The organism is Halorubrum tropicale (assembly GCF_001280455.1).
Taxonomy (GTDB): domain Archaea; phylum Halobacteriota; class Halobacteria; order Halobacteriales; family Haloferacaceae; genus Halorubrum; species Halorubrum tropicale.
The window spans coordinates 1-57,671 of sequence record NZ_LIST01000009.1; the positions used below are offsets into that span (position 1 = coordinate 1).

Genomic DNA, 57,671 nt, shown 5'->3' on the forward strand with positions numbered 1-57,671 from the left:
AAGTCACGTCGCGATCCACAACTGGGTTCATAAGGCCGATCTACAGCCGATCTCGACCGTCTCCGAGGATCAACTCGCGGTTGACGAAAAGATGATCCGCCTCCACGGCCAGAAGTTCTGGCTGTACGCCGCGGTTGATCCACAGACGAACGAGATCCTTCACTTGAGCCTCTATCCGACCGCAAATAAACAGACAACGCGATGGTTTCTCACCGAGCTACACCGGCGCTATCAGCTGAATAACGTCGAATTTCTCGTCGATGACGCAGACTATCTTGGATCAGTTCTTGCTGAAGACGGGTATCGATTTCAAATCATTCGACATGGAAATCGGAATGCTATCGAACGTGTCTTTTGGGAGACAGAACGACGAACATCATCATTTGCGAATAGTTTCAGCAATGTCGCGCTAGAGACAGCTCAAAACTGGCTCGAAGCCTTTGCCGTCTACCACAATTCACGCCAAACTTAACGCGACCCAGTAGGCTACTAAGAGCGGATACCGTCGCGAAAGTACCTTAGCCTAAAAAATAAAACGGGGATACTTGACTTCCAGTACAGTCAGCTGGTAGGAGCGTTGCTCTCCTCCACTTCGAAGCCGCCGTTGTCCTGCCCCACGGTGACGAGCGTGGCTTCGCCACCACGCTGGACACCGAAGAGTTCGAAAGCGTACTCGGCGGACAGAGATGCGGTGAACGACGAGGCGTTCTCGTCGATGTTGTCTTCGGTCTTCCCCTGGAACGTCGCGAACGGACCGGGAAGCGAATACTCGAGATCCTGGGAGGGGCTCTTGTAGTCGTCCCCGTTGTAGTCCCAGCTGAGAACCTGCTTGTGAACGTAGACCGTTCCGAACCCTACGACGGTTCCCTCCACTTCGATGATCTCGTTCGCAGTCGTGTAGCTGTCGCTGGTCTGGAGATCCCGTGGTTCGGTGTGCATCGTGATCTCCAGATTGGCGTTCATATAGAGGTCGGCAATCGCCTCTTTCTGAGCCTTGGACAGTTCTTTCGCGTACCGGTTCTGCTTCTCCTCGGAGAGCCTGTCGACATCGTTGAGGAACCCAACAACCTCGTCACGGTCGTCTGGGTCGAAGTCGGTGTCGACGTCATCAGCAGCGAGAGCTGAGCCTGCGCCCGCACCACCGATGCCCGCGAGGGATGCGAGTGCGACACCGCCGACTCTGAGGGCGTTTCTCCGAGTACTCTTCGGCTGGTCTGTCTGCTCGTTGGGATCGTTCCCTGACATAGCTCTATCATGTGTCCGGGTATCCGAACACATTTCTCCCCTATGGCACATAATATATTATTATTAACTGATGAAATATTATCACCAGGTTGAACTGGCGTTCCACACACAAACAAATTCCAACATGGTGATGAAATGAAGACTGTTTGACGACAGTACAACCCTTGAACTCGAAAAAGGAGTATTACAGTTCAGTTCGGTCTTTAGATTGTAAGTTCGTGCTCGTTGTTCTTGTGGAAACAAGCGTGACCGGCAGCCTTCCGTCCGATGTCACGGCTACCTCCAACGCAATACGTGGAATCATTGATATTCGTCGCGTGAGTCGTATGACCGACAAGAACAACATATTTGATGCCGGCAATGCCCTCGATACGATACATCGAACCGCCCGATTCGCCCTCGCTGGCTTCGATGCCGTTGACTACAACTCCCCGATCTTCGAGGTCGGTACAACCGTTTCCAATCGACTGCTTTGTTGAATCCGATGACGGCGTCGGGGTTACTGTTTGAACGCCTGTTCGAGGTTGTAGACTGCGGCGGTCAACACGAGTTCGCGGAACTCGCGGTACCAAGCGCGAGGGTGGACAGCGGGGCCGAACCGACGCTTGATGCCCAAAAAGGCCGACTCGGCCATCCAGCGCTGGCCATATAAATCGCTGTCCAACCGTGCGTTGTGTGCGTGATCGTACGCAGCGAACAGTCGGTGGCGCAGTAAAGGCCGGACGCCCTCTGAACGGAGGGCGTCCCGGAGAAATTGGTCGTCATAGCCTTTGTCGCCGGCGAGACTCTCGATTTTCTCGGTCTTACGAAGGGCGACTCGGCGGCCAGTCTTGGTGTCGTGGGGCCAGTGTGTCGAGCAGTGAACATCGAGGATGGCACACGAATCTGTATCGACGAGTACCGTCGTTTTGAGCGTGTATATGTGGCGATCCGAGCGGTGTTGGTAGTGTCTCGATGCCGTTTCGCGGTCGAAGAATGTGGCATCGATGGCACCGTGCGAGCCCGGCTCGCAGATGTCCGCGGACTCACGAAGGAAGCCACGCCACATCGACATGGGCACCCTCTCAAACGACCGGTACAGCGTTGAGGGTGCGGGAAATGCCGTCCGCGACAGCTGTAACAGACCACGAACTCGATCCATTTCACTCGCCCAATCGACGATTTCGCGGTACGTCGCATCCATGTGAACCCGCAAAAAGTGGAGCGTGACATGCTTCCAACCGGAAAATCCGTTGCCAGTCGGATCACTCACCGCCGTTAGACTGGCGGCACAGCGCTTTTGAGCCAGCGACGCGGCTTGCTTAACGAAGCGGAAGAGTAGGGTAGTCACATTCGACTCTTCCGCTTCGCTACTACCTTCAGAGCGACGCTATCCCGCCGCCTTCTGCGGATTCAACACCTATGAAAGCCTGCTAGCTCAACAAACCACGTCTGCGATACTATATTTTTCGCCGGGATCGATCCGATCTTGATCACGAGAGAGAAACTACAAGCAGGCACCGTGATAGTTCAGGAACCAGCCGGCAGGCGGTCAGAACGTGAAGGCGACAGCTATAGCTCACGACCGCTGCGACCGGCCGATGAGGGCCGCCGGGCCGGCGGCCCTCAGGCACTCACCTCTGGTGGATCATACACCTCCTCACGCTCCAGCATGTGGAAGATCGACACGAGCAGTTTTCGCGCCGTTGCGACGATCGCTATCTGGTGATTCTTCCGCTGTTTCAACCGAGCGTAGAAGCGTCCAAGATACGGATCGTTACACCGATGAACCGACGTTTGGACGCATTGGACGAGGATTCAGCGTAAGTCTCCACTTCCCCGTTTTGAGATTGATCCTTCAGTCCGCGAGTCACCTGAATCGCGGACGACCGGATCCAATCCCGCGTAGCTCACTACCTGATTCGCCTCGTTGAACCGGTCGATCTCACCGATCTCCGAGGTGATCAGCAACGACGAGTAGAAAGTCACGCCGGGAATCGTCATCAACAGCTGCGTCTCCTCCAGAGACGCAGCGGTCTCTTCGATCATCTCTTCGATCATCTCTTCGAGTTCCTCGATCTGAGCGGTTAGCTCGTCGATGATCGAGAGGAACGACTCCATCAACTGATCGCCGACGACACCGAGCGAGAAATCCTCGCCGGCGAGGATTTCTCTCCCGTTCACGCTGAACGGATCCCAGTCGTAGGTGATCCCGTGTTTGTCGAGAACAGCGTGGACTTCGTTTTTGAAATCCGTCCGCTTCTCGACTAATCGCTTCCGGCCACGCACGAGTGCGCGGCGCTCCCGGAGTTCTTCGGGCGGAACGTAACTCTTAGCGATCATGCCGGCTCGGCGAAGTTGCGCGAGCAACTTCGCGTCGAGCCGGTCGTTTTTCACCTCAACATAGCCGATCGCCTTGGTTTGGCTCGGATCTGCGACAACCACGTCGAGGTGTTCGTCAAGGGTGTCGTAGACCGTGTAGTAGTTGCTGGTTGCTTCGATCGCGGCTTTGGCTCCAGCGTATTCTTCACCGATTTCGTCGAGATTCGCGTTTTTGACGCGAATCTCTTCGACGACCTCGGCATCGTCGTCCAAAACAGCGACGTGCGACTCATCTTTATGAAGGTCGATTCCGAGGTAGTACATGGTTCCTGTGGGGCGGTTTGTGCGTGAAGGGAGCCACACCTATTCGGGCTCGCCGCCCGGATGCTGACGGCATCCGGGCGGCCTCCCATGATAGTGCGTCCTTGGCAGGTAGGCCAATCAGAGCCACGCGTTCTATGACGCTGTTGAATCATCGGCCTTTGACCACCCCAGTACCTCTTCACGCACGCTGGGGACTTAGCAGGCTTTCATCCCATCAGAGCAATGAAAAGATATTAAACTGACAGAAACATCATCGACACCAATGGCAATGTCTCTTAAAATAAGCTAACGTCTTACGCTGTGAGGAGTGTACCCTCATCTTCGAATCCGGAGACCATTTTTTTCGCCCATCGGATCACTTGCGGATTTGTATTTCGAATGACAGTTGAGAGATGATTTGTCCGAGAATAGATACCCGTATACAGAATTTCATCATCAATCAGAAAGAGGCTATATTGTGGAAGTTCGATCCCTTTGTAGATCGCTTTACAAGATTCGATATGTGGGATGATTGTATCAGGTTGATTCTTGAGAAGAACATCTAAAACGCTATTAGGCTCTGTTGAAATCCCATTCTTCAGACACAAACAAAGCTGAAACAGCCGGTTACTGAAGAGTGAGACGTGGGCAATCATAGACACAGGCACCATAATGTTAACCACGTTGGGTGGAATCGATTCATATGGAACGACGAAAATTCGTTTCTGGCCTTCTAACCGTTGGAACAGTTGCAGTGGCTGGCTGTATTGGTGATGGAGAGTGGAGCCCAACGATTGATGGAGGTGAGTTAACGCTCTCACCCGGTGAGGAGTCAACAATCACCGTCGAGGCGACTGATATTGGCGGATTCTCGTTTCAGCCGGAGCCAGAAGGAGTTACCATTGAGACCGATCTCTCGGAGATAAATGTGACACCTCCGCCAGATTCAGGAGGTGACTCAGACCCACCTCAATGGTACTGGTCGTCACGTACTGACGTAACCGTCGAAGCACCAATTTCCATCGCAGAGTCTGTAGAACCCGGTGAGTACCAGTACGGGGTTACAGTCTATCTAAATGATGACTCTGACCGAACCGTTCAAGAAGAATTTGACCTTACAATCACCAGTAGCTGATACAGTAGCCACTCCGATTTTGTCCTCATTGAGTGTCACTCCTACAGACTACATTGACCGTTCAGAGTGATCGGTCGATGTTGTGACTGAGACAGGCGATAGTGAGTTCACGGAACTGCTTCCACCAGCGTCGTGAGCGGACAAATGCACCGTATTTTCGTTTGAGCGTTGAATTGACCGTCTCTGATTGACTCCGCTGGCCGTAGAGATCAGTGTCTAAGCGTGCGTTCCATGCCCGGTGGAGTGACGTGAACTCACGATGCTTGATCAGTGGACGAACCTCGTGTTGACGAGCAAGTCGTCTGATCTTCTGGTCGTCGTAGCCCTTGTCACCGAGTAGAACGTCAATATCTTCGGGGTTGCGCTTGATCAACGACGGCGCAATCTGGCTATCGTGTTTTCGTGTTGTCGTCACGTGGAGATCGAGAATTGAGTTCACCTTCGCATCAACCAATAGCGTCACTTTGAGTTGCTGAATCGTGAGTTCCGCGCGTTTTGTGTAGTGTTTTGAGGCGTGACTGCGGTCGAATCCTGACGCATCAACACCAACGACACCGCTCGTCGGAAGTAGCGTCGCTGAGAGGGTCAATATAACACGCCATACAGCCATATCAAGTCGATTGAACGCCTTACAGAGCGTTGATGGCGTAGGAAGCTCGGCTAGTCCAAGAGCTCGGCGGATGCGTGGCATCTCGATCAGTTCGTCAAGCAGGCCACGGTAGGTTGTGTTCTTTCGAACTTTGAGACAGAGCAGAACAACGTGCTGTGGAAGTGTATAGCGGTGTTTGGAAAACTTCGAGGAGTATCGAGAGACTGCTCGGCGGGCCAGATGGACCGCCTTCTCGGTAAACCGGAGAATCTTCGACTTTGGGAGGGCCTTCATCTCGTCGAATTATACGGCGAACATGTAACTCTCTGAGGATTTCAACAGAGCCCGCTATTACTCAGAAATAGCGTGATATCCTCCTTATTGTCTGCTCCCTGTCTGAGAATTTGGTCGATGTAGGGAGTCAACACCTCTGTGGCTGCTACGATCTTCTCTCCGTTTCCGATGTCTTCGTCGATCGACTGTATCGTCTCGTAGGGGGCGGAGTCGGGTGGGTGAAAGACAGATCCACCCAGAAAAATTGACTTGTCTAAACCTGCGTCAGGCGGGAGCGATGACAGTTCAGTACTCGTTTCTTTTAATATCTGGAAGGAGTTCCTGAACTCTTCACAGAGTTCGTATGCGGTCTTTCCAGTGTATGTTGGCTTACAGACTCCATCCACACGTTTAACTAGATCATGGTCTTCCAATTCTCGAACTGCCCGGTCAATAGTTGGGCGTGATTCTGAAAGATTCTCAACGAGCGTGCGTTTATACGGTTTTTCTTGGCAAATAAATTCGAGGATATTTTGACGTTTGAGGACCACATCCAAGATATTTTCTCTGTGGGAGACCATACTATATATTAATATACCAAGTAAAATTAAACTTATGATATATTAAATTGTGTCTCAAACATTCACAATTGTCTTATTGGACTATACTCAGGAATTATAAGGGTAGTGTTCAGATAAGTTGATTCCATGCGAAAGCGAACGGTCTCAGCCACTCGTTAGCAGTTTCTGCTTCGGCATTGCTGAAACAGTTTGAGAAACTGGTAGTTCTGCGTTTTACCTCACGAAAGACACGTTCAACGCTGTTTCGATTTCCATGTCGTTCGTATCTGAAATCGAGGCCATGTTTTTCACATGCTCGGTGAAGTGGAACCGCACCATCAACGAGAAAGATCGCATCATCCACGTCGTGTTTTTCGCGGAGTTCCGCAAAAAATTGATCTGCGATCACGTTCGTTCTTGTCGGCTCAAGCCTTGTGTGAAGTAAATCGTTTGAGTCTGGATCGACGGCAGCGTACAGCCAATATTGCTTATCGTCAAGCTGAATCACCGTTTCATCAACCGCAACGTGATTCGGGTTCCGACCAGATTCTGGCTGTAGATCAGCCTTGTGGACCCAGTTATGAACCGTGGATCGAGCCCGATCAACACCGAATACCTCAAGAAACGAAACAGTATTCGAAAGCGATAATCCAGCAAGATGGATCTGAATACTGAGCTTCATCAACAACTTCGGTGTTGCTTCTCGCTCCACAAAGTCTAAGTCAATCTCGTCTAAACAGCCGTTGAGGCGGTCGTTTTCGGGCATAGACCACTTTGAAAACGTACCGCCTCACCTTTCAATCCTTATCTGAACACCGCCGTTGTATGGGCCCAATACGTCTTCAACTGACGGTTCCCGCATTGTGAACGAGTCAACGGCAGCAGGTGTCTGTTCAATCGTTTGAATAACTGGCCACCGAGCATTTTGGCTTCGTGTGACCACGACGAACCCGCTCTGAAGAATGATATTCACCAACAATTATTTAATAGATAAGGGGATAAGAATAAGCATGAATCGTACTGACAGCGATGGTGAGCAAAACATTCGGAAACTTGTGCGAGAAGAGGTATCTCAGATGGGACGCTCTGTTCTCTCAACAATTGTATGGACAGTTTTGTCGATTGTGGCGGTGCTCACAGGACTCCAATCGATTCAGTTAGTTGGTTATACGAACGGTATTGTAGCTGCTGGATTTGTCAGTATAGGGGTTATCATCACGACTGCGAGCCTCTATCTGCTATATCTCTTGTACCGGTGACGATATCCTGCGAAATATTTTTTCGGTGACGTTTGTAACGATCATAAACCCTTGACAGACTACACGTATCTCAGTATAATATTGAAACTGTAGAAGAGAGCCGTAGTATTATTATCCGTCCGAGCCTTTATCAACCGTTCGGCCCGAGCGGTAGTTATATACAGCCGCTTCGATCCAGCCATAATCGGTCGCTACACAGGAGAGTCCACTCTTGACAACGATACACCGGTTATATTTCCCTTTTTGATAGGATGTTGCGTAGTAGTTGTCTGGATGATATGTAAGGTTCTCATCAGAAATGCCTTGATAGTCCCAGTTGACGAGGACATATCCCTGTGCGTTTCCGATCGCCGATGGAGAAACGTTGATGACCTCATCGTCATCGACACACCAACCGATATCTACCTCGAAATTGAACGCTTGGAACGTGTCACCAACGAATGGCACTTGGATATAGGCAGAGACTGTGTCACCGTAGTTGTTACAGCTCTCCTGCGAGGGGCCGTTACCTGTGGTTGTAGCGCCCGTTTTTCGGGCCGCTTCTTTGTCAACGACCAACTCCGCGTCGCTTAACATTTTGTGGACCACCTCAACTTGTTCCTCAGAGAGGTCCTTGATTACACGCTTACGTTGGTCAACGATTGCCTGTTCCGCCTCAGCGACAGACTTCCGTTCTTTTACACCGACCGACCAGTCGAACGTGTTAGATATGAAACGAGCGACGGCCTCATCATCTTCCGGATCGAACGATGTATCGAACGGACTTGCGGAGTCGTCTGTGTTGTCGCCGGCGACAGCACCTGCGCCTAGAGGCACTGCTGCCGCAGCGGTACCGAGCGTTCGCAGTACTCGGCGGCGAGTAGAATTTGACACCACTTTCCGTGTATCATCGGTGGGATCTGGGGTCATTGTATCACCCAAAAATCCATTTTGTGTGGTGCGTATTTACTCCACCTTCTCGGAAAATAGCGATATATCCGCACCCTTGTGAGTTGTCACCACCTCCTCCCAACCACTCGCTTTTTCAACCCGGCTTCAGTGATTTTTATGCGCTCAAATTATTACCCATTCATATACATTAATCAATATTAGAAAAGAACTTAAATTGGAAAGTAGTCTATAATGTGACGTGATGGCCCCCCAAAGTCCGTCAGACCTCGCCGATACCCTTCTGAAACGATATGAATGCCTCCGCGCTCTTTTCGATCAACCTCGGCAAAAACGGGACCTCGTCGACGAAATCGGGATCCCCCGGTCTACGCTTGACGACATCGTCCGAGAACTTGAGGCAGCCGATCTCGTTGTCTATCGTGACAGCAAGTGGCAGCTCACCCTCTTTGGCCAGTATATGCTCAAGCAGCATATCAACTACAAGGAGGGGCTCGAGAGTCTCACTAACGTTATCCCGATAATCAAGGAACTCCCGCGAGACACTCCCGTCGAGCGTCGTTTCCTCCGCGATGTAGAAGTCTACATCGCAACTACTCCAGTCCCTGATGGTGTCATGCAAGTCTTTCTTGATGCCGTAGAATCCGCAACCCATGTTCGCGGTGTAACTCCACTCGCTATGGCTGGGTATGATGAACCGTTCTACCGTGCTGCTACAAGTGGTAGTGACGCCCAGCTGGAAGTTGTTCTTCCCCTTGAGACGTTTGAACGTCTTCGAACGCTCCATCCCGATTCAACCGCGAAAGCGATGAATGATGACGATACTACATTGTACCATGCGGACATCCCGGTGACGTTCTCCCTCTGGATCGCGGACGATGATCATACAGGTCTCATCGTGTATGCTGATCAAGGGGTACAAGGTATTCTGATTAACGATACGAATGACGCACTCGACTGGGCAACCAACCAATATGACCGCATCCGGAAAGACGCGGAGAAGCTCTTCTATCGTGGGTCTGCTAGGCGTAGTGCGGGATTTAGCTGATTCGGCTCTGTTGAATAGTGGTTGATGATCAACGGTTCATCAGTACCAATTTTGGGACCATGTGGTTCATCAGCTTACGGACCGATTTACACCTACTTTGTCCACCCAATCACCGCTATTCAACACCACAACAGACCACCATCCGAAAGCTCTACCGACAGCTCAAGAAGAATTAGAAATGGTCGTCATCTACTCGACGAAATAGGTCTTGTAACTGAGGCGGCAACTCTTTTGGATGTACCTGATTGCCAGCTCGTAGATCTTCAGCGTATGCTTCGATTGACTCTGGATTATCAACCCACTCCAGAAAATCACTCCTGCGGTCTTCGTATTCACGTCTTGCAGTGATGAGTCGCTCGTGGCTCTCTGTCACTCCGAGATGGCGCATCCGCTGTCGGAGGTAGTGGCCCAACGCTGTAAGAGTCCACACACGGCGGACGGAGTCATCTCGGTATGCTTGGTCAGGAACAATCAGCCTGAGATGGACGGCTTCGTCCCGGCGATCATTTAGATATCCACGGCTCACATCCAGTAAGTCGTCGATTTCGTCGAATCGATACCCTTCATCATCAAGAAGAGAGATCAACTCAACTGCGCCCTTCTTCTCAAAAAATTCCGATAGTTCATCGTAATCCACATCCTCTAAATTGGGCGCTGTATCGGGGATATCATCTGGCATTACATACTGCTCTGTGATGCAGCGCTATTCACCTTGTACATTAGTTCAAATTATACTGACATTCAAAAAATACTCAAATATTCTATGTATTACTGTTTGAGACGAACGGTAGTATGCGAATTTTGTTTTTAATCCTCCGTATCGAAGGTTATTCCGGAAACTTCGGAAACGACACGCCAGTAGTTAGGTTCAAAATGAATCTACTATCGATACTAATGTCTTCACTCAACTGGGCTGTTGACAGCTCATTTTTGTCTATCGGCGGTGAGAGCCGATGAGCAATGAGAGCAGTCGGGTTCAAAGTAAGCTGACAAAGCAAGTTGATGATGTCCTTACTGCAAATACGGACTGGATCACACTTGCGAACGAACTGGACGTGAGTCGCTATACGCTACGGGACGCACACCCAGAGTGGAGTTCGTCGCTTCCGTTTCGGCCAATGTTTCTGGCGTATCTGTGGGCAACTGTCGAGCGTGAATCCCTGTCAGGAATCCCAGAACGCCTCTCTGACCGACCGGAACTCGCCCGTGCATTTGGGTTTGAGATGGATGATCTCCCCTCAGAAAGTAGCTGTAAACCAGTTCGGCTTAAAAGCCGATTCGGAAAGTTACATACGGTCGTCGAATCAGGTGCTGAAGAGATCCGCCTGCTCGCGGCTGAACGAGGCGCACCAATCGGGAATGCTCTTCTCAAAACAGCGGATGACGAAGACAAAGAGTCGCTGTCAAATCGAACCGTCCAACGCTTGCTACGGAAGAAGGGTCACGAGGTGCTTGATGAGTTGAAGTCAGTAGCCATCCCTTCAATCTCACTCTCTCGCTCGGATGACGCGATCTACGACGACGATGAGTTACTCGTCTTAGAAGCAATCGCATCGATCAAGCAGCAGGCGGCACACGGTTCGGGACAGAAGCTGGGTGACATGAAAAATCCAGATCCCGCTGTTGATGACTCGTTCTACGAGGATGGTCCTTCTGGTGAGACCCTGTTGGAGGCTCTCAAGCAGATGTCCATCGAGGACATCGCGACTGTGCTGAATTTCGCTCTCAGAAAGACCTACACACGCGCGAAGCCCCGAATCAGGGAGCTCGAACACGATAACGGCTCACGATTTGGGACCCGAGCAAAGGTCGCGCTGGACATCACGTATGTTGCCTACTATGGCGATCGCGACGAGATGAAATGGGTCCAGGGCGCGCCAGAGGGAAAGGGATACACCTGGTGTCACAAGTTTGCGACGGTCGTGATCGTCGGCGAGAACACTCACTATGTCGTCGGGGTGTGTCCGCTTGGGAGTACGGACTACGCCGCGACAGACGCCTATCCCGGCAAGGGCAATTCCTACTATATTGGGGATGTTGCACGGCGACTCCTTTCGATCGCCGAAGACTACGTCGACATCAGGATGGTGTATGCCGATCGGGAATTCCACGCTGTGGACGTCATTCAGACGCTTACTGACAAGGGATTGGACTACGTGATCCCTGCTCAGAAAGATCAGCATCGAATTGGACCGATGTGTGACCGGTTTGATCAAGTGAAGCAGGGGTATCACGAACCGAACGACACCCCGCTGTATGTCGAGGACGATTTCGTCATACACGGTACAGTGAAGGGTGGCGTCTCAAACCACACGGTACATACGACCGTTGCCGTGTTACCCCCAGCGGAAGATGATGATGTCCATGAAGAGGGATCGCCACAGCCGTTTCTCACCAGTCTCGATGTGAGTGACGAGGTCGCACTCGATCGGCGCTGGGCGAAAAAGCAGATTGAACAGTACAGTAACCGCGGAGCGATCGAGAACTCGTACTCGTCGATCAAGAACGCAGCAGCGTGGACTACCTCGAAGGAGTTTGGAGTACGGTGGTTTCATTTCGCTTTCGGGTGTGTGGTCTACAATATGTGGTTGTTAGTCGATTTCCTCACACAAGAGCGTATTGGGGTCATTGAAACCCGGAAGAAGCCCAGAATCACACTCAGTCGGTTCCTTGATTGGCTGGACAAAGAGCTGATCACACTCATTTAGAGCTCGGTCTGGGCTAGCCCTTCGCGAGAGGCATCACTCTTTGCTGAGGTAGATTTCGACCGATAAGTTTGTTTAGTATAATAATTCTAGCTCTATGATAGCAATTAGAGCGTAATCGCGGCTATTTCTAGCGGGTACTGGTCCAAATAGAGTCGATCCCGTGAACGTTTTGACCGGCATTCGCAACTCCACGAGTCAGATATCATATAGCGAAATGCAATATACTTCACTTCGATAACGGGGTGTTCCCGCTGATCGATCCCGGATTGAGGCGTGTTTACCCCGGCTTCGAGACAAGAGGATCAACCTCCTCGAGGGTGTGAACGCGCCAGACACCAGGTTTCCGGTGACTTTAGTGCTAGAATGCGAGATAACTCAGGCTATCTAGAACACTGACCCCACCACCCACACTGTCCTGTGGTTTCAGTCTTAACCAACAACCGGCAGTCCCAGCACCGTTTGTTGGTTAAGATTGAGCAGAGCGGCTTTCCCGGACCACACGGATCGGTGTGTATGGGCGATATCTTCCGCGTCAACTGCCCAGGCTGTGGACAAGGGAAGGGCCCGATCACGACGCACCCAGGCACCGTCGGCATCCACTGCTCATGCGGGATCACCGCAACTGTCGACATCGGCGCGCAAGAAATCAATGAATGGTGGGAGCGAGAGAACTGAACTACCGGGGGACGACACCTACGTTTATTCTTCACGCCGGGTAGAATATGGTATGAGCCGTGAGCCTCCTGACGCCGACATAATCTCGGACGAGGAGCTCACCGAGTTGCTCGCCGATGCTGAGGGGACGACGCCCGAGGAGATCGAGCGCAGCGCTGCTACACTCGAGATCGTACCGCGTGAAAGGACGACCATCGTCGACATCGACGCGTAGCACTACTATTTCGATTTGTTTTCAGCACTACTGAGCAACGGCTACAGCTGGATCTGCTGACTGGCGGTTCTATCCTCAAAAACAACTCAGATCGGCCAGATAGCGGTCACCGATGACGGTCACTTCTCTGGAGATTCACACTTTAGTGTTGGATAAGGCTGTCACCGCGGAGTCCTCGTAGACATCTACTTACTGGCCATCGTACCATAGAGGCGCACCGAACGCCTTAGAATAACAGTCTGGGTGGCAAGGCTCTTTTTGCTTGTCGAGCCACGCCTGATCGAGGGGAACCTGCTCTCCACAGAGCCCACATTCGGCACTGTGGCCCCCCCTGACGGGCATCCGGCGAGAGGTTCTTCGCCTCGGTGTAGAGCTCGTGTAAGGCCCACGGAGTGAGGCGAACAGCGACACGCTCAGCAGCTGTTGGATCCCCTTCCGACATCGCAGCCGAGAGCGTGAGCACCCAATCGTCGCCCGGCTCGCCGTCGGTCGCAGGCCCGAGGGCAATCGTTGACGCCAGGTCGTCGTCGACGTAGAACCAGTCGGCATCTCGATCCACATGGTAGTGACCGCCGGGCCGAGGATTCTCGGGATCGATGTCGTCAGCCATCGTTGTCTCAGCGCTCAGGCGTTCGCCTTGCGCTCCCGTCCCGACGCCGATGTGAGCGGGGGGTCCGCGTCGATCTCGTCGTACCACACTACCGGGCGCTTTGCGCTGCCGTTCTCTTCGACTTCGATGAGCCCGTAGTCAGCGAGCTCGTTCACGTTTTCAAGGACCTCTGGTGGGTTCCGGTCAACAAGTCGAGCAAGTTCACGGATGTTCTCTGGCTCGTGCTCAACGATGGCTTCGAGCAGTTCGAGGTTGGTCGACCGGAATACGCGACCAAACGTCTCGAGGTCCTCGATAGACAGCGTCGGCTCACCGGGTTCGACGTCGTCGCCGGCGTCGATCGCTTCGAGCCGCTCCTTGAGGCCGCTACGATCCGCGGACTTGATCTGGACGTGTAGTGTTCGGGTCATGATGTTGTGGGGTGGGGCTGGGGTTTCAATTGTGCGTCGATCAGCGTACTACCACCTCCAGTGGAAGCAGAAGCATAAGATACACACTCAATATATCACTCCTATTGGATCATGACTTGTGGGTGATTGTGTGTTGTCAAGATATCCAGTAACAGCTAATCGTGTGCTTGCTCTCTATGGGTTCGGATTCCGCAGAGAGAATGAGTCTTAAACTCACACTTGTCGCAGGAGAACTTAGCCGCCCAATTCTCTGTGGTTTTCCAAGTCGCAGCAGGCCGCCCAGAGTGGTTATTAGATACCGTTACTCTTCCTTCTTGTTTGAGCCTTCTTAGCCTGTGATGCGTTCCGGCTTTTTTTACTTCAATCTCATTTGACAAGTCCTCTACGGTCACTGGTTCTCTGTCGCTAATAGCTTTCAGAACAGTCAGTGAATCTTTTTGATTGAGACTGACTTCTGGCGTTTTATATACAATTCTTCTCACACTTCTCGGTGAGAATGGGGTCAGCTCAGCAATATCGTTTGCTGATAGTCCGTAATGAGCGTAAAGCACGGCGCCTGTTCGAATCAATTTGGTATAGGGCTCTTCGTTTTTATCAACGTGTTTTTTTCCGACGCTATGTGCTGCCTTTGATATACTGGAAGGCGCCAGACCGATTTCTGGCCGTCCATACACATTAAAAACCATATTGAAAAAATCGGCTGCTGGGCCTGCTAACTCCTGATGGATAATGGTTTCATACCATTCATTCGGAGCTCCGCCCTCTTTTTTTCCCCCTAACCATTTATTTTCAAACTCGTTAGTTTCTCCCTCTTTTCGACATCTTGCGCAGGGCTTCTCTCGTTCTAACAGAATCGCTGGTGCTTTAGGGCGTCCGCTCGCTCCACACCTAAACGAATTACATGATGCTTCCGGTGGGACTCTAATCTTGATGAAGTCATCTTCCCAGATGAGCCAGTCATTTCGTATGTGTGCAAGCGCGTTCGAAGTTAGCCCTGAGAATGGTGTGACAGCTGTCACTGCCTCTTGCGAAAAGCTAGTAGCATCTGATCGGAGTTGTTTCCATTCTTCGACAGTAAATCCCCTCTTCATTCGTGTAACAGGGAATCACTTTCCGAGACTGCATTGGCCATCGCGCTGACGACCCGTGCGTCTCGCACGTCGCTGTACCAATGGAAAATATCGGCGTTCTGATGGCGCATCTGTTTCATTGCTGCCCCCTCACCGATTGACGCCTCAACGAGCCGGCAACCGTAAGTGTGTCGAAGGGCATGTGGAACTACTTTGTTGTGGACTCGGTCGGGAAGATCCAGATCGGCTGCCTCAACGAGTTTATTGAGTCGGCTTCTGATGGCGTTTTGTCCGTGGGGCCACTGCCCGTGTTTTTGTGCACTTAGGAATTCCTTGAGAAGGCGTGCTGTTTCTGCCGATTCATCGATGTTCGGAAACTGCCACACCTTTGTCGCGGACCGTCGACTCTTTGGAGCCCAATCGTACTCTTTTCCTTCTTCTTTAGTGAGCCAACCCGTGTCGCTCTTTGTCTTGCCGTTGATTTTCGCCTCCCAGTTACGGTCGACGCAATAGCTACATGGCTCGTCGGTTTCGTGGAGGTTTACACCGTCAGCATTCTGGTGGCCAGCGGACCCTCCTTTTCCCCCGTAGCAATACTCGATACGTGGAACGCTGATGCGCCAAAGTTCGCCGCCCTTTTGCTTGTATTCTGTCCCGACCCACGTCTCGCATGAATGTGCAAGTTCCCCGGCACGGAGCCCATAGTCAAGTAGAACTCGCCCGACTAACTCTGTCTCTCGGTCGGGATACTCACAGGCTGCTCGGTACAACTTTCTAGTGTCACGACGTGTCAGTGGATGTCGCTTTTCTTGTTTCGGAGGAGTGTATCCCCCATATCCCTGACCTGTAATCTTATTCATGATATGAACCACCTACAATATGTAGGTTTAAAAATTTTCTCCTACAAGTATTGCCTCCGATAGAGGCGCTCTACCGGCAGTTTAGAAAATCAGCCCCTAAATATTGTAGGTGACAAATATGAACAGCTACAAACAGCTACAAAATTACTAGATGCGCTCCTATCTAGAAACACGGAAAGGGGTTGTTGTGATGTACCCGGCAGCGAGTTGAGTACGTTAACTGGGACTCAGATCGCCGGACAGCGGCAGGCGTTCAAAATATCAAATCGTCTGTTCCGGAGATCTACACAAGAGCGACTGGATGAATCAGCAGGTGACAAGTACTGTCTTCATAGTGGTCAGGTTAAAACTACCTGTAAAGTGATACCTACAACGCTAGAAATATTTGTTTTCTGGTATATATTGGTATGAGGACTGCCCCAGCTAGCGTTTTTATCGGTTTTTATATGTTTATTCTGAGCCTGGTTCAGGTGGATTCGAGATTCAACTCAGTAAGTCGATCTTGTAGCTATCCAGTGCGGTCGGTGGCCACGCGACTGCTTAGTGTCGCGCCGAATGCGATGCGCTGTGAGACGCCTGTGCCCGAGGGACAATAAGCAGGGAACAGATCGACGGTCGGCAGCTTATTCCTCGAACGGCTCTGACGGCGGCTCAGGGGGGCTGTGAACGACCACTCGTCAGCCAGTGCGGAGGGGGAGCAGGGAAGAAGTCACCTATAGGGGCGCGATTAAGCCAATCTGGGAGGCCGACGACCTCCTCGAGGACGACGAGTGGGTGGCCCAAGCTCGCTACGCCAACTATTCTACGCTACTTCTGGATCTCAGCCCACTAAAATGTAGTTAGAGCTCGTCAGGATCAAGATCGCCGGCAAGGTACTGGTCACCCATCTCGGTGATCTTGTAGTAGCCTCGCTTGACGCGCTCGACGAGGCCATGACCGACAAGTACTGAGAGTCGACGGTTTACTTCGCTTCGTGCCTTGTCGATGTTGAACGCAATAACGGAGGGGGACAGGACCAGCCCAGATGTTGCTAGTGCCTCAAGAATGCGGTCGTCAATTGGCATTTGCATCCACGGGGCTGGCTCTCTCACTCAGGTTCTCCTCTGTTCCGCACTACTTTTTCGACCGATATATCAGATGTGATAACTATTTGATGGAGTTAACCTCATTTATTGATGAGATTTTTATACCTATTCTACGTATATCTGCTCGTGAGCCATGGCATCACACAGTAAGCCTCTGATCCGAGGAGTAGCCTGGAATGGATTCATTCAGAAAATGAGTTCAGCAGCTGTTGAACTACCTGGTGAACAACCCCTTATCGGAGGTAACTCCAGCTCAATAGCGAGGTGTGGGCAATGACAGAGAACCGCTCTCCAAACCCCGATGTGATCAATCCTGAGATGAAATTAGAAGATATTCGAAACGGGGTAAATGCGAATACCTGTGAGGGATACGGGCGGTCGACTGCGTCTGGACGAGGTTATAATGCTGAACGTCTCGTTAATGCCATATTTGACGAGTCTGGCACCGCTTTCCGCGGGACAGTTGATTCACATATTGACAGTTATGTCCCTGGTGAGATTGGCTACGAGATTGAAGTCAAATCCTGTGTGGCTCGCTATCAGAATAATACCAACGAGTCGGGCCGGTACGGGCAGTTCCGAATCTGGAAGCACCATCACGACGAATTACTAGCTGAAGCCTCAGAGTACGATTCAATACGAGGCGTATACTTTTTTGTCGTGTATTCAGTCATATACGGGATCGAAGAGGAGGTAGGGAAATTACTCGTGCCTGCTGAGGTAGTTGACGGTGTGCTTGATAACTGGTCTCTTGAAGATCACGTGACGATGGGTGAACAGAAGACCCGTCAGATCTCGTGGCACCTCCTACTGAAGCGATTGGGCGTTTCGGCAGATCGATTCAAATCTGAGGACCTTATCGACCTCACGGATGAGTGACTCACGACTCACTCCAGTTGCGTTTGACATCGAGACGTCTGGATTCGATGCGGACGCGGTCATCACCGTTGCTGGATTCGCCCACGGTCTCGGTGAATCGCTTATTCTCAATACTGGCGGCCATAGCGAGGTAGATCGCAACACACTGGTGACGGCGCTTGATGAGGAGTCGACCGGGACTGTCCAGCTTGACGTCGTTGCTAACGAAGGGGAACTCCTTGAGCTGGTTGCGTCGTTTGTCACGAACCAACTCGATGGCGACACCCACTACGTGACCGCGTTCAACGGAGAGACGTGGAACGGTGGGTTCGATCTTCCCTTCTGTCGGACGCGATTTCTCCAACATGGACTACGGTGGCCCTTTGGCGATATCGCGTACGCCGATATGATACAGGTGGTTGACCGATTCAATACACAGGATCACACCGACCTCGTTGGCGTGTATGATATCCTTGTTGGTGAGGAGACGTGCGACCCGTTTGACGATAGCGCTGAAGCCGTTGACGCGTTCCAGACTGGTGACTGGCTTCCGCTCTGTAAGCACAATCTGGCCGACATCCAGCGAACCCGGAAGTTAGCTGAACTAGCCGGACAGTTTGTCGCTCAGTCGGATTTCAAAATGAAGAATCTACAGCCACCGCGTCGGTGAAGGGGGTCAGATTGGAGAGAGCGTGCCACGAGCTGCGGAACAACGTGACGATCCTGAGGACAGCTGGACGTCCACTATCATCAATAGTTATCGTGACTGCGTGATAGCTACCCACGATCAGCGGTCACACTGCTGTCCCGGAACAGTACTTTCGCCCCGCTCGCCCGAAGTATAAGTTACAGAGTCTCTAACTTTGAGGAGAGGGAGCACAGCTGAGTCGGTTTTAACAACCGAGTCAGGTCTAAAACAGTGTCACACGCTCCCTCTCCCCTAAACATAGCTCCCGAGATCGTGAGGATGACTCCAGACAACCCAGAGACAGTCCGTGGCACCTGCTCGTTCTGCGGCAAGACAGTCACGGATCGACACGCGATCATCCACTATGAAACAGCTAGCGGTGACCCAGGCGTGTGGGCCGAATGTCCCGGCTGTGGCGAAATCGTCGACCCTACTAATGCTCAGTAAACAATTCATCAAGCAGATCGTCAGGCTTGAGCCGCCATCGACAACGCACCACGAGTGTCGCTACTGTGGATACAGCGTCGAGAAGGACGTCGATGAATGTCCACAGTGTGGCTCTTACGAGATTGCGGCCTACGATCTCAAATAATCACTGAAGCGCTCACAGTTGGTGGAGCGATCTCAATACCTTATGTATCAAACGAGCGTTAAAGTGACTCCAATTGTTACATAAGGTATGAAGCAGCCGTCACCACCCGCCTCGCTCCCGAAGTATCTCGCAGAGGGACTCCCCAAACAGGATACGGAAACACTCCATGAGATACGGAACTACGTCGGGGCGCTCATCAAGTATCGCGACCAATCGGTTGACACCAACGAGCTTCCCGAGACTGCTGAGCCCGTCGACGAGTCCGATAGCGCAGAAAGCGGAACCGTCATCAAAGAGAAAGTCACCTGTGGCGACGCGAGCTGTAAATGCGCCAGCGGGGATCCCGCAGATATGCATGGCCCGTATCTCTATCGCTACTATCGTGAGAATGGGACGATGAAATCAGAGTACGTCGGGAAACCAGGAAGTGAGTAGCGGTGAGTCGAGACTACCAAAATTTCGACCAAGCCGGCCTACAGGTGGTCGGCGATAAACGGCGTTACAGCGCGCGTGAGTCGCGTTCGACAATACTGGCAAACGCGACGTTCTCTTGGACTTGCTCGATCTCGACTGTCAGCACATCGCCTGGTTGTCCGCCGGGGACGATCACGACGTAGCCGCGTTCAACCTTCGCGATGCCGTCGCCTTGATCACCGGTCGTCTCGATCGTCACGTCGCGGACCTCACCCTCATCGACAGGCGGACCGTCCGACGTCGGGGTTGGTTCTTGCGCAGCCGCTTGGGGTTGCTCTTGCTGGGCCTTCTGGCCTGTCGAAGATTCTGACGCCAAGATTGCGATGCGGTACGTTTCGTCGGCAGCGAGTGCGTCGTGTTCGATTTCACTCGCGGGGATATCGACGACATATGACCCGTCACGTTCTTCGATTTGAGCACTGAATACAGAGCGAAGCGAATCAGAAATCTCGATCATCAAGTATCACGAGTCTAAGCTAGCCGACGTACCTAAATCTCGCGTTTCACGCTACTCTGAGATGGTAATCTGGTATGTGCTGAAGAGAACGCGCAGGTCCCGAACAGAAGCTCCTCGAAAGACTAGCAGATCAGATCGATCAATACAGGTCATTCACCTATCGCTCAATACACGTAACTAATCAGTCGATCCGTAGCTCAAATCAGAATCAACAGATAACTCTCCAAAGAAACGAGGCACAAATCGGCGTATTGGTATCCTTTGATACTGGGAGATCACTTGATTAGAAATACTCTCAATCCGTTCTTTTGTCTGTTCATTCACAGAATCATAATGTCGCACATAATGCTTAATTAGCTTAGCTTCGTTCCCACCACTTTCTTCGGTTATATCTTCAGGGTCCATGTTTTCATATTTTTTCAAGCGTTGGAGGTTATCCCTGAACATCACAAGATCGTGTATCAATTCACCCATGTCCGATTCTAATTCATCATCCATCCACCATCTATTAGACAGGTAATGACGCTTCATCTCAGAAATTATTTGATCGACATCTTCTGGACTATCTGTATAAGGCGTCGCTATTTCATCAATATAATAGACTGACTCAATCAACTGGGCTAACTCTTCAATATCGCTTCTCTGGTCCCTGTAGAACGAAAGAAATTGACCGATTAGCACCGACACTAAACCACCAGCAAATGAGGCAAAAACAATTACTCCTGTAAGAATCAACTGAGTCGTTGATACTGCCATACACTCTGCTACTATCACCGATATGTATCAAAATAACCCCCGTAGTAACATCGGTAAGTCAATTAGTGAATACCTTCCTCCGAAGCAGGTAAGACGCCTATCTTCGGCGTTTGAGCAAAATGGTGAAGAGACATACTGAAGAGCGTCAAAGAAGCAGGCTCAGTCTGCCGGCTAGCTCACCGAGAATGTGACGAAATAAACGAGTCGGACACTGGCGAGCAATTCGGGAGGAACAGCGTGAGTGGCCCAACAATCTCGTGAAGTATATGACCGCGAGAACGACCTACCAAGCCTCCACGAATCTCGGTGACAGACACCTAAATTCCTCCAGAACTCATCCGACAACCTCCCCAGTCGCTTCTTGAAGGCTCAGCTGACGCGGGCGTCTCCCCATTATCTCAGTCTCGCGTTCAACCAGAGCCCCACCAGCGACAGTGACGTCCTCTCGATAGCACGCTCTCGCAGTCACTGCCCACAGCGCTGGCAGCACCTCATCCAGTAACGGCCATGGCTCTGTAAGTTCCAGCAAGACGTCGCCAGCGAAGCCGACTTCCTCTGGTGAGACGGGTCCATCCGGTCCATGATGATCCCGAGCTGTCCGTAACGCTCCAGCCGCAGCGTGGACGTCATTGCTAACAGTCGGATCGCTCACCCATTGTGGGTAGATATCCCGGTACCGTTCAGGCAGTTTTCCGTCGCCGCGGTCCGTCTCTTCAAACGACAGCTGGAGTCGATAGCCAGCATTTGCCGTCGCGACGATCCCAGCATCGACGAGGTCAGGAAGGTGGTCACGAAGCGAGCGAGCCGACACGCCGGCTCTCTCCGCGAGTGCTGACTGCGTCAGGAATTCATCGGCATTAGCGAGTGCCACGAGCGCCTTTCGCGGCGTTGACGACGCATCCCGGAGAACCTGCTCTGGTGACAGGGCTCCGATGATACGCCGGAGCTCTACAGACCGGATATGTCGCGTCTCGGCTTCCGGCTCCAAGCCTCGGGCGACGCCGTTCGCGATAGCGAGCGGCGACCGACACAACCCGTGGAGTACCGATACTGCCTCTGGAGTCGCAAGGAGATTCTTCTCTTCGAGTGCTTCCTCAAGCAGATCCCGGTACTGGGCTCGGCTCGCCGACGTCTGGACAGGGACGCGGACGCCGATCTCGGGGGCGTCGTCCCGGATATCCTTCGGCGAGACATTGGATCGAAGCTTCTCAGCAAACACTTCCTGGCGCTCGCCGTAATCAGCAAACAGACACCACGAGCCGATGAGTTCACCGAACGGCTCTGCGGCGTCGACATCGACGTCCATCGACCACCGAAGCACCTCGTGACGGTCTTCGAACAGTTGCCGGAACACCGATGCCATCCCGTACTTCGACCCGATCGCCGAGTTGATCCCGACGAACTTCGCGATACTCGAGAGCTTCTCGTCATCGAAATCGCTCTTGAACCGGGGTATGCGGCCGATCCGAAGAATGTCGACGCCGGCGAAGTCCAGTAATCGGGTCATCACGCCGATCACGCCGAGAGACTCGGTGAGAATCTTCGTCCGAAAGGCTGTCCGAGAGTTATACTCGCGGTACTCGCCGTGAGTCATGTCCCGCGTCATTTCGCAGATTTCCTCGAGAACGGCTTGTATTCGGTCCCCGAACTCATCGATATCATCAACCAGCTCGTCTTCCTCAGCAATCCACCCGAGGCACGCACTATTTTGGAGAACGCCAGGTGCCTCTTGGAGGAGCCGGCGGAAGTCGCCATTCTCGTCGAGCCGGTCGTCAGTTAGCAGATTGTCCCAGACAAATGTATCACCCAACGAGCGAGCAGTACAGACCGCCCACTGCATCGGATTGTCGACCTCGGCGGCCACAGCGAGGCGATTCTCGTCCCAGTCCATGTAGCGGCGGGGAGCCGCTCGATCGTCCCACTCGGAGACCGCCGCATCGACAGTTGCGACGCCATTCTCGGGGGTCGCCGCGACGGCGGCCTGGTACGTAGAGTGGGGAAGCGGCTGGATGGTGTGGAGTGCTGGGAGGCGGTCGCGGCTCCACCCGGTCCCCCCCTCACGTGTGTGCGCGGGTCTAGACTCCAAATTGTCGGCGGATTTTCCGGTCCGACTCACAAAATTCTGAAGGGCTTGCTGTCGCGTTCCAGATCGGCCGATTTCTTCGAGGAAACGCACACCAGCCGGTCGAATTGCGACTTTGCTCCCGTCGCTGGTCGCGATACGATCCGTCACGAGTTCGTGTTTGCGAAGCTGGCGCAGGTGGTACGCGACGTTGTTCCGGGACTGGTTGGGGTCGTCGTACGGAGCAGCCTCATAGAGCGCCTCGTAGCTAGCTGTCTGGCCGGCTTCCGCACCAATACGGGCGAGGGTTGCGACAACCTCGCCGTCCGCCTCAAGCGCCTCACACGCGGCTGCGACATGGTCGTCGACAGTTCCGTGAGCGCGCTGGCCTGTATCGCATTGTGAACTCACATCGAACGCTGCCACGTCCGGGACGTTCCCATCCAACTCGTCGACGTCGATTTCCGGATCATAACTCCAAGCAAAGCGCCGCATCCAGATGGACGACTCAAACACGACCCGGACGTCCACACCGTGGCCAAGCCAACTGAGCAGCTGGACCATCTGCCGGCGTTGGTCAGCATGGTCGATCTCTCGGAATGACTCATCGATCCGCACGGTGAGTGTCGGCGTATGGTCCGCGGCTGCGAGCAACGGCTTCACAACCCGGCGAACATCCGCAAACTCACCAGGGAACCCGATGCCAAGCGGGCCGAACTCTGCGCTCCCAAAGCTCTCGAGCAGTTCGAGCGCCTGCTGGTGCTGCTCGGACTCAACGTCCTTACACAAGCTCAACAGCGTCGACGCAACGATCGACCCGTTCAGGCTCTCCGCGTCTGGAAGGGCCTCTCGGTCGACTGTCCCGAGCCGATCGTCGATAATCGATTCAAGCCTCTGCCAGGCGACCCCATCAGCGACGCCACCGACGAGTTCGCGCACGGCGAGCGCAATATCGGCTTCGAGGACCCCAACAAGACGCTGCCAGAGTTCACCCGGCCGACTCTCCTTATCGAGGTGGACTGTCCCAGACGACACAGCCGGGTACTGCTGAACCATCCAGAGACCTGCGTCCTCATCACAACGGAGATCTCCAAGCTGACGAGAGATCTGATCGGATTTGTCGGATGTCTCTCGCTCTGCTGTGTCGAGGTGCTGATCGTCTGAGAAGGCTCCTGTAAGCACTTGTACGCCGAGCGGTTGGCCGACGAGGTCGCGGTCCCACTCGTCTTCAAGATCGGCGTAGCGGTCAACCTCGTCGAACTCAGCGCTCGCATTGCGAGTGTTCGCGAGAAGCGCCGACCGTTGCTCAACAGCGTTCTCCCACGTGTCCGCTCTCGCTCGACGTCGCAACTGGCCATCTGAATACTGACTCCCACACCGGGGGCACTCATGAGTGCTAGCAGCTCCACTACTGACGGCATCCTCGATGACCCAGTGTTGGCTACAGTTGGAACAGCCAACGACAGCGAAGCGACTCACGCCGCTGGCACACCTCCATGAGCCGGGTGGTCCTGCATAGTGCGCTCTCCGCGCACGTGCTCGACGCTACGGCCGAAATCGAATAATCGGCCGTCTCAGAGACAGCAGAGCGGATTATCGGCGAAAGCCAGAGATGACTCTCACCACCGCAACCATTAAGACCACTTCGGAAGAAATGAGGAATAGGAAAGCTTCCTCGGACAGGTGCCATCCTGTCCCTTCCCAAGCGGCCCCTGCTGCCAACAGGGGAACTTCCCCCCTTTCTAAACATCGCCTAGCCGTGCATACTGCGATGTTGCGCCGGCCTCCGTCTTAATACTCACGGCGAGCGTCAGACATACATACAATTACTGTTATTTTGTCCCGGTGTCCGTATTCAGGCGGTTTATACACCTCTAAAGCGAGTAACTGACAATTAGGGTTGGTTCCACCTCGGAGCCCTCCTACGAATTCATCCGATCAGCATCCACGCACTCGGATACAGCTGTGAACTCTGTAAGCAGCCTCAAGCATTTAGCATCCGACTATCTCTGTACGAATATGTCGTTTCGGGTCAGCTGGCATAACCTCCTTGAGCAGTTAGATGATCTTCCGGAAGGAGCCACGTTCCGAACACCACTCTCGAACAAGCGGTTTCAGATTACTGGTGTCCAGGAACACCGTGTCATCATCAGGTTCAGAGACAGTGGTGAGTCGCGGCCTCTTCAAAAAGACCAGTTCGAGACGCTATATCGGCGGATTTCTGACTCTAACAACGGATTCGACCTCGATCGGCTCCCACCCGATGCGGATCCATACCCGACGGTATTGAGTCTCCATCCACGATTCGAGGTGAACGACGACCGAGGTATGATTATCGAGACCGAAGAGCCAACCACCTCGCTGTTACTCGACGAGGGTGTATCTCCTGACCCAGATCCTGACGAACGGACAGAACCCGATCTCGATGTCTACGCGGATGCGCTGTTGCTTGTCGACGCACTGGAACGCCACGAGGTGGAGGCGCTAGAAGGGGTCGAGACAGGGACGCTCATCGACCTGTACACGTTGCTCTCGGACGTTCAACGGAACGCCAACGACCTCCGGAAGGAGATCGCCGACACGCTGTTAGACCGGCTTCATCACGATCGACCCGTCTCGGGCTCGTACGGCTCGGTCCAGCGGACTGCTCGGACGAACCGCTCGCTCAAAGACGATGACGAGGTGCTGGACACGCTCGAAGCAGCCGGGATCGACCGTGACCGGGTGGTGAGTGTTGATCGCGGGAAAGTTGATGATGCGCTCGAGGTGGCCGATGTCGCCGAAAGCGATGTCTACGAGACTGAAGAAACCGAGTACGTTCGGAAAGCCGAGGTGGACGAAGATCGCAAGGAGACACGGCTCCAAGGGCTGAAAGACCAACTTGCGGCGAGCGATGCTGACGACGCCGACCAGCTTCGCGACGAAGTTGAAGAGCTCGAATCGCGGATCGAAGAGTTGACCGAATTCAAGTCGGGACACTCGTATCACACGCGCTCGAGTGCCGACCGGTGAGTCGGTCCGGCGATGTGACGAGGGGGCGAGACACGCCACGGTCGACGTCGGTCCTGACATGGGTATTCTCGAGCTACCGATCAAGAGTATCAACCCAGTTAGGGGACCAGTTTACTCACGGAGTGTTCACCAATCGTCTGCTGAACTCTACTTGATATCACAGTGAACAGATTCGAGTCTGAAAGAAAGACCTAACCCATATACAGAATGGAAAATGGGATATGGCGCAGTTGTCTGCGTATTCCGAGGATCTGTACGAGCTGGTCGCCGCGCTCGACGACCGTGGAGTCCTCCGACCCGGTGAACGCGAAGCATGGGAGGAAGGAATCGATGACGCCGACGAGATAAGCGAGCTGAGAACAATCGAGGAAGCGCTCCACAAAGCGATGCTTGATCGCGAGGGTGTCACCGAGGTCGTCAGCAAGCACACAGCAGAGCGGACGCAGGCGTTTGTCTAACGGTCAACGCGAGTACCTCGAGGCTCTCCAGCACAGATGGTTTATCAGTCTGATGTGAGAATCGATGGTATGGGTGACCCGGATTCTCCAACCGTCTCGGTATCTCTCTGGTCCCACCGATATCCCAGCAGTCCTGAATCGAGTTGGCATCGATCACGTTAGTGTCCATGATCGCCGCATCCTTGCGATCTATCAGACGGCGATTTTTAATGTGACAACGGAGCCGGATTCGGTCTCGACTGCCTACTCACTCGAGATTGAATGCTGGGAAGATCCGATCCCCTCTCGTGCTGATGGAAAATCGTCACAAGAGATTCTTCAGGACTTTGCGAACGTGTTCGACTGAGGGTAGTGTGGACACTGTTCTGTGACCACTCAGTCGGTGACTCGCTCGCGAGTCACAGCGATGAGCAGCCACAAGAACAGCCATGCGAACAGAAACACGACGAGGAGCCCGGTTGGAGACAGGGCTCCAAGCGGACTCATGACATCGGCTAACACAGGGAGTGAGAGGAGAAAAATAATGCCGGCCCCTACGCTCCCACCGAGGCACTCAAGGAGTGGCCAGACTGCGGTGTCACCCGTCTCAATGCCGCGATCTGGGTGGTGGTGCGACTCTGCGCCCGCATAGCTTGGTGTGGTCATACATACCACCTATCGAAACCTACATATTCGATCGTTATAATTTTGTCCCCGAAAGCCTCAGAGGGTGAACAGGCTTCTTAGGCTGATTTCGGTACTGAATGAGCCGTTCCGCTCTATAGTTGGCGACGTGACGAGATCGATAGACAGACCACGGTCGATGTCAATCATGACGACAGACTCCAGATTCACTGATCAGCGGCACACGTTATCTTATGTAACATTTTTAGCCCCCTATTCATCGATTTCTACATAAGGTGTTGGTTCGCAATATCGATTGAACGGAAGTGAAAAACGTCCGTTGCGGGTGTGTCGTGGGACCGAGTGAGCGCAATTAGCGCAATAATCACGACCACTAAAGCTACTTACTCGATAGTTCTTTTTGTGTTATTTTGATTCTCAATTTGTGAGTCCGTACAACACGTACACGTTTTCATCGATTAGGTCGTCTATCTTCGTGATCTTCTTGTCAAGTTCCTCGACGCACCCAATCGCTTCGAGGTAGTTCTCCAAGTCGTCAGCAACGTCATCGATACCGGGCAGCTTGATCGTTTTCAGCCGGTCAACGAGCAAATTCGTCTTCGTCGCCGTTTCGCGGAGGTGCGTGAAACCCCCGAGTTCTTCCTGCGTTTCCCTTACATTGATATGAGTTAGTGAATTTTCAATAGCCATGTCAGTCCAGCAGATTACTGCGAAAGATATCGCAGGCTGGGATTCCCTCCAGGATATCTCCAACTCCTTCGAGAAACGCGGACTGAAAACGCGTCCGAACCTCGGAGAGGACAATGAGCTTGTGCTTCAGCTCGACGATGACGAGTTTGTCGTGCTGGTCAACGCAGGGCCTGGTGAGACGGCCACGGATTTCAAGCCGGACAACCGCTCTCGACACACAAACCTCGTCGCCACGAACGACTTCGAGGAGTTCACCTTCCTCACGCGGATGCGCAGCTGGGACGGCCAACAGCACGGGCGCATCAAACACCAGAAGATCTCGTTTACCAAGGCGCAGTTCACGAGCGACAGCGGCGAGAAGAATACCGTTCTGAAGAAGCTCAATTCTATCGAGTACGGCTCTTCTACTGCGATCTACGACACCCTGTACGACACCCAACAGGTCGTCAAGGAGTTCTACGAGGAGTTCGAGGAACTTCGGATGAACCTCGTTCAGGAGGTGTCCGGGATCCCCGACGATCGCGGCGACGCGAAGCAGCGGTACGTTCAGGTCATCCTCGACCGAATGATCTTCCTGTACTTCATTCAGGAGAAGCGCCTGCTGGACCGGAATCCGAACTACCTCCACGAGCAGCCCGTCGACGTCGTCGACGACGGTGAGGACCAGTACGAGAACTTCTACCGACCGCTGTTCTTCGATTACCTCGCAGAGGACAAGCAGAATCCCGACTTCGGGAGCCTCCCGTACCTGAACGGCGGGCTGTTCGCGAAGAACCCAGTTGAGGAGGAGTTCCCGGACGCGAAGCTCGGCGCGTCCGCCGAAGAGACGAACGAACTCTTCGACGACATCCTGGAGTTCCTGTCGGGGTGGAACTGGAACGTCGACGAGCGGCTCGACATCGTCGATCCGAAGAACCTCTCGCCCGCGATTCTAGGCCACATCTTCGAGAAGACGGTCAATCAGAAAGAGATGGGCGCGTACTACACGCCTGAAGAAATTACAGGATACATGTCCCGGCGGACAGTTCACCCCTACCTCCTCGACCGGCTGAACGAAGAACTGGGGACAGAGTATGATGATCTTGACGCAGTCTTTGGATTCACCGAGACTGGACCGAGTAATTCCGCACCTGCGGCCACAGATGGAGGTGCGACAACTCAACAGGTTCCGATTTCAAACGTCGAAACATCCCATGTGGAAACACTCTACCACGATATTCTCAAAAACATGCGGATCTTGGATCCGGGCGTCGGGAGCGGAGCATTCCTCCTTGCGGCCCAAGAAGTACTACTAGATATTTACCTCCAATGTATCGAATATTTCCAACTTCTCGAAGATGAGGATCAAGGCTGGGAAGCAAGCGCTCGCACCCGTGATGAACTAGAGCAGATTGATTCCCGAAAAGCGAATGAGTCACTATACGCTAAGCGCTCTATAATCCTGAATAATCTGTATGGGGTAGATATTGACCAAGGGGCGGTAGAAATCTGTAAGTTGAGACTCTGGCTGTCCATGGTAGCCGATCTACAGGATGAGCCTGGGGAGGTAGATCCCTTGCCCAACATCGACTTCAACATTCAGCAAGGGAACTCACTAATTGGCTACGTAGATACAGAACTTGACGTCGGTGAAAGCGGAGAAACCGATCTTAATGGATGGGAAAAGAAAACCAAATTTGACAAAATCCGAAAATCCATTCAGAATCATAAAAATGCTGAAACAGTCACCGAAGCCAGAGATAGTCGTAACGAGGCGAAGAGGCTAATTGAGGAATACCGGCCTCAGTTCGATGAATTACTGCTGAAAGAATTCCAGCAGGTAGCCGACGATGATGTGACCATAGATGAGCTGCGCAGCTGGTCGCCGATTCATTGGCCGCTACAGTTTGCTGATGTGTATGAGGGTGGTGGGTTCGACGTCGTGATCGGCAATCCCCCATACGAGGGACAAGACCGTACCGGCTACAAAAAACATCTCCGTGAACGCGCTACCAAGCGCTACGGGCATGAGTACTCGGCGAAAACAGATATGTTCCAGTTCTTTGCCCATCGGGGTTCGGAACTAGTCAAGGAAGGTGGATACTACTCATTCATTATCAATGACACATTCCTAATGAACCGGAACAAGGCTGATGTTCGCCAAACGGTTCTTCCGGATCTACTGGAGGTGACAACGGTCAACCCCGATGCATTTGATGTCTCTATCGAGACGGCTATCTATACGGTGAAAAAGGGAAAATCCCCAACGACTACACGATATAACGCCAGTCGGGATGCGCCAATCGCGTCGTACACCCAACTTCTGGAGGTCGGTGGCTTCGAACCGGCCACAGAGTGGGGCGAGTACTCACTCTCAACAACGCAGACTGGGCCTCACCGGAGTTATGAGTTCAATAAACGACTCTATGAGGAATCCTTCAGAAATGTCTTTTATGAGCCATCTGCGCGGAACATCAGCTGGTACCAACGGTTCTTCACACCAGTCATGGAGATGTACACCAACTGGGAGAAAGAGATCGGTAATGTCCGGAGCCTCCGGGCTAACCGAACGGAGGTCTGCCGTGACTACCTCCAGGAGCTCAAAACAGGAGACATCTGTCTCTTCGGCCTCTACGCAGAAGGTGGTCGTGGCGTAAAGACGGACGATATCACCGAGTATGTAGGCGTCAAAGAGGGGACAAGGAAGGAGGCAAAAATCAACGAACAGGGGTACTACAATCGCTCCGACTCACAAATCACCACAATTGTCTCTCCGAATGAGATTGCCGCCGTTGGTTCACTGACAGATGAAGAGAAACGTGATGGTATTAATGGCACTCCCCATTGGGTACCCGCACACAGGTCTATTAAAACATATGACAAGTTCTATGCCCCGACTGATGAGTACTTCGACTGGAGTGAACAGAAGATTACCAAATTGCGTGAGAAGACGAGTCTGACGAACTCCGAGGCATACTTCAAACGGATTCTCGCAACCAAACAGGGTGGAGGCGTTCGTAACGCTACGTGGAGAATATTCGATCCCGGTGTTGTCCTCAATACGGTTCTCGCATACCAACCCCTTACGCCGGATACCGGTTCTGATTTCGAATTCAGTTCTGAAGAAATAATGTCGCTTGAGTATGTAATGGGGATTCTCAACTCGTCCTTCATCGATGAACTAATGGACAGTCTCCTCAACCGTGTCGGCCAGACAACCGTCGGCACCCGCCTTCTCCCGATCGTTGTCCCGACCGAAAATCAAGAGCAGCGAGTCGTCAGTATCGTGGAGGATGCAATTGAACTACAAAAGGAGCGCAACGAACAACTGGAGAAGCCGAACTCCGCAAAAATGGAAAATCTGATTGAACAATTGGATGAAGTGGTACAGGAGATCTATGGACTTGAACCCGTCAACGATTAGAGGAAATCCTGATTAAGTAATCGCTATCCGCCGACCACGCCCCAACAGATGAGTCGTGCCCTCACAGCACTCTCCCCAATGAGCGTATCTTGGTACTCAGGGGACACCTCGATGTTTTCATCGAGGAAGGATTCTAACTCACTGAGAAACTCTTGAACGGGCCAATCCGGGTATATGCCATACTCATCGTTGTCCCTAAACGTTTCTCGCAGAATACGATCCTCGTCTGTGTTGTCTAACTTCACCTTCTGAAGCCGATCCCCCAGTGTTGCTGCCCAGTCACCAATTGTCTCGTACTTATCCCCATTCACAGGTTCTCCCCCGTGATTTGGTTGGACATATTGAGAAATAAAATCTAGAATCGTTTCTTGTTCTTTTGAGAATGATTCTCCCTGATTGAATGCGCCCTCAACTTGTCCCTCCCGGATGGATTCAAGACGATCATCAAGTACCTCTTGAATCGCCTCTCGGTTAGACAGGACGTTCTCGGCGTCGCCCGTGATCGGCTCGCCGCTCACCTCGGGGTCGATTTTGAGCGTGCCGACGGGGCGCTCTTTCACCTCGTCTGCGAACGGCTTGTAGTAGAAGGCTCGCCGAACGCGACCCAAGGGTGACTCGTGGTCGTCATCATCGAACCAAAGATGTGCGAGCCCGAATACGCCCGGACGTGGCCCTGAGTCGTGATCGGTGACATTTGTGTATAGGCGCTCTCGCCCTTCCGGCGACTCCTCAAAGTAATCCGCGGCGTACTCGAAGTCGTCTTCGGAGAGCCCGAACTCATCGCTCAGTTCCTTCTTGAGCAGGAACCGCTCGTAGGCGGCGTGTTCGTTGCTCCCCGCGTTGCGGAGGAGCGGGTTCTTGCTTGTGTCGTCGAGCTCGTTTACGTCCTCAACCTCCCGCGACTTCTGGAGCGAGTCCTCGATCTCGTCGACTTGGAGCTCGCCGATCGTTTTCTCCGTCTCCACGCCGGTCTGTTCGAGAATCTGGTCCTCGTTCGGGTCGAGGATGTTGTTCTCCTTGCCGACGATGAGCGCGATGTCGTTGATTTTCGCTTGGAGCCGTTTCAGCAGCTTAATCGCCGCCTCGATGTCGCCGTCGGGGTAGAAGTTGTGGACGTACTTCTCGTCGGTACTCCCGATCCGGTCGATACGCCCCACGCGTTGAACGATCCGCATCGGGTTCCATGGCAGATCGAAGGAGATCTGGACCGACACGTCCTGTAGATTAACCCCCTCTGAGAGGGTGTCGGTCGCGATGACGTACTGGAGTTCGTCTTCGCCGGACTCGGCGAGCGTCTGCTGGTGCCCCGATGCCTCCGGAGCAAACCGCTGAATAACGTCTTGCTTGTTGTCGTCGCCGCCTTTGACGACCGCGCTGTTCGCCTCCGTGAGTGGCGAGTCGGGGTCGTTGAGTAGCGCCCTGTGGACGTAGTCCGCGGTGGCACGGTACTGTGTGAAGACGAGGACCTTCTCGTCGTCGTAGCCGTTGAGAACGTCCGTGAGCCGCTCGACCTTCGGATCGCGGAACTCCCGGAGCGAGAACACCGCCTCGTAGAACTCGCGAGTCTCTCCGTCGACGTCACTCAGGTCGCTCCGCGGGTAGAGGATCGGGTTCAGATCCTCCTCTGGAACGTCTGGAAGCACACCGGCGTTGTGTTCGTGAAGCCACTGCCGCGTCGACACGGCCTGATTGCTCACGTCACCGGAGTCCTGTGCGATATCACCGATGAACTGCGAGAGGAAGTACGCGATCAGCGTCAGGTCCTCTCGGATGTACGTCTTCACCTCACCGATTGTCGCGTCCGCTAATTCGTCCGGGGCGTCGGTCTCCGTGTCTTCGTCCGCACGAACCGCGGTGGTGTCAAACCCGAATTCTTCGAGCGTTTGTTCGAGATCCTCGGCAGCGTCACCTCCTTCCACGAAGTCGTCGAGCGTCTCAGCCTGCTCTTCGTCCTGCGCAGCGCGCAACAGGTCGATCTTCTTCTCCTCGGGAAGTCCATCGAGGAGCCCGAGAAGTCGCCGCTCGCTCTGGTGGAGCGTCTGAATCGACTGAACGAACGCGTAGGTCGACGACTCCAGCCGCTTGAGCAGGTTCAGCTTGTACAACGCTTTCAGCGTCCCGCCTGCTTTCGGATTCTTCACCGTGATGTGCGGGAGGTGGAGTGCGTCCATTACGTCCGGTAGCATCCGATACACCGGCTGATACGCCGCCGGAAGCGAATACTGCTCCTTGTTGAGCGTCGGCGGCTTGAAGCTCATCTCGAAGTCCTCTCCCTCTTGGATCTGGTCTTTGACGTGCTTCCGCGTCCGAAGTACCATCACCTCGTTCAGGATCTTCGAGATCTCCTCTGAATGGCGCTGGAGTTGCTCGGTGATACTCTGTAGCTTTTTGTCACTAGCTTCCTCTTTCCCGGCTGCGATCTTCTTCCGCGTCTTAGAGAGTTCGATGTATTCCTCGAAGGCACCGAAGTCTAACGACGCCTTGTTTCGAAGTTCTTCAGGGCTAGTGAACAGACTGATCAGGTTCTCTAAGTCGGTCGCAGAGTTGTTAATTGGCGTGGCGGTCAGCATTATCATCGTCTTGCCACGGAGCTGACGGAGGTTGGCGTGTCGACGTGTTCCCTTGTAGTCGTCGTCGTGATCCGGAGTCGGTCGCCACTTCCCGCGATTCCGGAACCGGTGGGCTTCGTCGACGAGTACAACGTCAAACGCCTCTTTGAGGTCCTGTACCTCGTCGTACGCGAGATTCTGGAACTTACTGATGCTCATTACGTCGAGGTGCGTTCCATTGACTTCGAGACCGAAGTACGGATTACCGTCTTCGTCCGTGTCGTCTTGGAGGAGATCTTCCCACTGCTTGGTGAGGTTTGCGGGTACGATCAGTAAACAACGGTCCCCACGCTGGCGGTAGTCGTGGAGGAGCTCGCCGCCGATGAAGGACTTCCCGAGACCGACCGAGTCGGAGATAATACAGCCGTTGAACTGAGACAGCTTCTCTTTCGCGCTTTCGTACCCGAGTGTCTGGAAGTAGTACAGCGGACTGTCGCGGATGTTGACGTTCCCGCTTAGTTCGTCGTATGCGAGGAGCTTGTACAGCTCGAACGGTTCGATGTACGTCCCTAGGTTATCGGGTGCCTCGTCGTCATCAGACTTGTCTTCTTGCTGCTCCTGCCAGTCCTGATACTTTGTGCTGTTCTCGATGATCCGGATGATCTCCTCGCTGAAGTCCTCGGCATTTGCCCACTGGTTGTCGTACCAGCTTTCGAACGCCTCCGCTTCGGGGCGATCTTGGCTCGTGAGATTCAGCTCGATATTGTTCCGATGGCCACTGGCGGTGAAATTCGAGGAACCGACAACGGTTGCGCACGGGCGTGTGTCTGTGTCGCTATCGTTGGTCGACCAGTCGTCGTCATCGTGTGGTGCCCGAAACGAAGCGCCCTTGGCGTGGAAATATCCGTTTTCTGGATTTCGTACGCGGACGCTAACTTTGTCTTCAGCTATGAAATCTCGTAGCCGGTCAAGCCGACCGAGCTGCGCGTTATTCAATTCCTCGATGCTCTCTTCGACTTCATCTTTGAGTTCACTACGGAGATTTTGGCCTTCACCAATTTCATCTGCTGTGTTCCGGTTCGTTTGCCGGCCCATCAAGATACGAATGGGAGCATGACCAAGTTCTGCCGGGTCCGCTAATCGTTCGAGATCTTCACGGTATAGATCGAAACCAGAGAGATAGAAGTATCCAGTAGCGATACGTGCTTCTTCGATCTGTGGGATGATCTTCTTATAGATGTCCTCGACGGTCCTCTCGGTGTTATCTACCAAGGGAGGGAGAGAAAGCATCGTGTTATCTGAGATATTAGCTATATTGACTTAGTGGTTAGTGATAGATCGCTTTCGTTCCATACTGGCAATTGACTATAGTAGTCGGTAGAACTTTTTACTCAGAAATATATGTTGCCTGTAATGGATCACCTCAACGAGATCTCCGTCGAAGAACTCCAAGAGGCGCTTGACAATGTTGATGGAAACAAGCCGACGCAACGGCTGTTAGCTGCGATCGCGTACAAGAACGGCGTCACGCAAACCGAACTTGCCGAGTGGTACGACACAGAGCGGAAAACGATCTATAACTGGCTCAACCGACTCGATACCGACGAACCGCTTGAACAAGCTGTTACAGATGCTCACCGATCTGGTCGGAGACGAAAAATCTCAGAAAAACAGCAAAAAGAGTTTGAACAAACAGTCCACGAATCACCCGAAGAGATCGGCGTTGACGCGCCGGCGTGGACGCCGGCGCTCGCACAAGAATATCTTGAAGAAACGTACGGCGTCGACTACTCAATCCCAAGCTGCCGGCGGTTGTTGAAAGAAGCGGGATTGAGTTATCAAAAACCACGCCGTACAGCCGCTGAATCCGACGAAGACGACCAAGAAGCGTTTCACGACGAGATCAAAAAAAGCGGCAAGAGATGGACGCCACAGTAGTCTGTATCGATCAAACCAAGAAATCTGTCCAAGTCGAGCCGCGTGCCGCGTGGTTTCCGCGCGGCACGCGGCCCTCGGTCGAATTATCCGGTCAACGGGACTGGACGTGCTTGTTAGGCGCGATCACCGAGGACGGCGATCGCTTTTTCTCTCGGTTTACAGAGTACATCACCGCCGATCACGCAAAACATTTCATTTTAGCACTATGTAAAGAATTTGAAGACGATCTAATTGTCGTCCTCGATGGCGCGCCGTATTTTCAGGCATCGGCCGTCACGGACCTAGCGTCCCGTGACGACCTCGCGTTTGTTACGCTCCCATCGTATTCACCGGAGCTGAACCCTGTTGAGGAATGCTGGAGACAACTTCAAGCAGCGCTCAGCAACCGTTTCTTCGACTCACTCGACGAGCTGACAACAGCGATCGACAGTGCTCTTGACCAAATCTCTATCCCAAAAGTGAGCAACTATTTCTAACGTCTACTATAGGAGGCCCACTCCTTGTCAGGGGTTGTGGCTGTCTCTTACAGGCTGGTAGCTACCACAATCCTCAAAACTGATCCTGCGATGCCGATCCGGTCAGCAGCTAGTGTGCGCCGATCAAGTCAGCCTCGATCTGCTAGCTTGTGTTTCGCGTCGCCGTCGACGTGGTAGTCATCGTAGAGGGTGACCTCGTCGCGTTCTAATACCTCGCTAGTCTTCTCGTCTCGAAGTTCGGTGAATGTGGATCAACATCCCAGTGACAGGCACACGACTGATACCATCGGTGGTTATTCGTCAATTCTCAGCGGTTGTGGCCGTTCGGACGGCAATATCGGGCTCGGTACTGGCGAATCTGGAGCACGATTCCGCGCTTCTTTTGTCTTGATATAGATTTCCGACACTTTTGAATATAAAACCGTCGGACATGAGGGCGGTGTCAAAATGAAATTGATCCGCCATGATTAGATACTTACGCATAGCGTAAACAATCACACACTAACGCCGAAGAGCCTATGGATCACAACACACTCGTGCCGCTCATTGTCCTATACACCGATAACAGGGCGTCTATTGACGGCGCGACGCGCTTCCAAAAACTCGTCTTCCTCGCTCAGGAGGAGGGGGACATGCCGGTCGCATACGATGACTTTCGGCCGGACCGGTTCGGCCCCTTTTCCAAGTCCCTTCACCACGATCTCGATGTCTTTCGTCACAACGGTCTCATCGAGCGGACCGCAGTCACCAACGAGTACGGACAGGAGAAGTTCATCTACTCGCTGACAACGAAGGGCCAGCAGGTTGCGCGGGGGCTCGTGGATCAGTATGGTCCCTTCTTCGAGGCTGCCGAGGTCATCAAAGAGCGATTCAATCAGGAACCGCTCCCTGATCTCCTTGATTACGTCTACACGAAGTACGCCTCCTACACTACTGCGACGGAACTGAACGTCGAGGCGCTGTTTGACCCGGACGCGAAGTCGGAGTTTGAGCAGGCGTCAGGCCGCCAAGCAACGCCTCCAACGGTCGCAGAGCAGCTTAAACCCACGCCGCACACGCTCTACCAGCTCCCAAAGCGCGACACTAACGCGTACATCTACTACTTTACTGATGGGATGTACAGTCGGCCCGATAGCAAGTACAAGGAGCTCGACAACCAGCTCACACTGCTTGGCCGTAATCGCGAGCAGTTGGAGGTCGTGATCGTGGACCGCGACCGAGTTGATGAGGAGATCTGGCAACTCGCGCTGAACGGGGTTGATGTCAATGAATATCCGGCACTCGTTGTTGCGGATCGTGAACTTGGGATTGGCGATATTTCAGCGGCGGATTCGATCTTCACGCCCACGCCGAAAGGCGAGTACGCGACCATCGAAAGCGGAATTTTACTTGATGACATCCTACAAGACCCAGATGGAATCACGGACTTCCTGAACGCACTCTACGACGCAGCACTACGGAATAACATCGAGAGCGAGATGCGAAAAGAGAAGATCACCGACGCACTTTCGATTAGTGCGGGCACAATTCAGGATATCATCACCGTTTCAGTATCGAACTGATGTCATACGGGCAACCGCGTAGGCCTGCTGAGACCCCCCACCGATCCATGCGGGTCTAGACTACTACTCCAGCTTCTTGAGAATCCCACCGGACGCAACGCCGACGAGCCTGTTCAGGATACCATCCTGAAGTATCTGGCTAGCATGCCGGTTGAGATCGACGTTCCCACCAGCACTGCCACCACCGCCACCGCTCGCATCGCCCGAGCCGATCGCAGTGATCATGATGACCTGTGCGATGCCGACATTAGGTAGAACCGGACGAACGACGCCGCCCCGTCTGCGATCATCGCTTTCTTCATTGAGGAGGCTTCAGCTGCGATTCGGCCACCCATCACCGTCGAAATGACCTATTCTTCGGTCTACGCATCGTGTAGTAGACTGCCTGCTTGACCCTGTCCTCATCCGATCCCTCCTTTCGCCCTCAGTATATTCAGATACTCTTCCTCCGTCAGGTGTCAACTACTACCTTCCCGCACTTGCCCCAGCGGACACGTATCTTGGACTGCGAGCCACATATCGAGATAGGGGCCGTAAGCCCGAAACGTGGGACTACGAATGTTGGCCAACTAGAATGGGGCCCTGACCTAGTATCGGTAGCTCTGTGAAGTTATTCTGACGTTCGATATCAGAAACATAGAATCGTTGTGTGAACATGTTCAATTGTGACTCAACGCCCATTCAACAGAACGGAACAACCAATTATCAGCCCCCACTTGGTGAGACCTCAAGCCCTTCAGTTGCTATATCTTCAATAGTAGCCTTCCATCCGCCGACAGTGACCTCTTTCCCATCAATATCGACAAGCAACGTCGCTTTGACAGGAATAGAAACCTTGTAATCGGTATCGGCTGGTCCTTGTAGTTCATAATCAACAACAGTCCCCGTCCAAGCCCCACTCATCCTCGAACCAGTTTCATAGCCGACAATACGGACGTTCAAAGGCTCACTGTTATCAAACTCTGTTTTGAGATCGAGGATCGCTCGCCATGGGTCAAGGTATCGGCGTGGAAGGGAATGCGGTTCTTGAACAATACGGGACGAGGTCCAAATCTGCTCGTAGTACTGTTGGAACTGAAGAACTAGGTTCTGATTCGTGACGACGTGGTAGGACCGTTCGTCGCTTGTTGGCATGTCACCGCTGTATACAGAATATGAGCGATCAGCGGCAACAAACAGGTCTGACAACTTTCGGGATCGAACAAGTAAGTTGTCGGGGAACGCACCTTCTGTGACATTCGCGTCGAAATCAGAGGTTGTGACGACAAGTCGAACCGTAACGCCGCGGTTGAGGGCTTCAAGGATGTCGTCTTCGAATTCTGCGTATCGGTCAGGCGTCAAGGAGAGCGCGAGCCACCACTCTGCAGTCTCAATCGCGCTGCGGATATGACGGTTTGCCGACTCGTCGTGGCTCAATACAGTGACAGAGCCACCAGTAGCCTGTTCGCGTTGGTGGGTTGTCTCAAGTTGGCTAGAGACAGAGTCAATTATGTTTGAGAATTCACTGACATGACGTTCTTTGTAGGCATCGAGTGCGACGTCAGGTGGGGGGGCCCCGACTGTTTTCCCTCCACTCTTCTCGTGGACCTCAACAAGCCCCATCTCGCTGAGATCATCGATGACGTCGTAGATTCGGGCCTGTGGCACACCTGATTTCTCGACGATCTTCGGCGGGCGCGCTTCGCCAAGTTCGACTACTGCGATATAGGTTCGAGACTGATATTCGTTGAGCCCGAGCTCTTGAAGCCGGTCTGTGAGGTGCCCCACGTCGAGGCTGAATTCATCACTCATTACTCGCCACTCTGGGGGTCGGACTCGCCATGATCAGCCGATAGCGCGCCCGACTGATTACGATACTCACCCGGATCGACAGGTGGCGTTCGAATGGTATCACCAGTCTCCATATCAAACAGGTGAACGTGGTCAGACGGAAAGTTAAGTCCTACAGTTTCTCCTAGAGAGAGCTGTACTACGGTTGGGACGATACAAGTCAGCGTTCTGTTGGCAAACTCGATCTGAACGAAGTTGTCGTTACCTTGATACTCGACGTGGCGAACAGTTCCAGTCACGGCATTATTCGGTGGTTCGGCAAGTAACTCAAGATCTTCTGGACGGATTCCGAGTTGGACCGATCGGTCAGTCGCCTGACCGCCGTCTGACAGACTGACGAGTTCCTGCCCATCGAGTAAACAGGTCACACCACCGGTACGGCGCTCGGTGTTCACGTTCAATAGATTCATCGATGGACTCCCGAGGAAGGACGCAACGAACCGATTCGTTGGTCGAGCGTAAGTCGCTTCAGGTGATCCCGTCTGCTGGAGTTCACCGTCGTTTAGGATAGCTAGTTCATCACCCATTGTCATCGCTTCTTTTTGATCATGTGTGACATATACAGTCGTGACACCGAGTTCCTGCTGGATATGCTGGAGTTCAGTCCGCATACGCGAGCGTAACTTCGCATCAAGGCTGGAGAGCGGTTCGTCGAGAAGGAACACATCTGGGTCACGGACGAGTGCTCTACCGAGGGCGACCCTCTGTTTCTGTCCGCCAGAGAGCTCCGATACCTCACGGTCGAGAAGCCCATCAATATCGAACATCTCGGCGATTTCACGCACTTTTGTAGTCCGTTCGTCCGCTGAAAGCGAACTCGAGTGCTTGAGCCCGTAGCCGATGTTTTCCCGCACGTTCATCGTTCGGTAGAGCGCATAGTTCTGAAATACCATCGCGATCGAACGCTCACTCGGCGACTGGTGTGTGACGTCCTCACCGCCAATGTATATCGAGCCTTCTGTCGGTTGCTCGAGGCCAGCGATCATTCGGAGCGTCGTTGACTTCCCACAGCCAGAGGGGCCAACGAGAACGAGCAACTCGTCATCGGCACGTAATGAGAGATCCGATACCGCAGTTTCGGAACCAAAGCGCTTTGTGACGTTTTCGAGCCGAAATTCAGTCATGTATCTATCACCTTGCCGGTCGAGTCAAAACACATCAGTCTATCACGATCTAGGACGAATGAGGTGGACTCGCCTTCATGTACGCCTTCTGGGAGCGTTCGTAAGCGGGCTGTGAGGGTGAACGCATCGCGGGACAATAGCAATTCGTAGGCCCGGCCGACCGGCTCAATGAGTTCAACATTGAAAGACACGGGGTTCGACCACCGTTCAACCCCGATCTGCTCTTCAGTCGACGGCTCACCGTCAGCCGTCGCTGGGTAGATATGCTCTGGACGAACCCCAACCGTGGCTGGAACTTCTAGTGAACCAGCTGGGATATCGATCCCAACTTTGGTGACATTGTCGGGATCTAACATATTCATCGGTGGATCGCCGATAAACGAGGCAACAAACTCGTTAGTGGGGTGTTCGTAGATATCTTCAGGCGTGCCAATCTGCTCGATGTGCCCGTCGTTCATAACCGCAATCCTGTCTGCGATACTCATTGCCTCTTCTTGATCATGCGTGACATAGAGTGTCGTGATGTCAAGCCGCTGCTGGAGTTGTCGGAGCTCGGCCCGAGTCTCCACACGTAGTTTTGCGTCCAAATTGCTCAGCGGTTCGTCCATACACAGTAGATGTGGTTGCCGGACGAGCGCTCGGCCGACAGCAACGCGTTGTCGCTGTCCACCGCTGAGCTGTGCGGGCCGTGTTTCTAGGTGTTCATCCATCTCGAGTAATTCGGTGATTTCCTCGATCCGCTCGGTCGCAACTTCCTCTGAGATCCCAACCTTTCGCAGCGGGAACCGTAGATTTCCACGGACAGTCTTGTGTGGGTACAAAGCGTAGCTTTGGAACACCATAGCGACATCTCGGCGCTGAGGTGCTTGTCGAGTCACCTCTTCGTCGTCGAAATGGACTGCTCCCTCAGTCGCGTGCTCGAGTCCGGCGATCGTTCGCAGCGTCGTGGTCTTGCCGCATCCAGACGGGCCGAGCAAGACAAGTAGTTCGCCGGGTTTGATGGACAGATTCAGATCGGAGACTGCGACAACATCGTCGTACTCTTTTGTAAGTCCCTCAACGCTGACCGCGCCAGATGTCGACGGTTCCGAACCTGACGTAGATTCCGTCTCTATTGTGGGTTGTTCCATTTTTTATCCCTCCACCGCTCCGGCGGTTAACCCTTCAACCATATACTTTTCGAGGTACAGAAACATCACAATAATCGGAAGCGTGGTAATAATTGATGCTGCCATAATCTCGCCCCAGACGTTCTGGAACGCACTGTCGAGCGTTTCGATACCAATCGGAAGCGTGTACAGCGACTCTGACTGGAGGAAAACGCTCGCGAACAGGTACTCATTCCAGGCAATCTTGAATGAAAAGAGGAACGCGGCGACGAGCACCGGTAGACTCACTGGAACGATGACGCGTACGATCGTTTCGAGCCGAGAGTAACCGTCAATAAACGCCGCCTCCTCTATTTCCACGGGGAGCGATCGGAAGTAGTTCCAGAGGATATAGAGTGTCAGCGGGAGCGTTTTTACCGTGTACGTAATATAAAGACTCAGCCTAGTATCGACGAGTCCGAACTGAACCAATAACTGGAATAATGGGATCACAAGCGTGATGGCCGCGAGCATATACACGACGATGATACCTCGGCGAATAGTGGTGCTTCCGGGATAGTCGATGCGCGTAAAGCTGTAAGCTCCGAGAATACTGACGACCAGCGCAATCACAGAAGTGATTAGTGCGACTGACAGACTGTTGAAAAAGTATGTCTGGACAGGAAAGGTACCACTCTCAAAAATAACGTCGTAGTGCTCGAGAGTTAACGATTCCGGGACTACACCGCGATCACGCGAGTACAATGCCTCATTAGGGGAGAGGCTCGTGATGAGCATCACATAAAATGGGTATAGTGAGAAAACGAGCGTTAATACAGTCGCAGCGTAGAATCCCAGTCGAGCTAATAGCGACGATCGCCGATATCCATCACGCAGAACTCGAAAACTGTTAACTACACTCTCTCGGACCGTCATAGCTCGTCTTCCCCCACGAAGCGCATGTAGCCGGCTACCATGACCAATTGGAACAGAAACAGCATGACGGCAATCGCCGCACCGAGTCCTTGGTCGTAAGTTGAGAACGCCGACTTGTAGGCGTAAATCGGGAGTGTTTCAAGATTTCGGGTGAGCAACCACACCGGTTCGAACGCGTTGAATTCCCAGACAAACCGCAGAAGTATCGCGATCAGGATCGTTCCTTTGAGCTCCGGTAGGATGATGTCTTTGAACTGTGCGACCCGACCAGCCCCGTCAATCGTCGCTGCTTCGTACATGCTCTGTGGGATCGCTTGTAATCGTGCAATAAACAGGAGGAACGCGAACGGGAAATTCCGCCACACGTCGAAGAGGATCGCCATCGGCAAGGCCTGCTCGCGGGATTGTAGTAGTCCGACTTCACTCTCGTAGAGACCAAGCCAAGCGAGAAGATCAGGGAGGTTTCCCCATAGCGGGTCGAGCATGAACTGCCAGGCGAACGCGACGGCGATGATAGGAGTGACGTGCGGGAGAAGAACGAGGCCACGAGCCAGCCGTCGACCGCGGAACGTCCGATCAAACAGGATCGCGACACCGAGACCGACTGCGGTAGCAAGCAGTGTACTCCCCACCGTGAACACAACGGTGTTGATTGTCGCCTCCCAGAATCGGCTACTGCCGATCAGTGCCTCATAGTTCTGGAAGCCAACCCAAGTCGGTGATTGGTCCGGATTGAGGGGGACCTCCGTGAATCCGAGATATAGGTTGTATGCCAGCGGATATATAATGACCGCTCCGATAAGCAGTACCGACGGCAATACTAGCAGATACCCTAGCAACGTCTCGCGTCGGCGTGGATCGATGTGCTCGATCCGATCTTTCACGAGTGTGGTAGTCGACATTCCCTATACTTCGTCCCGCATCGCCTCCGCCTGCTCTTGTGCTACGGTCTCGGGATCGTCACCTTGGACCGCGACGCGGTTCACGGCCCCTTCGACGAGCGCCGCGCTCGCGATGTCACCGAACTCGGGAACCTGTGTCCCATCAACGAGATCAAACCGCTCCATGTTGTCCATTGCCGAGGTGAACTGTGAGATTGTGTCTCCCCATGCCGACAGGATTTCGTTGTTTTGGTACTCTTGAGTTTCCGTAACCGATTGTCTAGCTGGAACCATGCCGCCGGGGGCCGCGTGCGCCCATGAGATGTAGGCTTCGCCAGAGGTCACATGCTCGACGAGACCTTCTGCGGACTCTCGTTTTGCGCCGGAGCTGTTAAAGATAGGATGACCGAGCACCTGCCCGTATGTCGACTGCCGTGAGTTTTCCATGTAGGAAGCGAATCCGGTGTCTTGAGCCATCTCTTCGCCGACGTTGTTCAGGATGTGCCGCAGAATATTTGTCGACCACAGCGTCATGTGGATCTCCTCGTTCTCGTAGAGCTGCCGGGTATCGTCAAAGGTGATTGCGCCGGGCGTATACTGGCTAAGGTCTTGGACGTACTCCAGTGTCTCGACAATCTCCGGCTCGTCGAAGACGACCTCCCCATCGGCGTTGACGACAAGTCCACCGTTGGCACGGGCCATCTGGGTGAAGCACTGGCGCGCGTACGCGTCCTGCTGGGTCCCGAACCCGATCCCATACGTACCGTTATCGGGATCATGAAACGTCTCCGCGGCCTCAAGGATAGCGTCCCAAGTGAGCGGATCATCGAGACCCTCCTCCTCGAACGCGCTCTGGCGGTACCAGACGCCCTGAACCCACGAAGTTGATGGGACCGCGTAGTACCCGCCGTCGGGATTGCTGACAAAATTGAGTGTCGCGTCACGGAAGTCGTCTTCTCCCAACTCTTCGACGACGGCGGTCGCACTTTCAGTTGACACGGCGCCGTCGTTGCCGAGACGCTGAATGTCTTGGACTGCCAATAGTGCTGCGTCGGGTAACGAATCGGACGAGATCGCACTCTGGAGTTGGGTACCGATGTCGTTGTTGTCGACGAAGTTTGTCTCGACATCAACACCGGCGTCCTCTTCGAACGACTCGATCGTCGGTTCGATTACTGAGCGTCGGTCCTCAGAGTTGTGAATACTCCAGTATTCGATGGAGTTACCCCCACCGCCGCTGCTCCCGCCACCCATACAGCCAGCAAGACCGCCGGCGAGCGCGGCGGCGCCTCCGAGTACGGTACGTCGGTCAAGGTGCGCGTTATGGGACTCTCCCATATGTACCCTATTATTAATAATGAACTTAAATATTTGGGTGACAACTATCTTGAGTAGTTGTTCTAGTACAGCTCAGGTCCTCAATCGGATGCTGCCGGCGGATCAAGGTTAATGCGGGTATACTCGGTTGCTGGCACCGATAGATCATCTAACCTGGATGCGAGTAGCTTTCGCAGTCGTCGTCTCTCTGTGGATGCCGAGGAGGACACGTCATGATCTTGAGTGGGATCAACAGTTGTATCGAACAGCATCGTATCGTCCTGACGGGAGATACTTGGGACCTCGTAGCACCACACAGGAGACTCCGCATACGGAAGTTTCGACACTGTTAGATCTTCGGGTGGGTCAGGGGGATGGAAAACCGCACGCGGGTTCAGCTGGTAGGTTGACTTGCCAGTGGCTGGCCGCGTCTCGTCGCACTGGCGATGGTAGGTATACCGGCCGTCGGTGACGTTGATATCGGATCCCCAGATGCCGTACAAGGCGGCGTCGCGAATCGAAACCGCGTCTCCCTCAAGTAACGGTATCACCGACCGGCCATGCGGTCCGTTCGTCTCACCACCTAGTAGCGACGCGATTGTCGGGTGTAGATCCACTGCGCTCGTCAGCGCGTCGACACGGTCAACTGTCTCGCTGTACGCAGGGTGCCAAATGAGCAACGGCGTATGTGCCAAGGTATTGTACAGCGGTCCGTCGGCCTTCCCGAGCCATCCGTGATCACCCAGCGAGAACCCGTGATCGGCGGTCACAATCACGACCGTATCCGACCATGCGTCAATCGCGTCGAGTCGGTCACAGAGTCGCCCGAACCACTCGTCGACCATCGTGACCTTGCCAGCAAACTGCGCCTTGACGAACGCGAGTGATTGATCGTCAATGGCTGCCTGGCCGGCATCTAGGCGACCCCAGCGTGGCCACACCGGGAGCTCCGGGTTGTGAGGATCCGCATCGGTGTACATCGATGCGTACGGCTCTGGGCAGTGGAACGGCTCGTGAACGTCAAAGCTATCGACGAAACAGAACCAGTCGTCCCAACACTGGTTGTCTTCAATCCATTCTGCCGTCCGAGAGAACACTTTCGGTGCAAAAAAGTCCGACTCGACTTCAGGATCAAAATTAGCGACATTCCGAGCGTACTGTGCTCGGTGCGTGTAGGACAGTTCGTCAGGATCGCTCGCCTGAATCTGGGAGGCAAACGACGCGTCGATTTCTCTGGGTGCTGTTCGCCACGCGTCATGCTCATGTCCCCGGACGAACTCGAACCCGCTGAAATCCTCGTAGTACCCCGAAGCACCGTGCTGGAAGTAGTGGTAATGATCTGTTACGAGGCCTGCTACCGTACCAGTAGAGCGGGCGATTCGGGGAAGAGTATCATCAAACGGCTCGATTGGGCCCCATCCGCGCCACGGAAATTCACGGGTGCCCGTAAGCCACTCTCGACGCGCCGGCATACAGAACAGACTACCCGCATAATGAGCGTCAAACACCGTCCCGCGATCGGCGAACTGATCGAGATTCGGCGTTTCTACGGCGTAGTCGTAGCCGAAGGGCCGATCACGATAAGCCGAAAGGAAGTCCCGACGGAGACTGTCAATAGAAACGAACAGCACGTTCACTCCGGGTCACCCTGTTTCAGTGTATTGATGAATTTCTCACAAGTGGCGCCGTCGATAGGACTCCCGTTAACGACGAGAAACGTGGATCGATAACATCGTCCACATCGGTCAAGACAGGTAGAACCACGAGTTTCTATATCGGCGTGCTCCAGGGTTACGCGTTGTTGTGGGGAGATGTTGGCGAGGCAGTACTCAACGTATAGGGGCTGATCGTCAACGTCAGGAGAGTGGCCCACAGTCATGTTCGGAACCTCTCCGCGGTGAGTTGTTGATAATAGAGCGCGAATGACCCGTCGTCACGGGCCATCTCGAAGTATACATCCCAGCCATTGTCAGTTAGTAATACATCCATGTATCGGCACGTGGCGAAAGTCTGTGGTGCGAGTCGGTTATTTGCCGTCGGAGCCGAGATGATTGGACCCTGTGGGGAAGTGTCCTCGCACGCCCGGAGATCTGGCGAGATCGCAAGTCCGGTTCGGAGATTCCACGTACTGCCATAATCCGTTCGCCCGGACCCATCATAGAAGACATACCAGACAGGCGCGTCAGGTGCCGGCACGACACAGGAGATCCGGGTCCGTTCATCATGCCAGAACTGACTGTTTAGAACAGGCTCATCTCGACGTGACCAAGTATCACCGTCGATGCTCGTCGCGAGGTGTGCCCTCGTACTATGACCGTCGCTCCCCGCATAGAACATATAGTACTTTCCACCTGTTGTGATGACGTACGGGTCTTTGACCGTCGAACGGTCCGTATGACCACCCTCAGGTCTGAGGACATCGCGAGCAGTCGCCGGGTCGAACGCTGCTAGTTCGTCAACATCAGCGAGTTTTTGGATATGCCAGCAGTTTCGGTGTGCGTCAACCGGCAGGTAGAGTTTGAACTTTCCCGAGTCAGGATCGGTCGTCAACGCAGGGCGCTCAATACTTGTGACACCGAGCTCCGCTGCGGTAATGCGAACCCGCTCAGTATACGTCTCAATGCTATCGCGTTCATAGATCACAATCGTATGTCCTCGCTCGTCGGGATTTCGTTCACGAACAGCGAGGAATGTTCGTCCCTTGTGACGGTGGACACACGGCGCACCGACCCAGTTGCCCTCTCCACGCTCGGGTGGTTCCATGATCATCGTGGTGGCATTCGCATCCAAAGGCGGCGGTGGGGCAAAGTTTCCCATAGTCAACGATTATATTCAATCTAAATATAGATTTTGTACCACTACTCTAAGTTGTTGTTTTGAAAAACGCGGGCTAGTGAGTTATCGATCTCTATTTCACCGAATCAGCCCTATTCATAATAATAAAAGAAGGCAGCCTATCCGTTAAATCGTAGTTGCGACAGCTGAGCGGATGGCCTATCTGTTTTTATATAGTAGACGAATCACATAGTATGAATTTCCGGGATAGAGCGCTTATTAAGATACAATTCCCGGTTATAGAGAATACAACTACTAAGAGTGGAGGTACACAAAAGATTATATACTAGCTTTCGTTGGTTATAGATACGGATGTATATCGCACTGCGTCGCAGCCTCCTGATTGTCGTGATCAAAACGAGAGCCGCTGTCGGAGGGCACACGCATGCCGACTAACATCTCTCTTATCGACGGGTACACACTGCTTCACACGACACGATCTGGTGTTAGACCGACACATGGTGGGCTCTACCGTCGGGATACACGGTTCCTCACTGGGATTGATGTAACTATTGACAACAACTCATTCAGCGCCATTGGGGACGATCTACTCGCACCGAACCATCACCTAGTCCGTCTTGCTGACGGATTCTCAACCGTCAACGAAATCTCTGACTCCGGCGAAGACAAACGAACCTCAGTGATTCTCGAACGCGATCGACGTGTCGCCCGTGATGGGCGGTTCAGCGAAGTAATTTCGATCACCAACCACTCAAGTAATCCGGTCAGCAAATATATCAGCCTGGAATTTGACGCTGATTTTGCCGACCTGTTTGAAGTCCGCGGCGTCAACGCTGGGATCGATCGCGATATCGAGACGACACTCAAGAGTGACTGTATCACCTACGCGTATGATTACGAAACCCCTAGTGGAACACCCGTTCAGTACGAGACTACGATTTCGTTTGATCCCGTTCCTGATGAGCTCGCAAGGGGACGTGTAGACTTCCAATTCGACCTTTTGGAGCAAGAGACTGGCACCGTCCGTGTAAATGTCAAAACATCTATTGATACTACTCCAAGCTCACGCTTAGCAACGACCTCACTCCCGGACATCCCAATAATTGAGACCGAGACAAAAACGTATTCCGAGACATTCGAGCAGGCCGCCGCTGATCTCGAGGCACTTACGGCTCACTCCTCACATGGTCCTGTCTTACTGGCCGGCGCACCATGGTTTGCCACCGTCTTTGGGCGAGACTCACTGTTAACAGCATTTCAAGTTCTTCCTGTCGTGCCTGAACTCGCGGTAGGGACTCTATCATATCTTGCTGACTATCAGGCGACCAGCTACGACCCTGCCCCCCGTGCGGAGCCTGGGAAAATATTCCACGAGATCAGACATGGCGAACTTGCTCGCCGCGGTGAAATTAAGTACGACCCCTTCTACGGCACGATTGACGCAACCGTACTGTGGATTATTTTGCTGGATGAGACAGTCCGATGGACCGGCGACGAGACACTTGTTGAGCAGTTCGCTTCGAATCTTGACGCCGCGCTTGAATGGGTGACCAATGCGATGGATGCTGTCGCCGACGATCCGTTCGTATACTACGATACGACAGATGACAGCCGACTCGTTCACACTGCGTGGAAGGACTCAGATATGAGCGTTCAATACGCTGATGGTACAGAAGCTACACCACCGCTTGCCAGTGCTGAAGTCCAGGGGTACACGTACGATGCACTCACCAGAGGTGTCCACCTGCTCAGTACTGTTCTAGACGAGCCTAATAGGGCAGACGCCCTCAAGTCACGCGCGAACCAGATATACAAGCAATTCAATAGGAAATTCTGGCTTCCCGGACGCTCTTATTACGCTGCGGCGCTGACTGGCGATGGCCAGCGAGTGGACGCGTACACGTCAAACGTTGGGCAGTGTCTTTGGTCTGGGATCATCGATCCCGGTCGAACTGATACTATCGTGGACCAGTTGTTCTCTGATAAATTGTACTCGGGGTGGGGTATTCGATCAATGTCGACCGCTGACGACGGATATAGTCCTGTTTCCTATCACATCGGGAGCGTCTGGCCTCACGACAATTCTCTCATCGCACTCGGCCTCGCACGGTACGGTTACGATGATCGGGTCGAGCAGCTCTCAAAAAGTATTCTCGATGCTGCAAGCAACCACACGGATAATCGTATACCGGAGGTATTCTGTGGGTTTTCAGACCAAACCAAACCGATCGGCTATCCAGAATCATGCGAACCACAAGCATGGGGCGCAGGAACCCCATACGCTTTGGTCCGTGCTCTTTCCGGTGTTAAACCACCTGGTTCCGATGTTTCTCAGAATCCTAGTGACGAGTCCGGATTTATTTCTGCCGCTGTCGAATGGTTCGCAGCTCAGTAAGTAAGTGACATGATATCGATCGTATCGCGTCAATATAGCTGGAAACTGGCAGAGCCTTTCGGTGTCTCTACCGTGCTTACTGAGCGTGCTGCCTCATACGACCGCGCAGGCGACCTGTTTTGGACACTAAATTACCAATTCCTCGCATGTACCGGTCTATACTGTGGCGCTACCCTCTGGTACAAGAAGCGGCTCCCGGCGGAACGGGGCGATGACTTTGTCGCCTCTGCTTACCGGATGTTGAGCACAACTGCCACCCAGGTAGTGCGTAGTACGGGTGCTGACAATCCTCATATAACTCGGCGATCGACACTCCACGACCACGAACACAATGACTGACCGCTACGACATGAATCCGACCGTAATGCTCCCGCCGAAGCCAGACCGACGCTGGACCATTGCGAAGCAACTCGGTATTGACACCGCTGTCGTCCGTTTTTGGGGAGTCAACAACTGGTGGGAGTACGACACGCTTCAGCGTACTGTCACCCGCTTCGCCGACCAAGGCTTCTCGCTGGAAGTGGTCGAGGACCGCCCCCCGATGGAGAAGACCGTCCTCGGGGAAGAGGGCCGCGACGGAGAGATCAAGACCGTCAAGACGCTAATCGAGAACATGGGCCGGCTCGGGATCGACACCTACTGCTGGGTGTGGACCGAGAATCCGCTCGGCGTGGTCCGAACCTCGGATTCACTGCCAGGCCGCGGCGACTCCCAGCGGATCGGCTACGACCACGAGTGGACAGAACGCGCGCCGGACCACGAGGCCGCTGGAATCACCAAGCCAGAACTGTGGGAGAATCTGGAGTACTTTCTTGACGCGATCGTCCCTGTCGCGGAGGAGTACGGAGTCAAGCTCGCACTCCATCCTGACGACCCACCCACCTCACCAGTGCGGGGCGTTCCGCGGATCGTACAGTCATACGACGACTACCGCCGAATCCTTGACCTCCACGATAGCGAGAATCACGGCGTTACCTTCTGTCAGGGGAATTTCTCGGCGATGGAGGGCGACACGATCGAAGCCATCCGCGAATTTAGCGACCGGATCCACTTCGTCCACTTCCGCGATGTCGAAGGCAACGAGCGGAGTTTCGTGGAGACGTGGCATGACGAGGGACCGACCAATATGAAGGCCGCCATCGAGGCGTATCGAGAGATCGGTTTCGACGGACCGATCCGGCCCGACCACGTCCCACGGATGGTCGGTGAACAGGACCGCGAGGACGCTATGGCCGGCTATACCGACATGGGTCGGCTGTTTGCCATCGGCTACATCAAAGGTCTACTGGAGTAATTCGGCTGACAAGCACGGAGACCACACAAAGGATGACAATCGATACGATAGCGGTGACCGGCGGCAACGGCAAGATCGGCGAAGCGATCCTTGACCATCTGAGCGACCACGACTACGAGACGGTCAATATCGCGCGTGGTAAGCAACGAGAAGACGTCTCGGACCGGTACGTCACCACGGATCTGCTGGACGCGGGAGACACGTACGGCGCGCTCGCGAAGTACGGTGCCGACGCCGTGGTCCACATGGGGACGATCCCGGACCCGTACAGTAACCCAGACTTTCGCGTCTACGAGAGCAACGTTCTCTCAGCGGTACACGTCTTGGAGGCGGCCGATGAACTCGGCCTGGAGTCGGTGTGTCTCGCGTCGAGCATCAACGCACTCGGTAGTGAACACCAGGAGCGCCCCGCAGACGTTCGCTATATCCCGGTCGACGAAAGCCACCCGCGAACGCCCGACGATTCGTACGGAATCGCGAAACACGCGATGGAAGTGACGGCCGATGGCTTCGGACGACGGCCCTCATGTGACCTGACAATCTCGTCGCTACGGTACCCGTGGGTGATGACCGACGCAGAGATGCGCGAGGCATTTCTCGAAGTCGATCGGTCGCTTGATGTACTCAGCAATGTACACCCTGCTACCGGCCGCGACGTGCTCTTTTCGTACCTCGCGATGACGGACGCGACATCGATAGCGCGGAAAGCCGTTGAAGCTGACTTCGAAGGGCACGAATTGTTCTGGGCAGTCGCAGGGGACACGACTGCCGATGCGCCAACGAGCGCGTTAATCGAAGAGTTCTATCCGGGTGTGACCGTTCATGAACCGCCCGAGGATCACAAGACGCTCTTCGACCTTTCGAAGGCCGAGTCGCTACTCGGGTGGGAGCCGACGCAGACCTGGCGAGGGTTGTAGTCGCATGATCGATGAGTTGGAACACGGCCTTGCGGTCATTGGGTCGTACACCGAGTCCGGCGAAGCCGGGCTCACTTCGCACCGAGTCGACGGCAACTCGATCGAACGACTCGATGTGGCCGACGAGCCTAATCCGTCGTTCCTCGATGTTCACCCGTCTGAGCCACTCATCGTGGCTGTAAACGAGTGCAAATCGGGAGGGGCGGTCTCCTACGAGGTAGACTCTGCGAACGGTCAGTTCACCCGTCTTGACCGGACAGAGACGGGCGACGCTGGCCCCTGTCACGTCGAGATCGGTCCGCACGGCAAGTACGCGATCGTTGCTCACTACGCGGGCGGCTCCGTGGCCCTGCTATCTCTGAGGACAGACGGAGCCCTCGACGGGCCGCTAGACCTACGGCGTCACGAGGGGGGCGGCCCGAAAAGTGACCGACAGGCTTCACCGCACCCTCATTCGGCTCAGTTTGTAACCGACTCGCTCGTCTACGTACCGGACCTCGGCGCTGACCGCGTCGCAGTATACGAACTTGACCGAGATACTGACCGGCTTCGTCCGCTCCCGGACGCGGCGGTCGGCTGCCGGCCGGGGTCAGGCCCGCGTCACTTCACAGTACACCCGACAGCGCCCGTCGGATACCTCGTGAACGAACTCAACGCGACGCTCTCGGTTGTTGACCTTGCTGACCCCCACCGGCCGACAATTGTGGAAACCCTATCCACACTCCCAGACGGCGTCGAGTCAACTGATACCCTTGCCGCTGACGTACACGTCCACCCATCCATAGAGTACCTGTTCGCCTCGAATCGTGGCCACGATTCTCTCGCCACGTTCCGGATCTGCGCGTCTCCGGAAGAAGTGGTCCGTGAAGCGGTCACGCCGACCGCCGGCCGATGGCCCCGGAATTTCGCAATTCACCCGGACAGCGAACGGATCTTCGTCTGCCACCAACACAGCAACGACGTGACAATAGGTGCGTTCGACGTTACAACTGGAGAACTATATTCAAAAGAATTTCTGACAAAAATAGGCTCTCCAACATGTTTGCGATTCATTTGAGATCCACTCTATCGCCTAGCTAAGTTCCAACTGATCTCGAAAATCCGTCGAGAAGGAAGTGGTATACACAAAACCGCAGTAACCCCCACTTGCTTAATACAGTAGCGCGCACTCAGAAACGGACCCTCAGACACAGCAATCTACGCCCGTGTTTCGACATCAGACTAAGGTGTCTCTCGGCAGCTAGACGAACTCCATGAACATCTGGAGCGTCTCGGCGTCGAACTTGACGAACTGATTGAGATGCCTCGCACACGGTCTGCCCTCAGATTAGCTGAACTTCCTACGCAACGCTTTGCCTTGAGCGATTGGTGTTAGGTATGAGATGTCTTCTACGACACCTTCATCGCGGCGGCACTGCGGTGTACGGAGACACCATGTTGCCGCCGAAATGAAAGCCACCTCTGCGGTATCTGTTCAGCTACTGAGCAAGCAACCCTCCGTCGACAATAATTGGCTGTCCCATCACGTAGGAGGAATCCTCAGAACAAAGCCAAACGACTGTATCGGCTATTTCTTGGGGCTCACCGAGGCGTCCTACTGGGATACCCGCAGTAATGCGGTCCATCTCTTCACTGTTGTCCTCTCCCGCCTGTTGGACCATTGGCGTGTCGATGACACCCGGACAGACAGCGTTGAACCGGATTCCATCCTCAGCATAGTCAACCGTTGCCCGCCGAGTCAGTCCAATAACGCCGTGTTTACTGGCCGCGTAGTGTGCGCTTCCGTTCGCACTCACACCAGCGACCGAGGAAGTGTTGACGATGGCGCCACCACCTCGTTCAATCATCTCTGGGATCTCGGCTTTCAGACATCGCCAAACGCCTTTCAGATTCACATCGATCATCCGATCCCACTGTGTTTCGTCGTATTCAGCAAGGCGGGTACCCTCATCTGCGATGCCAGCGTTGTTGTGTGCGAAGTCAAGTCCGCCGTACTCGTCGAGCGCCGTCTGTACCATCGCGTCAACATCATCAGAGTCGGTGACGTTTGTCTTGACGAACGTCGCTTCGCCCCCGTCACTCGTGATCATCTCAACCGTCTCGTGGCCACCCTCCTCGTTGATATCGGCGACAACGACGTTTGCTCCTGCTTCGGCAAACCGAAGTGATGACTGTCGACCAATTCCCGATCCCCCGCCAGTGACGACCGCAACTCCGTCTTGTATTCCGTTCATAATGTCTCCCACCACGTTGTTTCACGTGTATTGTTAGTTATTGCCAAACAATTATAATATACTTATCTGTAAGAGTTTATCCAGCATTGGCTGTATATCATCATTAACGAACACTAACTGGCGACTGTGCAGTGTCGAGACCTACAGTAGTGGCGAGATGAAGGTCAAGTACGCCCTCAGCGATGAGGAAGAGTGATCGATGTACGCTGGCTACTGTTCAGAACTTACTCTACGCGGTGAATCGCTTCGGGGTCAAACCCCGAGGCTTCCTGTTTCCACGCCATGACTTACAGACACGGACTCGAAATGAGTCGTGTCCGTAGCGGTCACAGTCTCTACAGGCGTGTCTTCGGGCCATCCCAGCCCTAATTCAGCAAAGCCTCTCTGTAAGACGTTCATCGCTGCATTCGCGTCTCTGTCCGTCTCAAATCCACACGACGGACAGGCTTATCGCCGGCATCGCTGACCAGACCAACTTCCTCGCACTCAACGCGAGTCATCGAAGCCGCACGCGGGGGTGAGTCCGGAGATGGGTTTGCGGTTGTTGCGAACGAGGTGAAGGAACTTGCCGAGGAGTCCTAGGGCGCCGCTACCGACATCTCGGAGATCGTGGAGGCGGCCAAGTGCCAGACCCGTCGCGTCGTTGAGACCATCGAGGATGCGAACGACGAAGTCTCGACCGGGTGCGGACGCTGTGAAGACCGTCGTGGAAACCCTCACCGAAATTCAATCACGGGCGAGCGAGTCCGGGAGCGGCATCGTGGAGATCAGTGATGCCCTCGAGTCCTAGGCGCAAAACACCGCGGAGGTGACGAGTGCCGTCGAGGAGACCGCGGCGCTCTCCCAAGAGATGGCTGCCAGCCTCCAACAGATTTCGGCCAGCCTCGAAGAACAGACCACCTCGATGGAGAGTATCGCCGAAACAACCGAAGGCGTTGCGGCCACGAGTGAGGACGTCCACGAGGTCATTGATCAGTTCCGCCTCAAGAAGGACGAATCTACAGCACTCGATGACGTCTCGGAGGACCTCGCCTAACCATGACCGACACGGATACGCGGGAACGGGCGTTGTTGTTCGAACTGGAGAGCCAGGGCTACTGTGTATCCCTGGATGTGGTTTCTTAGATTTTCGATCGCCCCACCGCGATGACCACCCTCTCGAATACCCCTCGCCACGTGGAAGTGATTGTGGATCTACGGGGGACCACCACACAGATCATCAACCCAAAACGTTGGATAGCTAACACGGCCTTTTTGACAATCAAGCGTCGGTTCGGCCCCGCTGTCCACCCTCGCGCTTGGTACCGCAAGTCCCACGAACTCGTGTTGACCGCCGCAGTCTACAACCTCGAACAAGCTCTCAAACAGTGATCCCTACGCAGTCATCGGATTCAGCAACTCATTTTATATTTTAAATATAAATCACACAGCGAGTGGATTTTCCTTTTGATAATTTGGGCAGTAGCTATCTAAACGTAGAAGAGCAAATTTTCATTATGTCACGTAAGGTGCTGTGCGTTGATACTGAAGATCGAATCTCTTCGATGTCATCCGCAGTTGAGGATGAAGAGAATCTCACCACAGTAACAGCTACATCAGTTGAATCTGCCCGTGATATCATCAATGACGGGTCTGTCGTCGGAGTCGTTACATCTTATACGCTCGCCGATGGCAACGGGATGGACATTATCCAACATGTTAGAGATCGTATTCCACAGACACCGGTAGTGTTGTTCACCGACGTTTCGCCATCAGATATCGACACCAAATCGTTTGAGGAGGTACTTGTTGAGTATCTCAATCGAGACTTGCCCGACGCGAAGGACCGTCTTGGCTTCATTATTAACGATGTTATCGACCACAGCGCACAGGTGGGGTTTCTCACTCCGGACAACGAAGAGGAACGGCTCAAAGCGCTCGAAGAGTATGATATCGACGAGTTACCGATTGAAGAGAGCTTCCAGCGTATCACTGACCTCATTTCGACGCACTTCGATATCGCGGTTGCGTTCGTTGGTTTGTTAGAGAAAGACGAGGAGAATTTCCTCGCGTGTACCGGCGCAGATTGGGACTCGTTAACGCGTGAAGACACGATGTGTACGCACAGTATGCTACAAGATGACGTAATGGTCGTTGAAAACATCGCTAATGACAATCGGTTCAGCAAAAACGAACAGCTAGAGAATCTTGGAATCGTTTCGTATGCTGGCGCCAACATGACGACTCCGGACGGTCACGTCATTGGGCAAGTGTGTGCATTAGACCACGAGCCAAGGACGTACACTGAAGCGGAACGACATCAACTCGAGCAGTTTGCCGAAACGGTGATGGAAATCTTAGAGCTTCGGCAGTCTGTGCGCGCAAGCCGCCGCGTGGAGGTCGGACAGTGAGCCTTCACGCTGACGAGTTCGGTACGTCGCAACTTCCGATCGATGAGATCGAAAACGGTTGTTCAATTCTTCTCACCGGAACAGATACGGATGTACTGAAAACTGTCTTCTCACGCCTTGTTGCCCCTGAAGAGGATGAGCGAGCCGTTATCCTTGCAACGAATGCCGGCGGACGAACAATCCGGCGGACACTCAACGCCGCCCGTGACGGTGCAGGGTCCCGAGCTTCCATACTGACTGCGAAGGGACCGGCTCGCGGCGATGATGTCTCCGCTATCGATGATATCGGAGACCTCACGCAGACCGGAATGCAGTTCTCGAGTCTCGTCGCTGCATCGCAACAGTCAGCTGCCCGCTTCCGGTCTGGTATTTTCCTTTGTTCGACAATCGCCAGCGAAGTTGACGATACGAGATCGGTCTTTCGGTTCCTCAATTCAAATTTCTTGACTGACCTCCGACGTGGCGACGGAATTGGGGCTGTCGCAATCGACCGAAGTGCCGATATGAACACTAACGTCGATAGTATGATCAAAGGTATGGAAACTTCGTTTACTGCCAGAATTGAGGTCGAAATGACTGGTCGAAATCAGGCCACACTCGAGATCTCTGGCATACCCGGAAGCGATGGGACCCTCGA

Annotated in this window: 51 protein-coding genes and 4 pseudogenes (1 of these 55 running past the window's edge); 24 read left to right on the plus strand and 31 right to left on the minus strand. The window is 53.7% G+C overall.

Features of this window, described 5'->3' with window-relative positions; translation table 11 throughout:
- Positions 1-472, plus strand: a 472-nt coding sequence (locus tag AMR74_RS17845; protein ID WP_077152402.1) for a DDE-type integrase/transposase/recombinase, incomplete at its 5' end; no start/stop codon positions are given.
- Positions 473-561: 89 nt separating this feature from the next.
- Here AMR74_RS17845 and AMR74_RS19695 read toward each other — a convergent pair.
- Complete coding sequence (locus AMR74_RS19695) at positions 562-1,245, minus strand: hypothetical protein (RefSeq protein ID WP_240471218.1); 684 nt, start codon at positions 1,243-1,245, stop codon at positions 562-564.
- 326 nt (positions 1,246-1,571) lie between these two features.
- On the opposite strand from AMR74_RS19695, the gene AMR74_RS19260 reads away from it, so the two are divergent.
- Complete coding sequence (locus AMR74_RS19260) at positions 1,572-1,724, plus strand: hypothetical protein (RefSeq protein WP_167551932.1); 153 nt, start codon at positions 1,572-1,574, stop codon at positions 1,722-1,724.
- Positions 1,725-1,744: 20 nt separating this feature from the next.
- Here AMR74_RS19260 and AMR74_RS15725 read toward each other — a convergent pair whose 3' ends face one another.
- Positions 1,745-2,575, minus strand: coding sequence for an IS5 family transposase (locus AMR74_RS15725; protein ID WP_077152404.1), 831 nt, complete (start codon positions 2,573-2,575; stop codon positions 1,745-1,747).
- A gap of 275 nt (positions 2,576-2,850) precedes the next feature.
- Positions 2,851-3,870: pseudogene (locus AMR74_RS15730) on the minus strand (IS110 family transposase).
- A gap of 682 nt (positions 3,871-4,552) precedes the next feature.
- Here AMR74_RS15730 and AMR74_RS18750 point away from each other — a divergent pair.
- Positions 4,553-4,984, plus strand: coding sequence for a hypothetical protein (locus tag AMR74_RS18750; protein WP_139043030.1), 432 nt, complete (start codon positions 4,553-4,555; stop codon positions 4,982-4,984).
- 61 nt (positions 4,985-5,045) lie between these two features.
- Here the strand turns inward: AMR74_RS18750 and AMR74_RS17855 are convergent, their stop codons facing one another.
- The 4 genes from AMR74_RS17855 to AMR74_RS18760 all read right to left on the minus strand — a co-directional run bounded on the left by AMR74_RS17855 (position 5,046) and on the right by AMR74_RS18760 (position 8,574).
- A complete protein-coding gene (locus AMR74_RS17855) occupies positions 5,046-5,867 on the minus strand; it encodes an IS5 family transposase (RefSeq protein ID WP_077152405.1) in 822 nt (273 codons plus the stop codon).
- A gap of 41 nt (positions 5,868-5,908) precedes the next feature.
- Positions 5,909-6,427 carry a hypothetical protein gene (locus tag AMR74_RS18755; protein WP_139043031.1) on the minus strand — a complete coding sequence of 173 codons (519 nt, stop codon included), beginning with the start codon at positions 6,425-6,427 and terminating at the stop codon, positions 5,909-5,911.
- Positions 6,428-6,536: 109 nt separating this feature from the next.
- A complete protein-coding gene (locus AMR74_RS17860) occupies positions 6,537-7,172 on the minus strand; it encodes an IS6 family transposase (RefSeq protein WP_077152406.1) in 636 nt (211 codons plus the stop codon).
- A gap of 604 nt (positions 7,173-7,776) precedes the next feature.
- On the minus strand, positions 7,777-8,574 hold the full coding sequence (locus AMR74_RS18760) for a hypothetical protein (protein ID WP_139043032.1): 798 nt from the start codon (positions 8,572-8,574) through the stop codon (positions 7,777-7,779).
- A gap of 223 nt (positions 8,575-8,797) precedes the next feature.
- On the opposite strand from AMR74_RS18760, the gene AMR74_RS20080 reads away from it, so the two are divergent.
- Positions 8,798-9,601, plus strand: a complete 804-nt coding sequence (locus AMR74_RS20080; protein WP_077152426.1) for a transcriptional regulator FilR1 domain-containing protein — start codon at positions 8,798-8,800, stop codon at positions 9,599-9,601.
- A 172-nt stretch (positions 9,602-9,773) separates the two neighbouring features.
- Here AMR74_RS20080 and AMR74_RS17875 read toward each other — a convergent pair whose 3' ends face one another.
- On the minus strand, positions 9,774-10,280 hold the full coding sequence (locus AMR74_RS17875) for a hypothetical protein (protein WP_077152408.1): 507 nt from the start codon (positions 10,278-10,280) through the stop codon (positions 9,774-9,776).
- A 274-nt stretch (positions 10,281-10,554) separates the two neighbouring features.
- Between AMR74_RS17875 and AMR74_RS15745 the strand changes: the two genes are divergently transcribed.
- The gene (locus AMR74_RS15745; protein WP_053773006.1) at positions 10,555-12,309 is read left to right on the plus strand and encodes a transposase; all 1,755 of its coding nucleotides are present in this window, start codon (positions 10,555-10,557) and stop codon (positions 12,307-12,309) included.
- A gap of 727 nt (positions 12,310-13,036) precedes the next feature.
- Positions 13,037-13,198, plus strand: a complete 162-nt coding sequence (locus tag AMR74_RS19265) for a hypothetical protein (protein WP_167551933.1) — start codon at positions 13,037-13,039, stop codon at positions 13,196-13,198.
- Positions 13,199-13,387: 189 nt separating this feature from the next.
- Here AMR74_RS19265 and AMR74_RS19710 read toward each other — a convergent pair.
- From AMR74_RS19710 to AMR74_RS17890, 5 genes and pseudogenes are all read right to left on the minus strand, one after another.
- A pseudogene (locus AMR74_RS19710) lies at positions 13,388-13,808 on the minus strand (hypothetical protein).
- Positions 13,809-13,822: 14 nt separating this feature from the next.
- Entirely contained in the window at positions 13,823-14,218 is a 396-nt protein-coding gene (locus tag AMR74_RS15750) for an HVO_A0114 family putative DNA-binding protein (RefSeq protein WP_053773007.1), read from the minus strand.
- Positions 14,219-14,373: 155 nt separating this feature from the next.
- Positions 14,374-15,237 (minus strand): helix-turn-helix domain-containing protein, encoded by an 864-nt coding sequence (locus AMR74_RS18765; RefSeq protein ID WP_139043033.1) that lies wholly within the window; start codon positions 15,235-15,237, stop codon positions 14,374-14,376.
- 68 nt (positions 15,238-15,305) lie between these two features.
- On the minus strand, positions 15,306-16,148 hold the full coding sequence (locus AMR74_RS18245) for a tyrosine-type recombinase/integrase (protein WP_082356907.1): 843 nt from the start codon (positions 16,146-16,148) through the stop codon (positions 15,306-15,308).
- 839 nt (positions 16,149-16,987) lie between these two features.
- A complete protein-coding gene (locus tag AMR74_RS17890; protein ID WP_205625980.1) occupies positions 16,988-17,218 on the minus strand; it encodes a winged helix-turn-helix domain-containing protein in 231 nt (76 codons plus the stop codon).
- A gap of 288 nt (positions 17,219-17,506) precedes the next feature.
- Between AMR74_RS17890 and AMR74_RS18770 the strand changes: the two genes are divergently transcribed.
- The 4 genes from AMR74_RS18770 to AMR74_RS17905 all read left to right on the plus strand — a co-directional run bounded on the left by AMR74_RS18770 (position 17,507) and on the right by AMR74_RS17905 (position 19,806).
- Positions 17,507-18,112, plus strand: a complete 606-nt coding sequence (locus tag AMR74_RS18770; protein WP_077152427.1) for a hypothetical protein — start codon at positions 17,507-17,509, stop codon at positions 18,110-18,112.
- A complete protein-coding gene (locus tag AMR74_RS15760; RefSeq protein WP_053773009.1) occupies positions 18,105-18,761 on the plus strand; it encodes a hypothetical protein in 657 nt (218 codons plus the stop codon). The genes AMR74_RS18770 and AMR74_RS15760 overlap by 8 nt, the downstream gene beginning before the upstream one ends.
- A gap of 297 nt (positions 18,762-19,058) precedes the next feature.
- The gene (locus AMR74_RS20085) at positions 19,059-19,226 is read left to right on the plus strand and encodes a DUF7837 family putative zinc-binding protein (RefSeq protein WP_008584112.1); all 168 of its coding nucleotides are present in this window, start codon (positions 19,059-19,061) and stop codon (positions 19,224-19,226) included.
- Positions 19,227-19,458: 232 nt separating this feature from the next.
- A complete protein-coding gene (locus tag AMR74_RS17905; protein WP_077152412.1) occupies positions 19,459-19,806 on the plus strand; it encodes a DUF6788 family protein in 348 nt (115 codons plus the stop codon).
- Between the two features lie 64 nt (positions 19,807-19,870).
- Here AMR74_RS17905 and AMR74_RS15770 read toward each other — a convergent pair whose 3' ends face one another.
- The 3 genes from AMR74_RS15770 to AMR74_RS15775 form a co-directional block, all read right to left on the minus strand.
- The gene (locus AMR74_RS15770) at positions 19,871-20,302 is read right to left on the minus strand and encodes a TRAM domain-containing protein (RefSeq protein WP_053773011.1); all 432 of its coding nucleotides are present in this window, start codon (positions 20,300-20,302) and stop codon (positions 19,871-19,873) included.
- Between the two features lie 177 nt (positions 20,303-20,479).
- A complete protein-coding gene (locus tag AMR74_RS18775; RefSeq protein WP_139043034.1) occupies positions 20,480-21,058 on the minus strand; it encodes a hypothetical protein in 579 nt (192 codons plus the stop codon).
- A 334-nt stretch (positions 21,059-21,392) separates the two neighbouring features.
- Positions 21,393-24,599, minus strand: a complete 3,207-nt coding sequence (locus AMR74_RS15775) for a DUF5817 domain-containing protein (RefSeq protein ID WP_394324742.1) — start codon at positions 24,597-24,599, stop codon at positions 21,393-21,395.
- Positions 24,600-25,139: 540 nt separating this feature from the next.
- Between AMR74_RS15775 and AMR74_RS15780 the strand changes: the two genes are divergently transcribed.
- Together AMR74_RS15780 and AMR74_RS15785 are read left to right on the plus strand one after the other, a co-directional pair.
- Positions 25,140-26,132 (plus strand): hypothetical protein, encoded by a 993-nt coding sequence (locus AMR74_RS15780; protein WP_053773012.1) that lies wholly within the window; start codon positions 25,140-25,142, stop codon positions 26,130-26,132.
- A 221-nt stretch (positions 26,133-26,353) separates the two neighbouring features.
- On the plus strand, positions 26,354-26,590 hold the full coding sequence (locus tag AMR74_RS15785) for a hypothetical protein (RefSeq protein WP_053773013.1): 237 nt from the start codon (positions 26,354-26,356) through the stop codon (positions 26,588-26,590).
- Positions 26,591-26,965: 375 nt separating this feature from the next.
- On the opposite strand, the gene AMR74_RS18780 is transcribed toward AMR74_RS15785, so the two are convergent.
- Together AMR74_RS18780 and AMR74_RS19715 are read right to left on the minus strand one after the other, a co-directional pair.
- Positions 26,966-27,235: a hypothetical protein gene (locus AMR74_RS18780; protein WP_139043035.1), complete on the minus strand. Its 270-nt coding sequence runs from the start codon at positions 27,233-27,235 to the stop codon at positions 26,966-26,968.
- Positions 27,236-27,631: 396 nt separating this feature from the next.
- Positions 27,632-27,904, minus strand: a complete 273-nt coding sequence (locus tag AMR74_RS19715) for a hypothetical protein (protein WP_053773014.1) — start codon at positions 27,902-27,904, stop codon at positions 27,632-27,634.
- Between AMR74_RS19715 and AMR74_RS18255 the strand changes: the two genes are divergently transcribed.
- Complete coding sequence (locus AMR74_RS18255) at positions 27,903-31,307, plus strand: Eco57I restriction-modification methylase domain-containing protein (RefSeq protein ID WP_082356908.1); 3,405 nt, start codon at positions 27,903-27,905, stop codon at positions 31,305-31,307. The two genes, AMR74_RS19715 and AMR74_RS18255, sit on opposite strands and share 2 nt — an antisense overlap.
- A gap of 23 nt (positions 31,308-31,330) precedes the next feature.
- Here the strand turns inward: AMR74_RS18255 and AMR74_RS15800 are convergent, their stop codons facing one another.
- Entirely contained in the window at positions 31,331-35,146 is a 3,816-nt protein-coding gene (locus tag AMR74_RS15800; protein ID WP_053773015.1) for a helicase-related protein, read from the minus strand.
- Positions 35,147-35,269: 123 nt separating this feature from the next.
- Between AMR74_RS15800 and AMR74_RS18260 the strand changes: the two genes are divergently transcribed.
- Together AMR74_RS18260 and AMR74_RS15810 are read left to right on the plus strand one after the other, a co-directional pair.
- Positions 35,270-36,270 (plus strand): IS630 family transposase gene (locus AMR74_RS18260; protein WP_139043036.1). Its coding sequence is split into 2 segments (ribosomal slippage): positions 35,270-35,762 and positions 35,762-36,270, totalling 1,002 coding nucleotides; the frame shifts between segments, so codons are not numbered across the junction.
- A gap of 518 nt (positions 36,271-36,788) precedes the next feature.
- A complete protein-coding gene (locus tag AMR74_RS15810; protein WP_053773017.1) occupies positions 36,789-37,832 on the plus strand; it encodes a hypothetical protein in 1,044 nt (347 codons plus the stop codon).
- 63 nt (positions 37,833-37,895) lie between these two features.
- Here AMR74_RS15810 and AMR74_RS19270 read toward each other — a convergent pair whose 3' ends face one another.
- From AMR74_RS19270 to AMR74_RS18785, 10 genes are all read right to left on the minus strand, one after another.
- Positions 37,896-38,057 (minus strand): hypothetical protein, encoded by a 162-nt coding sequence (locus tag AMR74_RS19270; RefSeq protein ID WP_167551934.1) that lies wholly within the window; start codon positions 38,055-38,057, stop codon positions 37,896-37,898.
- A gap of 480 nt (positions 38,058-38,537) precedes the next feature.
- The gene (locus tag AMR74_RS17920; protein ID WP_077152414.1) at positions 38,538-39,623 is read right to left on the minus strand and encodes a TrmB family transcriptional regulator; all 1,086 of its coding nucleotides are present in this window, start codon (positions 39,621-39,623) and stop codon (positions 38,538-38,540) included.
- Complete coding sequence (locus AMR74_RS17925) at positions 39,623-40,786, minus strand: ABC transporter ATP-binding protein (protein ID WP_077152415.1); 1,164 nt, start codon at positions 40,784-40,786, stop codon at positions 39,623-39,625. The genes AMR74_RS17920 and AMR74_RS17925 overlap by 1 nt, the downstream gene beginning before the upstream one ends.
- Positions 40,783-41,916, minus strand: a complete 1,134-nt coding sequence (locus AMR74_RS15815) for an ABC transporter ATP-binding protein (protein ID WP_053773018.1) — start codon at positions 41,914-41,916, stop codon at positions 40,783-40,785. Before AMR74_RS15815 ends, AMR74_RS17925 begins: the two co-directional genes overlap by 4 nt.
- A gap of 3 nt (positions 41,917-41,919) precedes the next feature.
- On the minus strand, positions 41,920-42,672 hold the full coding sequence (locus AMR74_RS15820) for a carbohydrate ABC transporter permease (RefSeq protein ID WP_053773019.1): 753 nt from the start codon (positions 42,670-42,672) through the stop codon (positions 41,920-41,922).
- Between the two features lie 134 nt (positions 42,673-42,806).
- A complete protein-coding gene (locus AMR74_RS15825; protein ID WP_240471222.1) occupies positions 42,807-43,694 on the minus strand; it encodes a carbohydrate ABC transporter permease in 888 nt (295 codons plus the stop codon).
- Between the two features lie 21 nt (positions 43,695-43,715).
- Positions 43,716-45,029, minus strand: coding sequence for an ABC transporter substrate-binding protein (locus AMR74_RS15830; RefSeq protein ID WP_053773021.1), 1,314 nt, complete (start codon positions 45,027-45,029; stop codon positions 43,716-43,718).
- An 80-nt stretch (positions 45,030-45,109) separates the two neighbouring features.
- On the minus strand, positions 45,110-46,645 hold the full coding sequence (locus AMR74_RS17930) for a sulfatase (protein ID WP_077152416.1): 1,536 nt from the start codon (positions 46,643-46,645) through the stop codon (positions 45,110-45,112).
- Entirely contained in the window at positions 46,642-46,887 is a 246-nt protein-coding gene (locus tag AMR74_RS19980; RefSeq protein WP_077152417.1) for a DUF1450 domain-containing protein, read from the minus strand. The genes AMR74_RS17930 and AMR74_RS19980 overlap by 4 nt, the downstream gene beginning before the upstream one ends.
- Positions 46,884-47,825, minus strand: coding sequence for a hypothetical protein (locus AMR74_RS18785; protein ID WP_139043037.1), 942 nt, complete (start codon positions 47,823-47,825; stop codon positions 46,884-46,886). The genes AMR74_RS19980 and AMR74_RS18785 overlap by 4 nt, the downstream gene beginning before the upstream one ends.
- 403 nt (positions 47,826-48,228) lie before the next feature.
- Here AMR74_RS18785 and AMR74_RS17940 point away from each other — a divergent pair, with 403 nt between their 5' ends.
- The 5 genes and pseudogenes from AMR74_RS17940 to AMR74_RS19985 all read left to right on the plus strand — a co-directional run.
- Positions 48,229-50,199 (plus strand): amylo-alpha-1,6-glucosidase, encoded by a 1,971-nt coding sequence (locus AMR74_RS17940; RefSeq protein ID WP_077152418.1) that lies wholly within the window; start codon positions 48,229-48,231, stop codon positions 50,197-50,199.
- Between the two features lie 349 nt (positions 50,200-50,548).
- Positions 50,549-51,493: a mannonate dehydratase gene (locus tag AMR74_RS15835; protein ID WP_369335135.1), complete on the plus strand. Its 945-nt coding sequence runs from the start codon at positions 50,549-50,551 to the stop codon at positions 51,491-51,493.
- 32 nt (positions 51,494-51,525) lie between these two features.
- Entirely contained in the window at positions 51,526-52,410 is an 885-nt protein-coding gene (locus tag AMR74_RS15840) for an NAD-dependent epimerase/dehydratase family protein (protein ID WP_053773022.1), read from the plus strand.
- A 4-nt stretch (positions 52,411-52,414) separates the two neighbouring features.
- A complete protein-coding gene (locus AMR74_RS17945) occupies positions 52,415-53,467 on the plus strand; it encodes a lactonase family protein (protein WP_077152419.1) in 1,053 nt (350 codons plus the stop codon).
- Positions 53,468-53,641: 174 nt separating this feature from the next.
- Positions 53,642-53,755, plus strand: a pseudogene (locus tag AMR74_RS19985) (IS5/IS1182 family transposase); the annotation flags it as partial.
- Positions 53,756-53,888: 133 nt separating this feature from the next.
- On the opposite strand, the gene AMR74_RS15845 reads toward AMR74_RS19985, so the two are convergent.
- Positions 53,889-54,644 carry an SDR family NAD(P)-dependent oxidoreductase gene (locus AMR74_RS15845; protein ID WP_053773023.1) on the minus strand — a complete coding sequence of 252 codons (756 nt, stop codon included), beginning with the start codon at positions 54,642-54,644 and terminating at the stop codon, positions 53,889-53,891.
- Positions 54,645-54,896: 252 nt separating this feature from the next.
- Positions 54,897-55,091, minus strand: a pseudogene (locus AMR74_RS19720) (RNA-guided endonuclease TnpB family protein); the annotation flags it as partial.
- Between the two features lie 51 nt (positions 55,092-55,142).
- On the opposite strand from AMR74_RS19720, the gene AMR74_RS19725 reads away from it, so the two are divergent.
- The 4 genes from AMR74_RS19725 to AMR74_RS17965 form a co-directional block, all read left to right on the plus strand.
- Positions 55,143-55,226: a methyl-accepting chemotaxis protein gene (locus AMR74_RS19725; RefSeq protein ID WP_077152430.1), complete on the plus strand. Its 84-nt coding sequence runs from the start codon at positions 55,143-55,145 to the stop codon at positions 55,224-55,226.
- A gap of 226 nt (positions 55,227-55,452) precedes the next feature.
- Positions 55,453-55,680 (plus strand): hypothetical protein, encoded by a 228-nt coding sequence (locus AMR74_RS15850; RefSeq protein ID WP_053773024.1) that lies wholly within the window; start codon positions 55,453-55,455, stop codon positions 55,678-55,680.
- A gap of 397 nt (positions 55,681-56,077) precedes the next feature.
- A complete protein-coding gene (locus AMR74_RS15855; protein WP_240471224.1) occupies positions 56,078-57,034 on the plus strand; it encodes a GAF domain-containing protein in 957 nt (318 codons plus the stop codon).
- Positions 57,031-57,671, plus strand: the 5' portion of a protein-coding gene (locus tag AMR74_RS17965; RefSeq protein WP_077152420.1) for a DUF7504 family protein. Its footprint extends 13 nt past the window's final position; only the first 641 of its 654 coding nucleotides appear in the window; it begins with the start codon at positions 57,031-57,033; its stop codon lies off the right edge, out of view. Before AMR74_RS15855 ends, AMR74_RS17965 begins: the two co-directional genes overlap by 4 nt.

Excerpts from the sequence above, each read along its gene's own strand:
- AMR74_RS19695 (WP_240471218.1), bottom strand. The coding sequence starts at position 1,245 with ATGTCAGGGAACGATCCCAACGAGCAGACAGACCAGCCGAAGAGTACT.
- AMR74_RS19260 (WP_167551932.1), top strand. The coding sequence starts at position 1,572 with ATGACCGACAAGAACAACATATTTGATGCCGGCAATGCCCTCGATACG.
- AMR74_RS18750 (WP_139043030.1), top strand. The coding sequence starts at position 4,553 with ATGGAACGACGAAAATTCGTTTCTGGCCTTCTAACCGTTGGAACAGTT.
- AMR74_RS17855 (WP_077152405.1), bottom strand. The coding sequence starts at position 5,867 with ATGAAGGCCCTCCCAAAGTCGAAGATTCTCCGGTTTACCGAGAAGGCG.
- AMR74_RS18755 (WP_139043031.1), bottom strand. The coding sequence starts at position 6,427 with ATGGTCTCCCACAGAGAAAATATCTTGGATGTGGTCCTCAAACGTCAA.
- AMR74_RS17860 (WP_077152406.1), bottom strand. The coding sequence starts at position 7,172 with ATGCCCGAAAACGACCGCCTCAACGGCTGTTTAGACGAGATTGACTTA.
- AMR74_RS18760 (WP_139043032.1), bottom strand. The coding sequence starts at position 8,574 with ATGACCCCAGATCCCACCGATGATACACGGAAAGTGGTGTCAAATTCT.
- AMR74_RS20080 (WP_077152426.1), top strand. The coding sequence starts at position 8,798 with ATGGCCCCCCAAAGTCCGTCAGACCTCGCCGATACCCTTCTGAAACGA.
- AMR74_RS17875 (WP_077152408.1), bottom strand. The coding sequence starts at position 10,280 with ATGCCAGATGATATCCCCGATACAGCGCCCAATTTAGAGGATGTGGAT.
- AMR74_RS15745 (WP_053773006.1), top strand. The coding sequence starts at position 10,555 with ATGAGCAATGAGAGCAGTCGGGTTCAAAGTAAGCTGACAAAGCAAGTT.
- AMR74_RS19265 (WP_167551933.1), top strand. The coding sequence starts at position 13,037 with ATGAGCCGTGAGCCTCCTGACGCCGACATAATCTCGGACGAGGAGCTC.
- AMR74_RS15750 (WP_053773007.1), bottom strand. The coding sequence starts at position 14,218 with ATGACCCGAACACTACACGTCCAGATCAAGTCCGCGGATCGTAGCGGC.
- AMR74_RS18245 (WP_082356907.1), bottom strand. The coding sequence starts at position 16,148 with ATGAATAAGATTACAGGTCAGGGATATGGGGGATACACTCCTCCGAAA.
- AMR74_RS17890 (WP_205625980.1), bottom strand. The coding sequence starts at position 17,218 with ATGCAAATGCCAATTGACGACCGCATTCTTGAGGCACTAGCAACATCT.
- AMR74_RS18770 (WP_077152427.1), top strand. The coding sequence starts at position 17,507 with ATGACAGAGAACCGCTCTCCAAACCCCGATGTGATCAATCCTGAGATG.
- AMR74_RS15760 (WP_053773009.1), top strand. The coding sequence starts at position 18,105 with ATGAGTGACTCACGACTCACTCCAGTTGCGTTTGACATCGAGACGTCT.
- AMR74_RS20085 (WP_008584112.1), top strand. The coding sequence starts at position 19,059 with ATGACTCCAGACAACCCAGAGACAGTCCGTGGCACCTGCTCGTTCTGC.
- AMR74_RS17905 (WP_077152412.1), top strand. The coding sequence starts at position 19,459 with ATGAAGCAGCCGTCACCACCCGCCTCGCTCCCGAAGTATCTCGCAGAG.
- AMR74_RS15770 (WP_053773011.1), bottom strand. The coding sequence starts at position 20,302 with ATGATCGAGATTTCTGATTCGCTTCGCTCTGTATTCAGTGCTCAAATC.
- AMR74_RS18775 (WP_139043034.1), bottom strand. The coding sequence starts at position 21,058 with ATGGCAGTATCAACGACTCAGTTGATTCTTACAGGAGTAATTGTTTTT.
- AMR74_RS15780 (WP_053773012.1), top strand. The coding sequence starts at position 25,140 with ATGTCGTTTCGGGTCAGCTGGCATAACCTCCTTGAGCAGTTAGATGAT.
- AMR74_RS15785 (WP_053773013.1), top strand. The coding sequence starts at position 26,354 with ATGGCGCAGTTGTCTGCGTATTCCGAGGATCTGTACGAGCTGGTCGCC.
- AMR74_RS18780 (WP_139043035.1), bottom strand. The coding sequence starts at position 27,235 with ATGACCACACCAAGCTATGCGGGCGCAGAGTCGCACCACCACCCAGAT.
- AMR74_RS18255 (WP_082356908.1), top strand. The coding sequence starts at position 27,903 with ATGTCAGTCCAGCAGATTACTGCGAAAGATATCGCAGGCTGGGATTCC.
- AMR74_RS19715 (WP_053773014.1), bottom strand. The coding sequence starts at position 27,904 with ATGGCTATTGAAAATTCACTAACTCATATCAATGTAAGGGAAACGCAG.
- AMR74_RS15800 (WP_053773015.1), bottom strand. The coding sequence starts at position 35,146 with ATGCTTTCTCTCCCTCCCTTGGTAGATAACACCGAGAGGACCGTCGAG.
- AMR74_RS15810 (WP_053773017.1), top strand. The coding sequence starts at position 36,789 with ATGGATCACAACACACTCGTGCCGCTCATTGTCCTATACACCGATAAC.
- AMR74_RS19270 (WP_167551934.1), bottom strand. The coding sequence starts at position 38,057 with ATGATCACTGCGATCGGCTCGGGCGATGCGAGCGGTGGCGGTGGTGGC.
- AMR74_RS17920 (WP_077152414.1), bottom strand. The coding sequence starts at position 39,623 with ATGAGTGATGAATTCAGCCTCGACGTGGGGCACCTCACAGACCGGCTT.
- AMR74_RS17925 (WP_077152415.1), bottom strand. The coding sequence starts at position 40,786 with ATGACTGAATTTCGGCTCGAAAACGTCACAAAGCGCTTTGGTTCCGAA.
- AMR74_RS15815 (WP_053773018.1), bottom strand. The coding sequence starts at position 41,916 with ATGGAACAACCCACAATAGAGACGGAATCTACGTCAGGTTCGGAACCG.
- AMR74_RS15820 (WP_053773019.1), bottom strand. The coding sequence starts at position 42,672 with ATGCTCATCACGAGCCTCTCCCCTAATGAGGCATTGTACTCGCGTGAT.
- AMR74_RS15830 (WP_053773021.1), bottom strand. The coding sequence starts at position 45,029 with ATGGGAGAGTCCCATAACGCGCACCTTGACCGACGTACCGTACTCGGA.
- AMR74_RS19980 (WP_077152417.1), bottom strand. The coding sequence starts at position 46,887 with ATGACTGTGGGCCACTCTCCTGACGTTGACGATCAGCCCCTATACGTT.
- AMR74_RS18785 (WP_139043037.1), bottom strand. The coding sequence starts at position 47,825 with ATGGGAAACTTTGCCCCACCGCCGCCTTTGGATGCGAATGCCACCACG.
- AMR74_RS17940 (WP_077152418.1), top strand. The coding sequence starts at position 48,229 with ATGCCGACTAACATCTCTCTTATCGACGGGTACACACTGCTTCACACG.
- AMR74_RS15835 (WP_369335135.1), top strand. The coding sequence starts at position 50,549 with ATGAATCCGACCGTAATGCTCCCGCCGAAGCCAGACCGACGCTGGACC.
- AMR74_RS15840 (WP_053773022.1), top strand. The coding sequence starts at position 51,526 with ATGACAATCGATACGATAGCGGTGACCGGCGGCAACGGCAAGATCGGC.
- AMR74_RS17945 (WP_077152419.1), top strand. The coding sequence starts at position 52,415 with ATGATCGATGAGTTGGAACACGGCCTTGCGGTCATTGGGTCGTACACC.
- AMR74_RS15845 (WP_053773023.1), bottom strand. The coding sequence starts at position 54,644 with ATGAACGGAATACAAGACGGAGTTGCGGTCGTCACTGGCGGGGGATCG.